Origin of the sequence: Comamonas sp. SY3, assembly GCF_041730275.1 — a bacterium.
GTDB classification, from domain to species: domain Bacteria; phylum Pseudomonadota; class Gammaproteobacteria; order Burkholderiales; family Burkholderiaceae_C; genus Comamonas; species Comamonas sediminis.
Genome location: NZ_JBGTYN010000002.1, coordinates 57285 through 114955, shown reverse-complemented (window position 1 = coordinate 114955; position 57671 = coordinate 57285). Strand labels below are relative to the sequence as shown.

The 57671-nt window shown below is 62.9% G+C and carries 50 protein-coding genes and 1 tRNA gene (2 of these 51 cut by a window edge); 24 read left to right on the top strand and 27 right to left on the bottom strand.

All coding sequences use genetic code 11. The annotated features are described in order from the left end of the window. A protein-coding gene (locus tag ACCQ08_RS03550; protein WP_373449075.1) for a tripartite tricarboxylate transporter substrate binding protein crosses the window boundary here: on the bottom strand, positions 1-651 show its 5' portion. It extends 297 nt beyond the left edge of the window; 651 of the gene's 948 nt are visible here — the first part of the coding sequence; it begins with the start codon at positions 649-651; its stop codon lies beyond the left edge, outside the window. A gap of 266 nt (positions 652-917) precedes the next feature. On the opposite strand from ACCQ08_RS03550, the gene ACCQ08_RS03545 reads away from it, so the two are divergent. Beyond that, on the top strand, positions 918-1559 hold the full coding sequence (locus ACCQ08_RS03545; RefSeq protein ID WP_373448918.1) for a VOC family protein: 642 nt from the start codon (positions 918-920) through the stop codon (positions 1557-1559). A 100-nt stretch (positions 1560-1659) separates the two neighbouring features. Here the strand turns inward: ACCQ08_RS03545 and lpdA are convergent, their stop codons facing one another. Genes lpdA through aceE form a run of 3 tightly spaced genes read right to left on the bottom strand, consistent with a single transcriptional unit; the run spans position 1660 to position 7941 of the window. Then, positions 1660-3519 (bottom strand): dihydrolipoyl dehydrogenase, encoded by a 1860-nt coding sequence (gene lpdA / locus ACCQ08_RS03540; RefSeq protein WP_373448917.1) that lies wholly within the window; start codon positions 3517-3519, stop codon positions 1660-1662. 15 nt (positions 3520-3534) lie between these two features. Further along, positions 3535-5214, bottom strand: coding sequence for a dihydrolipoyllysine-residue acetyltransferase (gene aceF / locus ACCQ08_RS03535; RefSeq protein WP_373448916.1), 1680 nt, complete (start codon positions 5212-5214; stop codon positions 3535-3537). 21 nt (positions 5215-5235) lie between these two features. Next, positions 5236-7941: a pyruvate dehydrogenase (acetyl-transferring), homodimeric type gene (gene aceE, locus ACCQ08_RS03530; protein ID WP_239811973.1), complete on the bottom strand. Its 2706-nt coding sequence runs from the start codon at positions 7939-7941 to the stop codon at positions 5236-5238. Positions 7942-8217: 276 nt separating this feature from the next. On the opposite strand from aceE, the gene ACCQ08_RS03525 reads away from it, so the two are divergent. The 5 genes from ACCQ08_RS03525 (at position 8218) to ACCQ08_RS03505 (ending at position 15381) form a co-directional block, all read left to right on the top strand. Then, on the top strand, positions 8218-10677 hold the full coding sequence (locus ACCQ08_RS03525) for a PAS domain S-box protein (protein ID WP_312458250.1): 2460 nt from the start codon (positions 8218-8220) through the stop codon (positions 10675-10677). A gap of 36 nt (positions 10678-10713) precedes the next feature. Beyond that, positions 10714-11346 carry a response regulator transcription factor gene (locus ACCQ08_RS03520; protein ID WP_133856160.1) on the top strand — a complete coding sequence of 211 codons (633 nt, stop codon included), beginning with the start codon at positions 10714-10716 and terminating at the stop codon, positions 11344-11346. 162 nt (positions 11347-11508) lie between these two features. Then, a complete protein-coding gene (gene folD, locus ACCQ08_RS03515; RefSeq protein WP_239811971.1) occupies positions 11509-12357 on the top strand; it encodes a bifunctional methylenetetrahydrofolate dehydrogenase/methenyltetrahydrofolate cyclohydrolase FolD in 849 nt (282 codons plus the stop codon). 202 nt (positions 12358-12559) lie between these two features. Further along, entirely contained in the window at positions 12560-14617 is a 2058-nt protein-coding gene (locus ACCQ08_RS03510; RefSeq protein WP_373448915.1) for a M3 family metallopeptidase, read from the top strand. A gap of 113 nt (positions 14618-14730) precedes the next feature. Continuing rightward, positions 14731-15381, top strand: a complete 651-nt coding sequence (locus tag ACCQ08_RS03505) for a glutaredoxin domain-containing protein (RefSeq protein WP_373448914.1) — start codon at positions 14731-14733, stop codon at positions 15379-15381. 76 nt (positions 15382-15457) lie between these two features. On the opposite strand, the gene rpiA is transcribed toward ACCQ08_RS03505, so the two are convergent. After that, on the bottom strand, positions 15458-16129 hold the full coding sequence (gene rpiA / locus ACCQ08_RS03500) for a ribose-5-phosphate isomerase RpiA (RefSeq protein ID WP_312409092.1): 672 nt from the start codon (positions 16127-16129) through the stop codon (positions 15458-15460). 54 nt (positions 16130-16183) lie between these two features. Between rpiA and ACCQ08_RS03495 the strand changes: the two genes are divergently transcribed. Continuing rightward, positions 16184-17239, top strand: coding sequence for a quinone-dependent dihydroorotate dehydrogenase (locus tag ACCQ08_RS03495; RefSeq protein WP_373448913.1), 1056 nt, complete (start codon positions 16184-16186; stop codon positions 17237-17239). Between the two features lie 85 nt (positions 17240-17324). Here the strand turns inward: ACCQ08_RS03495 and bioB are convergent, their stop codons facing one another. From bioB to ACCQ08_RS03480, 3 genes are all read right to left on the bottom strand, one after another. Beyond that, the gene (bioB, locus tag ACCQ08_RS03490) at positions 17325-18353 is read right to left on the bottom strand and encodes a biotin synthase BioB (RefSeq protein ID WP_373448912.1); all 1029 of its coding nucleotides are present in this window, start codon (positions 18351-18353) and stop codon (positions 17325-17327) included. 476 nt (positions 18354-18829) lie between these two features. Next, on the bottom strand, positions 18830-19249 hold the full coding sequence (locus ACCQ08_RS03485; RefSeq protein WP_373448911.1) for a glyoxalase superfamily protein: 420 nt from the start codon (positions 19247-19249) through the stop codon (positions 18830-18832). 13 nt (positions 19250-19262) lie between these two features. Next, on the bottom strand, positions 19263-19730 hold the full coding sequence (locus ACCQ08_RS03480) for a VOC family protein (protein ID WP_373448910.1): 468 nt from the start codon (positions 19728-19730) through the stop codon (positions 19263-19265). 381 nt (positions 19731-20111) lie between these two features. Here ACCQ08_RS03480 and ACCQ08_RS03475 point away from each other — a divergent pair, with 381 nt between their 5' ends. Beyond that, positions 20112-22631, top strand: a complete 2520-nt coding sequence (locus ACCQ08_RS03475) for a putative bifunctional diguanylate cyclase/phosphodiesterase (RefSeq protein WP_373448909.1) — start codon at positions 20112-20114, stop codon at positions 22629-22631. A gap of 350 nt (positions 22632-22981) precedes the next feature. After that, positions 22982-24121: a YncE family protein gene (locus tag ACCQ08_RS03470; RefSeq protein ID WP_373448908.1), complete on the top strand. Its 1140-nt coding sequence runs from the start codon at positions 22982-22984 to the stop codon at positions 24119-24121. A 114-nt stretch (positions 24122-24235) separates the two neighbouring features. Here ACCQ08_RS03470 and ACCQ08_RS03465 read toward each other — a convergent pair whose 3' ends face one another. Then, positions 24236-26749, bottom strand: a complete 2514-nt coding sequence (locus ACCQ08_RS03465; protein ID WP_373448907.1) for a YgiQ family radical SAM protein — start codon at positions 26747-26749, stop codon at positions 24236-24238. A 405-nt stretch (positions 26750-27154) separates the two neighbouring features. Beyond that, entirely contained in the window at positions 27155-27337 is a 183-nt protein-coding gene (locus tag ACCQ08_RS03460; protein ID WP_021028080.1) for a hypothetical protein, read from the bottom strand. 217 nt (positions 27338-27554) lie between these two features. Here ACCQ08_RS03460 and ACCQ08_RS03455 point away from each other — a divergent pair, with 217 nt between their 5' ends. The 3 genes from ACCQ08_RS03455 (at position 27555) to ACCQ08_RS03445 (ending at position 29072) form a co-directional block, all read left to right on the top strand. Then, positions 27555-28148 (top strand): YigZ family protein, encoded by a 594-nt coding sequence (locus ACCQ08_RS03455; protein ID WP_239811959.1) that lies wholly within the window; start codon positions 27555-27557, stop codon positions 28146-28148. Between the two features lie 158 nt (positions 28149-28306). Then, positions 28307-28921: a GAF domain-containing protein gene (locus ACCQ08_RS03450; protein ID WP_239811958.1), complete on the top strand. Its 615-nt coding sequence runs from the start codon at positions 28307-28309 to the stop codon at positions 28919-28921. A 77-nt stretch (positions 28922-28998) separates the two neighbouring features. After that, positions 28999-29072: transfer RNA gene (locus tag ACCQ08_RS03445), tRNA-Gly, on the top strand. Positions 29073-29128: 56 nt separating this feature from the next. Here ACCQ08_RS03445 and phbB read toward each other — a convergent pair. From phbB to ACCQ08_RS03430, 3 genes are all read right to left on the bottom strand, one after another. Then, entirely contained in the window at positions 29129-29866 is a 738-nt protein-coding gene (gene phbB / locus ACCQ08_RS03440) for an acetoacetyl-CoA reductase (RefSeq protein ID WP_230777286.1), read from the bottom strand. 363 nt (positions 29867-30229) lie between these two features. Further along, positions 30230-31411: an acetyl-CoA C-acetyltransferase gene (locus ACCQ08_RS03435; protein WP_373448906.1), complete on the bottom strand. Its 1182-nt coding sequence runs from the start codon at positions 31409-31411 to the stop codon at positions 30230-30232. A 133-nt stretch (positions 31412-31544) separates the two neighbouring features. Further along, positions 31545-33311, bottom strand: coding sequence for a PHA/PHB synthase family protein (locus ACCQ08_RS03430; protein ID WP_369459302.1), 1767 nt, complete (start codon positions 33309-33311; stop codon positions 31545-31547). Between the two features lie 111 nt (positions 33312-33422). Between ACCQ08_RS03430 and ACCQ08_RS03425 the strand changes: the two genes are divergently transcribed. Next, complete coding sequence (locus ACCQ08_RS03425) at positions 33423-33656, top strand: hypothetical protein (protein ID WP_312835795.1); 234 nt, start codon at positions 33423-33425, stop codon at positions 33654-33656. Here the strand turns inward: ACCQ08_RS03425 and ACCQ08_RS03420 are convergent. The 7 genes from ACCQ08_RS03420 to maiA all read right to left on the bottom strand — a co-directional run bounded on the left by ACCQ08_RS03420 (position 33653) and on the right by maiA (position 39567). Next, on the bottom strand, positions 33653-35074 hold the full coding sequence (locus ACCQ08_RS03420; protein ID WP_312835794.1) for an MFS transporter: 1422 nt from the start codon (positions 35072-35074) through the stop codon (positions 33653-33655). The two genes, ACCQ08_RS03425 and ACCQ08_RS03420, sit on opposite strands and share 4 nt — an antisense overlap. A 33-nt stretch (positions 35075-35107) precedes the next feature. Beyond that, positions 35108-35611, bottom strand: coding sequence for a GNAT family N-acetyltransferase (locus tag ACCQ08_RS03415; protein WP_369459305.1), 504 nt, complete (start codon positions 35609-35611; stop codon positions 35108-35110). A gap of 82 nt (positions 35612-35693) precedes the next feature. Beyond that, positions 35694-36122 (bottom strand): PaaI family thioesterase, encoded by a 429-nt coding sequence (locus tag ACCQ08_RS03410; protein WP_239811953.1) that lies wholly within the window; start codon positions 36120-36122, stop codon positions 35694-35696. A gap of 112 nt (positions 36123-36234) precedes the next feature. Continuing rightward, positions 36235-37548 (bottom strand): type II toxin-antitoxin system HipA family toxin, encoded by a 1314-nt coding sequence (locus tag ACCQ08_RS03405; protein WP_373448905.1) that lies wholly within the window; start codon positions 37546-37548, stop codon positions 36235-36237. 29 nt (positions 37549-37577) lie between these two features. Further along, a complete protein-coding gene (locus tag ACCQ08_RS03400) occupies positions 37578-37889 on the bottom strand; it encodes a helix-turn-helix transcriptional regulator (RefSeq protein ID WP_312835791.1) in 312 nt (103 codons plus the stop codon). 128 nt (positions 37890-38017) lie between these two features. Continuing rightward, positions 38018-38899 (bottom strand): polyphenol oxidase family protein, encoded by an 882-nt coding sequence (locus ACCQ08_RS03395; protein WP_373448904.1) that lies wholly within the window; start codon positions 38897-38899, stop codon positions 38018-38020. Then, positions 38896-39567, bottom strand: a complete 672-nt coding sequence (gene maiA / locus ACCQ08_RS03390) for a maleylacetoacetate isomerase (RefSeq protein WP_312409077.1) — start codon at positions 39565-39567, stop codon at positions 38896-38898. Before maiA ends, ACCQ08_RS03395 begins: the two co-directional genes overlap by 4 nt. A 191-nt stretch (positions 39568-39758) precedes the next feature. On the opposite strand from maiA, the gene ACCQ08_RS03385 reads away from it, so the two are divergent. The 3 genes from ACCQ08_RS03385 (at position 39759) to ACCQ08_RS03375 (ending at position 41715) form a co-directional block, all read left to right on the top strand. Beyond that, a complete protein-coding gene (locus tag ACCQ08_RS03385; protein ID WP_373448903.1) occupies positions 39759-40457 on the top strand; it encodes a fumarylacetoacetate hydrolase family protein in 699 nt (232 codons plus the stop codon). 86 nt (positions 40458-40543) lie between these two features. Beyond that, positions 40544-41155 (top strand): NUDIX hydrolase, encoded by a 612-nt coding sequence (locus tag ACCQ08_RS03380; protein ID WP_373448902.1) that lies wholly within the window; start codon positions 40544-40546, stop codon positions 41153-41155. Positions 41156-41169: 14 nt separating this feature from the next. Continuing rightward, positions 41170-41715 (top strand): hypothetical protein, encoded by a 546-nt coding sequence (locus ACCQ08_RS03375; protein WP_373448901.1) that lies wholly within the window; start codon positions 41170-41172, stop codon positions 41713-41715. Positions 41716-41824: 109 nt separating this feature from the next. On the opposite strand, the gene ACCQ08_RS03370 is transcribed toward ACCQ08_RS03375, so the two are convergent. The 4 genes from ACCQ08_RS03370 to smc form a co-directional block, all read right to left on the bottom strand. Then, the gene (locus ACCQ08_RS03370; protein ID WP_369459308.1) at positions 41825-42589 is read right to left on the bottom strand and encodes a hypothetical protein; all 765 of its coding nucleotides are present in this window, start codon (positions 42587-42589) and stop codon (positions 41825-41827) included. A 170-nt stretch (positions 42590-42759) separates the two neighbouring features. Further along, complete coding sequence (gene ligA, locus ACCQ08_RS03365; protein ID WP_373448900.1) at positions 42760-44853, bottom strand: NAD-dependent DNA ligase LigA; 2094 nt, start codon at positions 44851-44853, stop codon at positions 42760-42762. 154 nt (positions 44854-45007) lie between these two features. Beyond that, positions 45008-46141: a cell division protein ZipA C-terminal FtsZ-binding domain-containing protein gene (locus tag ACCQ08_RS03360; RefSeq protein WP_239811943.1), complete on the bottom strand. Its 1134-nt coding sequence runs from the start codon at positions 46139-46141 to the stop codon at positions 45008-45010. 22 nt (positions 46142-46163) lie between these two features. Next, positions 46164-49691, bottom strand: a complete 3528-nt coding sequence (smc, locus tag ACCQ08_RS03355) for a chromosome segregation protein SMC (protein WP_373448899.1) — start codon at positions 49689-49691, stop codon at positions 46164-46166. Positions 49692-50032: 341 nt separating this feature from the next. On the opposite strand from smc, the gene ACCQ08_RS03350 reads away from it, so the two are divergent. From ACCQ08_RS03350 to ACCQ08_RS03315, 8 genes are all read left to right on the top strand, one after another. Next, on the top strand, positions 50033-51574 hold the full coding sequence (locus tag ACCQ08_RS03350) for a YdiU family protein (RefSeq protein ID WP_373448898.1): 1542 nt from the start codon (positions 50033-50035) through the stop codon (positions 51572-51574). Next, complete coding sequence (gene msrB / locus ACCQ08_RS03345; RefSeq protein ID WP_373448897.1) at positions 51571-51981, top strand: peptide-methionine (R)-S-oxide reductase MsrB; 411 nt, start codon at positions 51571-51573, stop codon at positions 51979-51981. The genes ACCQ08_RS03350 and msrB overlap by 4 nt, the downstream gene beginning before the upstream one ends. 255 nt (positions 51982-52236) lie before the next feature. Further along, on the top strand, positions 52237-52782 hold the full coding sequence (locus ACCQ08_RS03340; protein WP_239811939.1) for a septation protein A: 546 nt from the start codon (positions 52237-52239) through the stop codon (positions 52780-52782). 85 nt (positions 52783-52867) lie between these two features. Next, complete coding sequence (locus ACCQ08_RS03335; RefSeq protein WP_230777223.1) at positions 52868-53152, top strand: BolA family transcriptional regulator; 285 nt, start codon at positions 52868-52870, stop codon at positions 53150-53152. Between the two features lie 47 nt (positions 53153-53199). Then, a complete protein-coding gene (locus ACCQ08_RS03330) occupies positions 53200-53985 on the top strand; it encodes a peptidylprolyl isomerase (RefSeq protein WP_239811937.1) in 786 nt (261 codons plus the stop codon). A 177-nt stretch (positions 53986-54162) separates the two neighbouring features. Beyond that, positions 54163-54606 (top strand): lactoylglutathione lyase, encoded by a 444-nt coding sequence (gene gloA, locus ACCQ08_RS03325; RefSeq protein WP_373448896.1) that lies wholly within the window; start codon positions 54163-54165, stop codon positions 54604-54606. Positions 54607-54671: 65 nt separating this feature from the next. Then, on the top strand, positions 54672-55109 hold the full coding sequence (locus ACCQ08_RS03320; RefSeq protein ID WP_373448895.1) for a LexA family protein: 438 nt from the start codon (positions 54672-54674) through the stop codon (positions 55107-55109). Between the two features lie 7 nt (positions 55110-55116). After that, positions 55117-56418, top strand: coding sequence for a Y-family DNA polymerase (locus ACCQ08_RS03315; RefSeq protein WP_373448894.1), 1302 nt, complete (start codon positions 55117-55119; stop codon positions 56416-56418). A gap of 64 nt (positions 56419-56482) precedes the next feature. Here the strand turns inward: ACCQ08_RS03315 and ACCQ08_RS03310 are convergent, their stop codons facing one another. The 3 genes in view from ACCQ08_RS03310 to ACCQ08_RS03300 are tightly spaced (at most 46 nt apart) and all read right to left on the bottom strand, a layout consistent with a single transcriptional unit that may run on beyond the window. Then, entirely contained in the window at positions 56483-57301 is an 819-nt protein-coding gene (locus ACCQ08_RS03310; RefSeq protein WP_373448893.1) for a Gp49 family protein, read from the bottom strand. A gap of 46 nt (positions 57302-57347) precedes the next feature. Then, the gene (locus ACCQ08_RS03305; RefSeq protein WP_373448892.1) at positions 57348-57626 is read right to left on the bottom strand and encodes a hypothetical protein; all 279 of its coding nucleotides are present in this window, start codon (positions 57624-57626) and stop codon (positions 57348-57350) included. Positions 57627-57629: 3 nt separating this feature from the next. Then, positions 57630-57671, bottom strand: the 3' portion of a protein-coding gene (locus ACCQ08_RS03300; RefSeq protein ID WP_373448891.1) for a hypothetical protein. The gene runs 444 nt beyond the window's last position; 42 of the gene's 486 nt are visible here — the last part of the coding sequence; the start codon falls outside the window, past its right edge; the stop codon is at positions 57630-57632.

Genomic DNA, 57671 nt, shown 5'->3' with positions numbered 1-57671 from the left:
ACGGGTGGCTGAGGTCACGCCCAGCGGCACCGCCTTGCCCGCCTGGATGTTGGCCAACGCCGCAGTGACCGAATCCACCATCAGCGGCACCTGGTTGCCCAGAAAATCCGCCTGCGCCGGGCCGCTGCCTTTGTAGGGAATATGTTCGATCTGCAGCGCTGCGCGGGCCTTGACCATCTCCGCGCTCAAATGCTGGGTGCCGCCAATGCCGGCGCTCGCATAGCTCAGCTTGCCGGGCTCGGCGCGGGCCTTGCTCACCAAGTCGTTCATGCTTTTGATGCCGCTGGCCGGATTGGCCAGAAAGACCAGCGGCACCTTGGCGATCAAGCTGATGCCAACCAGGTCGGCCCGCGGATCGAAGTTCACCTTTTTGTACAAGGTCTGGTTCACCGCCATCGCGCTGCCCGCCACCAGCAAGGTGTAACCATCGGCGGCGCTGCGCGCAACCTGCTCGGAGCCGATATTGCTGCCCGCGCCGGCTTTGTTCTCCACCACCAACGGTTGGCCGAGCTTTTGGCCCAGCTTGTCGGCCAGCGCACGGGCAAAGATATCGGTGGCCTGGCCGGGTGGGAACGGCACGATCAGCTTGATGGGCTTGTCTGGATAGGCGGCAAGGGCCGGATTGGCCGCAACGGCCAAGCTAGCAGCCATTGCCAATGCGGCAGCAGAAGCGAACGCATGGGGGATCATGGGGTGGGTCTCCTGAAGAGCTGCAGCGGCGTTGGCAGAAAGCGCCGATGCGCTGCGCGAGCTTGTGTAGCCGGGATCTTCGCCCATCCAGTGGCGAATGGGCAGTCTGGGCTGTCTCCAAGACAACTGCTGGTGGTGGGTATCGTTGCTCGCTGGGGCGATCAGTTCTGATCGATGGCGCAGCCAAAAGCTATCATCAGCATTGTCATTTTTTACCACCGCATGCCATGTTTTTTGGAATCAGCTACCTCGTCCTCCCCTGCAGCGATCTGGAAAAAGCCACGCAGCTCTGGCGTGATGTGATCGGCTTCAGGGCCGCGCGCAGCGGCGAGGGCTATGTCGATATCGACACCGGCAGCGCCCTGCTGCGGCTGCTGCAGGTGCCCAAGGTGGAGTCGCAGACAAGCCTGCGCCTGCAGGTGGCCGATGTGCCCCAGGCCTACCAAAGCCTGTTGGCGGCAGGCAGCAGCTCACGCTATGCGCCGATGCGCACCCCTGAGCTCGAAGAGATGGCCTGCGTGAACGATGCCGATGGCCATGCGATCGTGCTGTGGCGCGCGTTGACAGAAGACGAATGGGGTTTTGTGCCCGAGCTGCCCAAGCAAGGCGAATGGGCCGCCGATGCGGAGGAGCTGCTGCAACGCCTGCTCAGCCATGTACCCGCATTCTTCCGCATGTTGGCCCGGCGCAAAACCACGCGCGTCATCGAGCAACTCGCCCAAGAAGCACACAGCCCTGTCACCCGTGAATGGGTCATCAAAGGCTATATCACCGCATCGGCCAAGGTCACACGTTTTCGCTTGATTGAGCCGCTGCGCGCTGAAAGCATCGACCCGGATGACTACCGGGCGGAGTTTGATGACGAATAAGCCCGGGTCCCTGTTGGCACGGCCTTGAACGCCTGACCAAGATGCAAAAAAAGACAGCCCGAAGGCTGTCTTTTGCAGAGTGGCTCAAGACCGGCTGGTCTTACTTGCGCGCAGGCGGCACATCGGTGCAGGTGCCGTGGGCCACTTCTGCGGCCATGCCGATGCTTTCGCCCAAGGTCGGGTGCGGGTGGATGGTCTTGCCGATGTCCACGGTATCTGCACCCATCTCGATGGCCAGCGCGATCTCGCCGATCATGTCGCCGGCGTGCGTGCCGACCATGCCGCCGCCGAGGATCTTGCCGTGGCCATGGGCTTCGGGCGAGTCGTCGAACAGCAGCTTGGTGAAGCCTTCGTCGCGGCCATTGGCAATCGCGCGGCCCGAGGCGGCCCAGGGGAACAGACCCTTCTTGACCTTGATGCCTTGGGCCTTGGCCTGGTCTTCGGTGAGACCCACCCATGCCACTTCGGGATCGGTGTAGGCCACCGATGGGATCACGCGGGCATTGAAAGCGGCAGCAGCCAGTTCCTTGTTGCCTTGCAGCTCGCCGGCGATGACTTCAGCGGCCACATGGGCTTCATGCACGGCCTTGTGTGCCAGCATGGGCTGACCCACGATGTCGCCGATCGCGAAGATGTGGGGCACATTGGTGCGCATCTGGATGTCGACATTGATGAAGCCACGGTCGGTCACGGATACGCCTGCAGCCTCTGCGCCGATCTTCTTGCCATTGGGCGTGCGGCCCACGGCTTGCAGCACCAGGTCATACACCTGGGGTTCGGGCACGGTCACGCCCTCCTTGGCTGGCTCGAACGAGACCTTGATGCCTTCGGGCGTGGCTTCGGCAGCCACGGTCTTGGTGTTGACCATGATGTTGTCAAAGCGCGGCGCGTTCATCTTTTGCCAGACCTTGACCAGATCGCGGTCAGCGCCTTGCATCAGGCCATCCATCATCTCGACCACATCCAGGCGTGCGCCCAGGGTGCTGTAGACGGTGCCCATTTCCAGGCCGATGATGCCGCCGCCCAGGATCAGCATGCGCTTGGGCACCGCCTTCAAGTCCAGTGCGCCGGTGGAATCGACCACGCGTTCGTCCTTGGGCATGAAGGGCAGATGCACCGCCTGCGAGCCCGCAGCAATGATGGCCTTCTTGAACTGCACGACCTTCTTGGCGCCGGTCTTGTCCTGGCCGTCGCCCGAAGTTTCCTGCACTTCGATGTGGTTGGCACTGACGAAATTGCCGTAGCCGCGCACGATCGTGACCTTGCGCATCTTGGCCATCTGGCCCAGACCGCCGGTCAGCTTGCCGATGACCTTCTCTTTATGGGCACGCAGCTGGTCGATATTGACCTCCGGCGCGGCAAACTTGACGCCGGCGACTTCCAGGTGCTTGACCTCGTCCATCACGGCCGCCACATGCAGCAGTGCCTTCGATGGGATGCAACCCACGTTCAGGCAGACGCCGCCCAAGGTCTTGTAGCGCTCGATCAGCACCACTTTGAGACCCAGATCTGCCGCGCGGAATGCCGCAGAGTAGCCGCCAGGGCCGCCGCCGAGCACGACCACGTCGCAGTCTTCATCGACCTGGCCGCTGTAGTTGCTGGCCACCGGTGCGGGCGCTGCAGCTTGCGCTGCGGGAGCGGGCGCCGCTGCTGCAGGAGCCGGTGCGGGCGACGAGGCTGCCGGTGCAGGTGCTGGGGCAGCAGGCGCAGGGGCAGCGCCCTCAGCGGCTTCCAGCGACAGAATCACCGAGCCTTCGGCGACCTTGTCACCGATCTTGATCTTGAGTTCCTTGACGACGCCGGCATGGCTCGACGGGATTTCCATCGAGGCCTTGTCCGATTCGACGGTGATCAGCGATTGGTTCTTGGCGACGGTATCGCCAGGCTTCACCAGCAGCTCGATCACGCCCACTTCAGCGAAATCACCAATGTCGGGGACTTTGATATCTACGATTGCCATAGTGTGCGTCTCCGATTACAGGATGATGCGGCGGTAGTCCGCCAGCACCTGGCCCAGGTAGGCATTGAAGCGTGCGGCCGAGGCGCCGTCGATGACGCGGTGGTCGTACGACAGGCTCAGCGGCAGCATCAGGCGTGGCACAAACTGCTTGCCGTCCCAGACGGGCTTCATCGCCGACTTGGACAGGCCAAGGATCGCCACTTCAGGGGCGTTCACGATAGGCGTGAAGTGCGTGCCGCCAATGCCGCCCAGCGACGAGATGGAGATACAGCCGCCTTGCATGTCGGCCGCGCCCAGCTTGCCGTCGCGCGCCTTCTTGGCCAGCTCGCCCATTTCTGCGCTGATCTGGATGATGCCCTTCTTGTCGGCATCCTTGAGCACCGGCACCACCAGGCCATTGGGCGTATCCGCCGCAAAGCCGATGTTGAAGTACTGCTTGTAGACCAGGGTGTCGCCATCCAGGCTGGTGTTGAACTCAGGGAATTTCTTGAGTGCAGACACCAGCGCCTTGATCACGAAGGCCAGCATGGTGACCTTGACGCCGCTCTTCTCGTTTTCCTTGTTCGTCGAGACGCGGAAGGCTTCGAGCTCGGTGATGTCGGCTTCGTCATTGTTGGTGACGTGCGGGATCATCACCCAGTTGCGGTGCAGGTTGGCGCCCGAGATCTTCTTGATACGCGACAGATCCTTGCGCTCGACCGTGCCGAACTTGCTGAAATCGACCTTGGGCCATGGCAGCAGATCCAGACCTGCGCCAGAGCCACCACCGGCAGGCGCCTTGGCCGCTTGGGCCTTGGTCTGCACGGCACCAGCCATCACCTGCTTGGTGAAGGCCTGCACGTCGTCGGCGGTGATACGGCCCTTGTTGCCCGAGCCCTTGACCTCTTCCAGCGGCACGCCCAGCTCACGCGCAAACTTGCGCACCGATGGCGATGCATAAGGCAAGGCGCCCGATGGCGGTACGGTGGGGTTGTGGGCCGGCACGGCTGCAGCCGGCGCAGCGGCGACAGGTGCTGCTGCAGGAGCAGGTGCGCTGGCGGCTGGGGCAGGCGCAGCAGCAGCGGGGGCTTGCGCAGCCGGTGCGGATGCGGGCGCTGCAGCGGTGCTGCCTTCCAGGATTGCGACCAGATCGCCAACATTGATGGTGTCGCCAATCTTGACCTTGAGTTCCTTCACCACGCCAGCGGCGGGCGATGGAATTTCCATCGAGGCCTTGTCGGATTCGACGGTGAACAGCGACTGCTCTGCGGTGACGGTATCGCCCACCTTGACCAGCAGCTCGATCACGGCCACGTCCTTGAAGTCCCCGATATCGGGGACCTTCACTTCGATCGGGCCCGAGGCCGCAGGCGCAGCAGCAGCCTGGGGTGCAGGCGTCGGTGCAGCTGCAGCAGCGGGTGCCGCAGCAGCCGGTGCTGGCGCCGGTGCTTGCGCAGCGGGTGCCGCAGCCGCTGCATCCGCCGCTTCGAGCTTGACGATGACCGAGCCTTCGGCGACCTTGTCGCCAATCTTGACGATGATTTCCTTGACCACGCCAGCGTGGCTGGACGGGATTTCCATCGAGGCCTTGTCGGACTCGACAGTGATCAGCGACTGGTCCTTGGCGACGGTGTCACCGGGCTTGACGAGCAACTCGATCACGCCCACTTCTGCGAAGTCGCCAATATCGGGGACTTGAATGTCAATTAATGCCATTGTGGTGTCTCCTGGTGCAATTTAGGCGTACAGCGGGTTGATCTTGTCGGCATTGATGCCGTACTTGGCAATCGCATCGGCGACCTTCTGGGCGGGCAGCTTGCCGTCTTCGGCCAGCGCCTTGAGCGCGGCAACCACGATGTAGTGGCGGTCGATCTCGAAGTGCTCGCGCAGCTTGCGGCGGAAGTCCGAGCGGCCAAAGCCGTCCGTGCCCAGCACCTTGTAGGTGCGGCCAGCAGGAATGAAGGGACGAATCTGCTCGGCGTAGGACTTCATGTAATCGGTCGAGGCGATCACCGGGCCGGTGCTGTTGCCCAGCTCGGCGGTCACATACGGCACCTTGGCAGTTTCCAGCGGGTGCAGCAGGTTCCAGCGGTCAGCATCTTGGCCGTCGCGGGTCAGTTCGTTGAACGATGGGCAGCTCCAGACGTCGGCGGTCACGCCCCAGTCGGCAGCCAGCAGCTCTTGCGCAAAGAAGGATTCGCGCAGGATGGTGCCCGAGCCCAGCAGTTGCACGCGCAGGTCCCCTGCGCCACCGGCCTTGCACAGGTACATGCCCTTGAGGATCTTTTCCTCGGTGCCGGGCGTCAGGCCAGGCATGGCATAGTTTTCGTTCAGCAGGGTCAGGTAGTAGAAGACGTTTTCCTGGTTCTGCACCATGCGGCGCAGGCCTTCGTGCATGATCACGGCCACTTCGTGCGAGAAGGTCGGGTCGTAGCTGATGCAATTGGGGATGGTGCCCGCCAGGATGTGGCTGTGACCGTCTTCGTGCTGCAGACCTTCGCCGTTCAACGTGGTACGGCCCGAGGTGCCGCCCAGCAAGAAACCGCGCGCCTGCAGGTCACCCGCTGCCCAGGCCAGATCGCCAATGCGCTGGAATCCGAACATCGAGTAGTAGATATAGAACGGAATCATGATGCGGTTGCTGTGGCTGTAGCTGGTTGCCGCTGCAATCCAGCTGGACATGCCGCCCGCTTCATTGATGCCTTCCTGCAGAATCTGACCCTTGGTGTCTTCCTTGTAGTACATCACCTGGTCTTTGTCGACCGGGGTGTACTGCTGGCCATGCGGGTTGTAGATACCGATCTGGCGGAACAGGCCTTCCATACCGAAGGTACGGGCCTCGTCGACCAGGATGGGCACGACGCGGGGGCCGATTTCCTTGTCGCGCAGCAGCTGGGTGAGGAAGCGCACATAGGCTTGCGTGGTCGAGATCTCACGGCCTTCGGGCGTGGCTTCGAGCACGGCCTTGAAGGTCTCCAGCGGAGGCACGGTGAACTGCTCGTCGGCCTTTTCGCGGCGTTTGGGCAGGTAGCCGCCCAAGGCCTTGCGGCGCTCGTGCAGGTACTTCATTTCCGGGGTGTCGTCCGCTGGCTTGTAGAAAGGCAGGTCGGCGATCTGGCTGTCCGGGATCGGGATGTTGAAACGGTCGCGGAAGGCCTTGATGTCCTCATCGGCCAGTTTCTTGGTCTGGTGAACGTTGTTCTTGCCCTCACCGACCTTGCCCATGCCAAAGCCCTTGACGGTCTTGACCAGCAACACGGTCGGCTGACCTTGGTGGTTTTGTGCGGCGTGGAAAGCAGCGTAGACCTTTTGCGAATCGTGGCCACCACGCTGCAGGTTCCAGATCTCGTCGTCGCTCATGTGCTCGACCATCTTCAGGGTGCGTGGATCGCGGCCGAAGAAGTTCTTGCGCACATAGGCACCATCGTTGGCCTTGAAAGCCTGGTAGTCGCCGTCGTTGCACTCCATCATGATCTTGCGCAGTGCGCCGTCATGGTCCTTGGCCAGCAACGCATCCCAGCCCTTGCCCCAGATCAGCTTGATCACGTTCCAGCCGGAGCCACGGAACTCGCCTTCGAGCTCCTGGATGATCTTGCCGTTGCCGCGCACCGGGCCGTCCAGGCGCTGCAGGTTGCAGTTGATCACGAAGATCAGGTTGTCGAGGTTTTCACGCGCGGCCAGGCCAATCGCGCCCAGGGATTCGACTTCGTCCATTTCACCGTCGCCGCAGAACACCCAGACCTTGCGGTTTTCAGTGTTGGCAATGCCGCGGGCGTGCAGGTACTTCAGGAAGCGTGCCTGGTAGATCGCCATGATGGGGCCCAGGCCCATCGAGACGGTGGGGAACTGCCAGAAATCGGGCATCAGCTTGGGGTGGGGGTAGCTCGACAGACCCTTGCCGTCCACTTCCTGGCGGAAGTTGAGCAGTTGCTCTTCGCTGATACGGCCTTCCAGGTAGGCGCGGGCATAGATGCCGGGCGATACGTGGCCTTGGATGTAGAGGCAGTCACCGCCGTGGTTGTCGCTCTCGGCGTGCCAGAAATGGTTGAAGCCAGCACCAAACATGCTGGCCAGCGACGCGAAGGAGCCGATGTGGCCGCCCAGGTCGCCGCCTTCTGGCGGGTGAATGCGGTTGGCCTTGACCACCATGGCCATGGCGTTCCAGCGCATGTAGGCGCGCAGGCGCTGTTCGATCTCGAGGTTGCCGGGGCTGCGGGCTTCCTGCTCGGTCTCGATGGTGTTGACGTAGCCGGTCTTGGCGGAGAAAGGCAGATCGACGCTGTTCTGGCGCGCGTGCTCGAGCAGTTGCTCGATCAGCGAGTGCGCGTACTCGGCGCCTTCACGGTCGATCACAGCGGACAGCGCGTCCATCCATTCTCGGGTTTCTTGGCCGTCTGTGCGGGTGGGGCCGTTGACGGCTTTTTGTTCGGATGGTTCGGACATGCTGGCGTCTCCTTCAAGTGATCTGCTATGAATGACTGTGCCAGAGTTTCTCACATTTTTTGAAGATTTCAAATAGCGGTCTTCATTTTCATATTATGGAAAATTGCTGCAAACGCACAATCCACGGGCGCTACAGGACGATGCTTCGCGGACAAAACAGGAGATTTGCCCAGCATCAGGGCACGGCTGCACCGCCCTCGTCTACACTCATCGACCATGAATTCGACCGAGCGCCCCGCCACCCCGCCCCCGAACAGCCGACCCCGTTTGGTGCAGATGTGGCAAACCTGGTGGCGCGGATTGTCACCTTCGAGACAAGACCGCTATGCGGCCATTGCTCCATTGGTGGCGGTGGTGATGTTCTTCATCGCGATCGTCGCGGCCTTTTGGTACCTGCGCAGTGAGGAGCTGGAACGCGAACGCGAGGCCATGCGCCGGGATGTGGAATATGCCCAGCAGCGCATTCGGCTGCGTCTGTCGGAGCGCCAGGAGCAGCTGATGCGCCTGGCCCGCGACGTGGGCAACCAGGACGTGGACAAGAACGGCTTCAATGACCGTGCCGATACGCTCATCAGCCAGTATGCAGAGCTGCAAGCACTGACCTGGATCGATACCGCGCGTCAGGTGCGGGCCACCCAGTTCGGCCCCAGCGTGGCGGCCGAGAACCTGCTCACCCTTGATGAGGTGATCCAGAAAAAGGAATTGCTGGAGCTGTTCGAGATGGCGCGCGACCTGCAGCAGCCCGTGTTCTCGCAGCCGCTGGCAACCAGCGAGACGGCACCGATGCTGCTGCTGGAGGTGCCCATCAGTCAGAAAGGCCGCTTTGGCGGCGTGCTGCTGGCCGAGTTCTCGATTGACAATCTGCTGCGTTACGGCACGCCCACCGAGATCCTCGCGCGCTATGCGGTAACGCTGCAGGATGGCAAGGGCACCACGCTGGCCGGCACGCCGCTGGCGCCGCGTGTGGCTGCGCAGCGGCTGCTGCCCTGGCGCACGGGGCCCAACGAATTCGACATGCCAGTCGCGCCGGTGGGCAACAGCCTCAAGTTGCGTGCGCAGGCCTACCACACCTCACTGGGGTTGGTCAGCAACGGGCTGTTCTGGCTTGTCTGTGTGCTGAGCTTCATGACAGCCTGGCTGCTGGTGGCCACCTGGCGCCATACGCGCAAGCGCATCCGCGCGCAGGAGGCGCTGCAGGGAGAAACCAATTTCCGCCGTGCAATGGAGAACAGCGTGCTCACAGGCATGCGTGCGCTCGATCTGCAAGGCCGCATCTCCTACGTGAATGCCGCCTTCTGCCAGATGACCGGCTGGAGCGAAGAAGAGCTGGTGGGCAAGCTGCCCCCCTACCCTTATTGGCCCGAAGGCGACCAAAGCACCTACCACGACATGCTGATCGACGAGATGAGCGGCAAGGTGTTTCCCGGTGGCTTCCAGATGCGGGTCAAGCGCAAGAATGGCACGATGTTCGAGGCACGGCTTTATGTCTCGCCGCTCATCGATGGCCATGGCCGTCAGACCGGCTGGATGACCTCGATGACCGACATCACCGAGCCCAACCGCATCCGAGAGCAGCTCTCCGCCTCCTACGAGCGCTTTACCATCGTGCTCGAAGCACTGGATGCCTCGGTGTCGGTGGCACCGCTGGGCAGTGCCGAGCTGCTGTTTGCCAACAAGCTCTACCGGCAGTGGTTCGGCTCGCAAACGGTGGGCCATTTGCAGCTGGTCGCCCAGGCGGGCGTGCTGCCCAGCAGCAGCAATGCCAGCACCAGCATGGACGATGAAGACGGTCTGATGGGCCTGCCCAGTGACCAGATCACCACCGCCGTCAGCGGCAACGCCGAGATCTACATCGCTGAACTGGGCAAATGGCTGGAGGTGCGCTCGCGCTACCTCAACTGGGTGGACGGACGGCTCGCGCAAATGGTGATTGCGACCGATATCACACCCCGCCGCCATGCCGAAGAGCAAGCCGCGCGCCAGGCCGAAAAAGCCGCCACCGTAAGCCGCCTGGTGACCATGGGCGAGATGGCCTCGAGCGTCGCGCATGAGCTCAACCAGCCGCTGTCAGCGATCAGCAACTACTGCTCGGGCATGATCACCCGCGTCAAGAACGGCAGCCTCAGCGAAGAGGCTTTGCTGGGCGCGCTGGAAAAGACAGCCCACCAGGCGCAGCGCGCCGGCCAGGTGATCCACCGCATCCGCTCGTTTGTCAAACGCAGCGAGCCCAACCGGGCGCTGGCCGATGTCAGCGACATCGTCAGCGAAGCGGTCGAGCTGGGCTCGATCGAGCTCAAACGGCACAATGTGCGGCTTTCGCACCACGTTGCCGCACGGTTGCCCAAAGTGAAGGTGGACAGCATCCTGATCGAGCAGGTGCTCATCAACCTGATGAAGAACGGCGCCGAATCCATCGCCAACGCCGAGCGCCCGGCCCACCAGCGGATGGTCGAGCTGCGCGTTGTGCCTCGCAAGATCGACGCCACGGATGTGATAGAGTTTTCCGTTCAAGATACGGGGCGCGGCCTGTCACCTGAAGCACTGGAGCGCCTGTTCCAGGCCTTCTTCTCCACCAAGAGCGAAGGCATGGGAATCGGCCTCAATCTCTGCCGCAGCATTGTCGAATCTCACCATGGCCGGATGCAGGCAGAGAACCTCTACAATGGCTCGGAGGTGACGGGTTGTAATTTCAGCTTCTGGATTCCGGTGGCCACGCCGGCGGAGTCCGCTGAATAGCCAGCGCTATACCAATACTGATAGAAGGAATTGTGCATGAGCTTGATCCCCAAAAAGGGCACGGTCTACGTAGTCGATGACGATGAAGCGGTTCGCGACTCGCTTCAATGGTTGCTGGAGGGCAAGGATTACCGTGTGCGCTGCTTTGATTCAGCCGAATCCTTTTTGGCACGCTACGACGCCCGCGAAGTGGCATGCCTGATCGTCGATATCCGCATGGGCGGCATGAGCGGCCTGGAACTGCAGGATCGTCTGATCGAAAACAAGTCGCCCCTGCCCATCGTCTTCATCACCGGCCATGGCGATGTGCCCATGGCGGTCGATACGATGAAAAAGGGTGCGATGGATTTCATCCAGAAGCCTTTTGACGAAGCCCAGTTGGACACCTTGGTCGAGCGCATGCTCGACCAGGCACGCGATGCCTTCGCGGGCCACCAGCAAGCTGCCAGCCGCGATGCGCTGCTGGCCAAGCTCACCGGACGCGAATCGCAAGTGCTCGAACGCATTGTCGCCGGCCGCCTCAACAAACAGATCGCAGACGACCTGGGCATCAGCATCAAGACCGTGGAGGCGCACCGCGCCAACATCATGGAAAAGCTGGGCGCCAATACCGTCGCTGATCTGCTCAAGATTGCCCTGGGCTCGAATGCAGCGGCCAAGGCAACGTGATAAATTAGCGGTCTTAGCGCCCTAAGGACGACGTTCCAACAACGCTGCTCAAAGCGCAATGCGCCGGTACCGGTTTCGGTACGGCGCATTTTTCAATTCCGCGCGCCATGCTGGGGGCTCGCCCGGCTTCTGGACCACGCGCAACCCTTTTTGGATGACCACATGACTGCTCAATTGATCGATGGCAAGGCCCTTTCCCAGCAACTGCGTGCCGATGTCAAGACGCGCGCCGACCAGCTCAAGGCCCGGGGCATCGTGCCGGGGCTGGCCGTCATCCTGGTGGGTGACAACCAGGCCAGCCAGGTGTACGTGCGCAACAAGGTCAAGTCCTGCGAAGAGTGCGGCTTCCACTCGGTGCTGGAGAAGTACGACGCCAACATGACCGAAGCCGAGTTGCTGGCCCGGGTCGAAGCGCTCAACAACGATCCGAGCATCCACGGCATCCTGGTGCAGCTGCCGCTGCCCAAGCACATCGATGACCACAAGGTCATCGAAGCCATCTCACCCAAGAAGGATGTGGACGGCTTCCATGTGGCCAGCGCCGGCGCGCTGATGGTGGGTGAAGTGGGCTTCAAGGCCTGCACGCCTTATGGCTGCATGAAGATGCTCGAATCGATCGGCATGAAGGACCTGCGCGGCAAGCATGCCGTGGTCATCGGCCGCTCCAACATCGTCGGCAAGCCCATGGCCATGATGCTGCTGGCCGCCAATGCCACCGTCACCATCACCCACAGCGGCACGGCCGATCTGGCCGCGATGACCCGCCAGGCCGACATCATCGTGGCTGCCGTGGGCAAGCTCAATGTGCTGACTGCCGACATGGTCAAGCCCGGCGCCGTGGTGATCGATGTGGGCATGAACCGCAATGCCGAAGGCAAGCTCTGCGGCGATGTGGATTTTGACGGCGTCAAGGAAGTGGCAGGCTACATCACCCCCGTGCCCGGCGGTGTCGGCCCGATGACGATCACGATGCTGATGGTCAATACGCTGGAGTCGGCCGAGCGCGCCTGATCTCCACAAAATCACCTCGATTCCGCGCCGATTTATCGCGCCGGTAAAACTATGAAAACGATAGCTGTTGGCATCCGCCTTGCCGGTGCCAGCGGCTTTTTTTTGTGCTTAAATGACAGGCAAGACCCAAGTGCCATCATGCCTTGCAAGCCTGTGCCAACATGGCATTGATTGCGGCGCGCGAGGCCCCATATACAGCACCATGACCAATCCATTGCTCGACTTCAGCGGCCTGCCCCGCTTTGACCAGGTCCAACCTGAACACATTGCCCCCGCCATCGACCAGCTTCTGGCCGACAGTGAAGCGGCCCTCAAGACAGTAACGGCGCCAGAGTTCCCGGCGCAATGGAACGAGATTGCCAAAGTGCTCGATGTCAGCACCGAAAAGCTGGGCCGCGCCTGGGGCATGGTCGGTCACCTCAATTCTGTTGCAGACACTCCCGAGCTGCGCGCTGCCTACAACGCCGAGATGCCCAAGGTCACGGCGTTTTGGACCCAGCTGGGTGCGGACGAAGCGCTGTATGCCAAGTACAAGGCCATCGACCCGGCAAGCTTGAACAGCGAGCAGAAGCAGGCCTGGGACAACGCAATGCGCAACTTTGTGCTCGGTGGTGCCGAGCTGCAAGGCCCGGCCCGCGAGACCTATGCCCAACTGCAAGAGAAAAGCGCCATCGCCTGCCAGAAGTACAGCGAAAACGCGATGGATGCGACCGACCAGTTTGCCTACTATGCCGAATTGGACGAGCTGGCCGGCGTGCCGCAAGATGTCATCCAAGCCGCCCGCGCCGCGGCCGAGGCCGAAGGCAAGCCGGGCTACAAGCTGACCTTGAAGATCCCCAGCTACCTGCCGGTGATGCAGTTTGCCAAGAGCAGCGCGTTGCGCGAAAAGCTCTACCGCGCCTACACCACGCGGGCCAGTGAGTTTGGCGATGCCAAGCTCGACAATACGCCGCTGATGGTCGAGATCCTGAAAATGCGCGAGCAGGAAGCACATCTGCTGGGCTACCCCAGCTTTGGCGAACTCTCGGTAGCGCCCAAGATGGCCCAGTCGTCAGTGCAGGTGATGGAGTTTTTGCAGGAGCTGGCCAGCAAGGCCAAGCCTTATGGCCAAAAGGATGTGCAAGACCTGCGCGACTATGCCCGCACCGAACTGGGCCTGGACAACCCCCAGGCCTGGGACTGGAGCTACATCGGCGAACACCTGAAAGAGGCACGCTACGCTTTCAGCGAGCAGGAACTCAAGCAGTACTTCCCGGCGCCCAAGGTGCTGGCCGGTCTGTTCCGCATTGTCGAGACCTTGTTCGGCGTGCAGATCAAGGGGGACCTGGCGCCTGTCTGGAACCAGGACGTGGCCTTCTACCGCATCGAGCGCGATGGCGAGCTGGTCGGCCAGTTCTACCTCGATCCGCCTGCCCGCAATGGCAAGCGTGGCGGCGCCTGGATGGACGATGTGCGCACCCGCTGGCTGCGCCCGGACAATGGCGAGCTGCAGACCCCCATTGCACACCTGGTCTGCAATTTCGCAGCCGGCGTGGACGGCAAGCCGCCGCTGCTGACCCATGACGACGTGATCACCCTCTTCCACGAAACCGGCCACGGCCTGCACCACATGCTCACGCAGGTCAATGAGCGCGATGTCTCCGGCATCGGTGGTGTGGAATGGGATGCCGTTGAGCTGCCCAGCCAGTTCATGGAGAACTTCTGCTGGGAGTGGGAAGTGCTGCGCCATATGACGGCCCATGTCGACACCGGCGAGCCGCTGCCGCGCGCACTCTACGACAAGATGATTGCCGCCAAGAACTTCCAGTCCGGCATGCAGATCCTGCGGCAGATCGAGTTCTCGTTGTTCGACATGCGCATCCACACCGAGCTGTCAGGCGATGGCATCAACGCAGAGGCGATCTACCGCGTGATGCGCGACGTCCGCAGCCAGGTGGCTGTGCTCGATCAACCGGAGTTCAACCGCATGCCCAACACCTTCACCCATATTTTTGCGGGTGGCTATGCAGCGGGCTACTACAGCTACAAGTGGGCCGAGGTGCTGTCGGCCGACGCCTTTGCCAGCTTTGAAGAAGCAGCGCAAAAGCGCGGCAGCAGTGATGTAGTGGACCGCGAGGTGGGCCAGCGCTACCTGCATGCCATCCTGGAAGCCGGTGGCAGCCGTCCGGCGATGGAGTCGTTCAAGGCCTTCCGTGGCCGAGAGCCCCAGTTGGACGCGCTGCTGCGCCACCAGGGCATGGCGGAACCCCTGACCGCATGAGCCTTCCGGCTTGCAGCGCCGCCCCCTGGGGCCCTGCAAGCCGCTGATGGCGCTGGCGTTGCGAAGGCATAATGGAGCCACAACAGCTATAGAGAGGGAAACGCATGAGGACAATGGCTTTGGGCAGCATCCTGGTGGGCACCGCACTGGCCTGTGCCACTGGCTGGGCCAGCGCGCAAACGGTGTACCGGATCGTGGGACCCGACGGCAGGGTGACCTTTTCAGACCGTGCGCCGACATCCGATACGCCGAGCCAGTCGGTCTCGACCGGTGCCGTCACCGAGCCGACCGGTACCCGGCTCAGTGACTTGCCGCTCGAGGTCAAGCAAGCGGCAACCAAGTACCCCCTGACCTTCTACACCAGCAAGGACTGCGGCGCCTGTGACACGGCCCGCCGCTATCTGCTGACGCGGGGTGTGCCTTTCACGGAGAAGACAGTCACCTCCAACGAAGAAATCCAGGCGCTGCGCAAGCTCAACCCCGATGGCACGATCCCCTTTGCCACGTTGGGTGCGCAACACCTGAGTGGCTTCAACGAAAACGACTGGAGCGCCTATCTGGATGCCGCCGGCTACCCTGCCCAGTCCAAGCTGCCGTCCAGCTACCGCCCCGCCCCGGCCCAGCCGCTGATCCCCAAGGTCATTGCACCTGCTGCGCCCGCTGCCGCGCAGCCTGCAGCGCCAGGTGGCTCACCGGCCTCGGGCAACCAGAATGTCGAACCGGAACGTGTCACGCCCAGCAATCCGACCGGGATTGTTTTCTAAGCCTGCGCACTGAACAACAATGGCCCGACCAGGCGTTGCCTGCGTCGGGCCATTTTGTCAGGTTTGACTGGTTGATTTAGAACTCGAGCGTCTCTACGCCTTGCTCGGTCCCCAGCAGGCAAACTGCCGCCTTCTGGTGCGCAAACACGCCAACCGTCACCACGCCGGGCCACTGGTTCACTTCCGATTCAAAAGCGGCAGGATCGGCAATCGCCAGACCGGTGACATCGAGGATGTGCTGGCCGTTGTCGGTGACCAGGGGCTGGCCGTCCTTGAGGCGCAACCTGGCTTGGCCACCCTTGGCTGCGAAGCGGCGGGCAATCTGGGTGGCAGCCATGGGAATGACTTCGACCGGCAGCGGAAACGCACCCAAGGTTTGTACCTGCTTGGACGCATCAGCGATGCAGATGAAGCGGTCGGCCAGCGCAGCGACGATCTTCTCGCGCGTCAACGCAGCGCCGCCGCCCTTGACCATGAACCCCTGGTGGTCGATCTCATCGGCGCCATCGATATAGACTGCGAGGCGCTCGACCTCGTTGGCGTCCAACACCTTGATGCCCAGCGCCTGCAGGCGCTCGGTGCTGGCCACCGAGCTGGAAACGGCGCCAGGAATCTGGTCCTTGATGGAGGCCAGCGCATCGATGAACTTGTTCACGGTGGAGCCGGTGCCCACGCCTACGATTTCTCCGGCAACCACATACTGCAGGGCTGCGCGGCCAACCTCGGCCTTTAATTCGTCTTGTGTCATGGTAGTGCGATCAGATCAGCGAAAATACAGATAACGCCTTGATTATCCCATCCCATGTCCCTGATCCCCTATTCCCTCTCCCGCGCCGTTCTGTTCGGCATGCAGCCCGAAGCGGCCCACGACTTCACGATGGACATGCTGGCCAAGGGCCAGAACACGCCACTGGCCTGCGCCTGGCGCCAAAGCCGGGTCAATGACCCCATTAGCTTGGCGGGTCTGCAGTTTCCCAACCGGGTGGGCATGGCGGCCGGTTTGGACAAGAATGCGCGCGCCATCGACGGCCTGGGTGCCATGGGTTTTGGCTTTGTCGAGGTGGGCACGGTCACGCCGCTGGCGCAGCCGGGCAACCCCAAGCCCCGCATGTTCCGGATTCCGGAGCGCGATGCGCTGATCAACCGCCTGGGCTTCAACAACGAAGGCCTGGCAGCCTTTGTCGCCAATGTGAAAAAGGCGCAGTTCCGCAAGCAGGCATCGCCGCTGCTGCTGGGCCTGAACATTGGCAAGAATGCGGCCACCCCGATTGAGAGCGCCACCAGCGACTACCTGGCTTGCCTCGATGGCGTCTACCCTCATGCCGACTACATCACGGTCAACATCAGCTCGCCCAATACCAAGAACCTGCGCGCCTTGCAAAGCGATGAGGCGCTGGATGCACTGCTGAGCGCGCTGGTGCAACGCCGCGAGCAGCTGGCGCGCGAGCATGGCCAGCACAAGCCCGTGTTCTTGAAGATCGCTCCCGATCTGACCGAAGAACAGATCAGCGTGATTGCCAACAGCCTCAAGACCCATGGCATGGATGGCGTGATCGCCACCAACACCACCATCAGCCGCGATGCGGTGCAAGGCCTGCAGCATGCGGAAGAAACCGGTGGCCTCTCCGGCCGCCCTGTGTTCGAGGCCAGCAATGCCGTGGTTCGCCAGCTGCGTGCAGCCCTGGGCCCCCAGTTCCCGATCATTGGCGTGGGCGGCATCCTGAGCGGCGCCGATGCGGTCGAGAAAATCAAGGCCGGCGCCGATGTGGTGCAGATCTACACGGGCCTGATCTACCGCGGCCCCGGGCTGGTCACCGAGATTGCCCAGGCGCTGAAAGCGCAAGGCGGTCGCCGCTGATTCAGCCACCGGAACCAGCACAAGGCCAGCATGCGCTGGCCTTTTTTGTGCCCGCCTGCTTCGCTGGTGCGTCCAGGCGCGTCGTTCAGGCCGCAGTTTTCAAGCTCGCAAGTCCCAGCTTGGCCAGCAGCTTTGCGTCGCAGTCGGCCTCCGGGTTGCCGGTCACCAGCAACTTGTCACCATAGAAGATGGAATTGGCGCCGGCCATGAAGCACAGCGTCTGCACCGCCTCGCCCAGCTGCTGGCGGCCGGCAGACAGGCGTATGCGGGCCTTGGGCATGACGATGCGGGCGACTGCGATCACGCGCACAAAGTCCAGTGGGTCCACCGGTTCACTGTCGGCCAGCGGCGTGCCAGGCACGCGCACCAGGCTGTTGATGGGCACCGACTCCGGATAGGGCTGCATGTTGGCCAGTTGGGCCAGCAAGGCTGCGCGGTCGACCGGCGTCTCACCCATGCCGACGATACCGCCACAGCAGACCCGGATACCTGCGGCCCGGACATGGGCCAGCGTATCGAGCCGCTCCTGGTACTGGCGCGTGCTGACGACATCGCGGTAATAAGCGGGGCCGGTATCCAGGTTGTGGTTGTAGAAGTCAAGACCTGCATCGCTCAGCGCCTGCGCCTGGTGGGGCGCCAACATGCCCAGGGTCGCGCAGCTTTCCAGGCCCAGGGCCTTGACGGCCGCAATCATCTCGCTGACCTGCGCGATATCGCGGTCCTTGGGTGAACGCCAGGCTGCCCCCATGCAAAAGCGGCTGGCCCCTGCATCCTTGGCGGCTTGGGCAGCGCGGATCACCTCTGCAACATCCATCAGCTTGTCGGCCTTGACTCCGGTGTCGTGGGCCGCCGACTGCGGGCAATAACCGCAGTTCTCCGGGCACCCGCCCGTCTTGACGGAAAGCAAGGTTGCCAGCTCGATATCACCCGCTGGCCAGTGCGCATGGTGCACCGTCTGCGCGTGGAACATCAAGGCCATAAAAGGCATATCGAACAGGGCTTGCACCTGGGCTACCGGCCAGGGCTCTGCGGCCGACGTCCGATCGGTCACTGCTACTTTGGGATGCCAATGCAGCGCCGATGTGCTCGCATCGTGGCTATGTGGGATGGACATGAAGCTCTCCTCAATCGCTACCCGGTGCGGAATGCCTGGGTATGGCACTTATTGTGTCCAATACCGAAGACTGGCCAGCCCGTGCAGAGCGGCCTCTGAAAGCGCCGTTTGGCAGCTTTGCAGCGCCGTTAATTTAGAGCGCTGTTGCAGGCAGATTGCAGGCAAGAAGAAGAGGCATTGTTACAACTTCGTGCATTGCATCGTCAACGACCGTCTTTGGGAGCGCTTTAGATCGCCAAACAACACGCGCCAGGCATGCAATTAACGGCAAATAAGTGGTTGGAGAGGTATGTAGCCCCGCAGCAAGGCCGATACCGTGCGTTTGCAGACCATCCAGCCCAATACCACTGGCACTATTTGGGAGTTTATTGACGCCGGCGCCCCAGATTTGCCCCTGCAGCGCTGGGGGTCTTTGCGGATGCCGGACGTAAAAAAGCCGCAACGGCGTGCGGCTGTGGTGGAGGTTGGCATGGCGCTCAACCGCCAGCGCTCCCCGGCGCATCCGGCAGTTCTTCAAAAAACACCAGATGGTTGCCAAAGGGATCGGCAATGCGCATCTCCAGCATGCCCCAGGGCATGCGCTCCAGCCCGGGCTTGGCATAGCGGTAGTTCTTGGCCAGCAGACTTTGCTGGAAAGCCTCCAGTTGCGGCCAGGCAATGCGCACCGTACTGCCGGGGCAGGCGTCGCCATGGTGCTCGCTCACATGCAGCACACAGGCCAGGCCCGCAGCGCTGCGCAGGCTGAGCTGTTGGTAGAGCGGAAAGTCATCACCAAAGCGGTGTGTCCAGTCCTGAACAAAACCCAGAAACCCTTGGTAGAACTCTGCAGCCCGTTGCGCGTCGAAGCTGCGCAACACCGGGATCACACAAGGCTGAAAAGTCGTGGCATCGGCCATCGCTGCGATCCCTTCAACCCAACGCGGCAATCACATCGGCCGGCGCTTGCACCAGCTCGATCAGCACGCCTTCGCCCGCAATGGGGAACTCGCCATTGCTCTTGGGATGCAGAAAACAGATGTCATGGCCTGCAGCACCTGGGCGAATGCCGCCCGGCGCAAAACGCACGCCCTGGGCCGTCAGCCATTCCACCGCCTTGGGCAGGTCGTCTATCCACAAACCAATGTGGTTGAGCGGCGTGGCATGCACGGCAGGCTTTTTGTCGATATCCAGCGGCTGCATGATATCCACCTCGACGGCGAAGGCGCCCTTGCCCATCGCCAGGATGTCTTCATCGACGTTCTCCTGCTCGCTGCGGAAGCTGCCCGTTTGTGACAGTCCGAGCATGTCCACCCACAGTGTTTTCATGCGCTCTTTGTCAGTGCCTCCTATGGCCACTTGCTGAATTCCCAAAACTTTGAACGGACGCTGTACCGGCATGCTGAGTGGCTCCTTATAGGTGGTGTGAGGCTTGCGTAGACGCCATTGTGCCAAGGCCGGGCGCTGCTGGCGGTAGAGTGCGCGACCCGAAGCGCCGTCTACCGCCATCATCGGCAGGCATGAACGGTGGGGCACCAATTACACATTGCTTCTAAATCAGTGACCGCAAAGCGTACAGTGTTTACCCTAAATAACTACAATTAAAAGGACTCATTCATCGAATAGCGTATTACTATATTTGGATAGCTTGAGGCACTCACCTGCGACGCTGCCCGGCCTTGTTCCCACCATGTTATTTGCTGACCTTCCCCGCTCCCCCCTTCAACCGCCTGCCCTGTACGCAGCCGGGCTGGCCAGCACTCGCCGCGAACCGGGGGGACCATGCCCCGTCTAAGTCCTCCTGCCCCGGGTATCGATTCGGTAGGAACGCCGCCTGCGGCGCGCTTTAGCGGGCCCTTACGCAAACGCAGCCTGCTGCTGAGCATCTGGCCGTTTGTGGCGCTGGCCATCGTGCAAACCGTGCTGGCGATTTCCAGCCTGCATATTCTGGGAGCCATGCGGGCCTTCAGCTCCGGGGAAAGCCAGTGGAGCAAAGGCCAGAAGGACGCCACCTATGCACTGGCGCGCTATGCGGTCAGCGGCGACGCTGCCGCGTATGAGCAGTTCCACCAGGGGCTGCATATACCGATGAGCGATATGCAGGCGCGCCTGATGCTGGAGGACCGCGGCTACGCTGCCAGACCCCAGGCATCGCTGCTGCTGCTGCAAGGCCACAATGAGCCCGAGGAGATCAATGCCCTGATCTGGCTGACGGTGTATTTCAAACACACCGAGTCCATCGGCCAGCTGCTCGCCCGCTGGCGGGACAGCGACGAGCCGCTGCAGGAATTGCAGAACCTGGCGGGGGATATCTATGCCTGCCTGCAGCTGGCACCGCCCACACCGGCGCAAAAGCAAAGCTGGCTGGCCCAGATCAACTCGCTGCAGATTCAGCTGTCCGAGGCCGAGCGGGCCTTCAACAAGGTCCTGGGCGATACATCGCGTGCGCTCAATGCATGGCTGTGGTCGATCAATATCGGCATCGCGGTGGCGATGCTGAGCTTGCTGATGGGGCACACCTGGCGCTTGCAGCGCAAGACCGCCCGCGCTGAAGACGCGCTGGATCTGGTCAGCGAGCGCGCATCGACGACGTTGGCAGCCATTGGTGAGGCGGTCATCACCACCGACGCGGCAGGCCATGTCATGTACATGAACCGGGCAGCAGAAGAGCTGCTGGGCCTGTCACTGGAGCGACTGGTCACCTGTGAACTGGTGCAGCACATGCATGCACCACCGCTGGTCACCGACAGGGACAAACCCGGTGTCGCCCCGCTGGTGCAGACCGCGATATCGGAGACCTTGCGGGGCCATGAGTACCCACGGGATACGATTTTCCGCCTCTACGACGCGCAGTTCCACCTGCGCGAAGTCAGGCTGGCATTCACGCCGATCGGTGACCATACCGGCACCACCGAGGCGGTATGGGTGCTGCACGATGTCAGCCAGGAACAAAGCTACATCCGCGAACTGGCCTGGCAGGCGACCCACGACCAGTTGACCGGCCTGATCAACCGCTACGAATTCGAGCGCCTGCTCGGTGTGCTGCTCGCCAGGAACCAGCAGTCCGACCTGCCCTCCGCAGGCAACGCGATCATGTACCTGGATCTGGACCAGTTCAAGGTCATCAACGACACCGCAGGCCACATTGCCGGCGATGCGATGCTGCGCGCGATCAGCGCGATGCTGCAGCGCTGCCTGCGCACTGGCGATGTGCTGGCGCGCGTGGGCGGCGATGAATTTGCCATTCTGCTGACGGAGTGTGCATTCGGCGAAGCACAGCGGATTGCCGAACAGATCCGGGATGCCGCGCAGAACGTGCGCATACAGTGGGGTGAGCGCAGCCTGAGCGCCGGCATCAGCATCGGCCTGGTCAAGCTGGCTGCGCCGCTGGCCACCGTTGAAGAAGTGCTGCGGGTGGCAGACATGGCCAGCTATGGCGCCAAGCAGCGTGGCCGCAATACCGTCTATGCCTACGACCCTGGCGTCGATCAGGAGATTGCCCGCTATGTGGGCGAGATGGAATGGGTCGAACGGATCAAGGCCGCTTTGGAACGCGGGCATTTCTGCCTGTATGCCCAGACGATCGGTGCGTTGAACACCACGGCCGACGACATCGCAGGCGGCGGCCTGCATATCGAGGTGCAGATACGGATGCGCTTGCCCGATGGCAATATCATCAGCCCTGTGTTGTTCATCCCTGCGGCAGAGCGCTACGGGCTGATGCCGATGGTGGACCGCTGGGTGGTCAAGCAATCGCTGCGCACGCTGGCCCACTTGCAAAAATCCGGCCAGGTGCCTGCCATCTCCTGCTGTGCGATCAATCTGTCGGGCACCTCCCTGGGTGATGAGCGGCTGCTGGGCTTCTTGCAGGAGCAGATCGCGCTGCATGCGGTCGACCCGGGAACGCTTTGCTTCGAGATCACCGAGACCGCTGCCATCACGCACCTGCCCAATGCCATCCGCCTGGTCAAGGCGCTCAAAGCGCTGGGCTGCCGCTTTTCGATGGATGATTTTGGTGCCGGCGTGTCCTCGTTCAGCTCTCTGAAGAATCTCCCGGTGGATTTTCTGAAGATCGACGGCGCCATTGTGGCCGATATGCTCAACGAGCCAGCGCACCGCGCGATGGTGGACGCCATCAACCACCTCGGCCACGCACTGGGAATGCGGACCATTGCAGAATTTGCCTCCACGCCCGAGATTGTCGAGACGCTGCGCAGCATGAGTATCGACTATGCGCAAGGCTATGCGGTGGGCCGGCCTCAGCCGTTTTCCCACCCGGCTGCTGAAGCATTCCCGGTCTGACCCCGGCCTGGCACCCGGCCTGTCTCATGGCCTAGCCGGCAAAGGCTCGCGTTCTGCGTGGCCACCATTGCCACTCCAGCGGGACGCTGCCCTTTCCGCTGGATAGGTATTGGCCATGTTTCAAGCAGTCACGGACGCAGCATTCTGCATCCCACCATGCAACGAATGATCAATCTTTTATACCAATCGTTCTGAGTTGATGCCATTCTTGGCAAACAACCCATCGATTGCCAACAATCCTTAGCCTGGGAGCCAATGCTGACACATCTACCATTTTGTAATGTACATTAATATAATTAATCAATTACATAATTTTAATCGTGTCAGTCAATGTGAAAGGATGGTTGTCAGTGGCCGTGCGCAACTGCAGCGCGCTGTTGCTATGCAGCGCTGCCGTATGGGCCCAGGCAGCAGCACCTCTGGCCTATGTCGTCAACCGTGACGACAGCCTGGTGTCGGTGGTCGATGTCGCGCGCCAACGCACGATCCGGACGCTGCCTGCAGGCATGGCCATGCCACAGGAAATCGCCATCAGCCCGGATGGATGCCTCGCCTACCTGTCCAGCGTCTGGTCCGCCACCATTGCCGTGCTGGACCTGGGCAAACAGCAGCTGCTGGCCGGCATTCCGTTGAACAGCGTCGGCAACGCCGTGGTATTCAGCCCTTCCGGCGCCCTCGCCTATGTAGACACCCCGACTTCCAGCGGCGGCGCCATTGCCGTCATTGACACTGCCAACCACCAGATCATGCGAACCTTTGTCGTCAGCCCCCAGAACACGCGTGGCATGGCCATTCACCCCGATGGTTCACGTCTTTACGCACTTGAACAGCACCGCCCCCCGGATGCCGGAAAGGTTGCGGTAGTCGATCCTGTCAGCGGCACCGTTCTGGAACGCATCAGCGTGGGCATGGATGCGACCGACATCAAGGTGCACCCTGCGGGCGCTTATGCCTATGTCGTGAATGGAGAGTCTCGCCAGGCCCAGGGCAGCGTCACCGTGATCAATACGCGCACCCACACCGTTATTGCGACCATCAAGGTCGGCAAGCACCCCAGCCGCGTCGCCTTTCACCCCGCTGGCACACCCGCCTATGTCACCAACAGTGGCGATGGCACAGTATCCGTCATCGACACGGCCCGCCATGCGGTGGCCAGGTCCATTCCTGTCGAGCAGGCGCCCCAGCATTTGGTCTTCCATCCCGATGGCAAGCATGCCTATGTCAGCCATCCGCAATCCGACACACTGTCCGTCATCGATACCATGACCCAGCAGCCGCGGGGCAGCGTGACGGTCGGCAGCGCACCCTGGGGTGTGGCCTTTGCCAGCGACGCGCGTCTTGCAACGGCCAAAGCCGACGGCAGCGGCCTGGAGGCGGGCAGCGTCGTGGCCGCCAAACCCATTCCGATCAGTGGCGTCTGGGCGGGCCTGCTGCTGGTGGTTGCGGGCATCACGGCGCTTCACCGCCATGGCCAGAAATTCACCGGTTGACCGTGCCGGTCGGCGGGTGGCGGGCCGTCTTGGCGCCTGCACAAAAAACCAAGGCGCCAAACCTGTGCTTGGCGCCTTGTTGGCGTAATCAGCGCTGGAAGGCGCAGAGCCGACTCAGCGGCCGCTTTTGCGCGCGGACCCGGGTTTCCTGGCTTGGCCAGGCCTGCCCGCAGCAGCGCGCACGCCCGCACGGGGTGGCAAGCCGCTGTGCTGGGTCAGCAGCTGACCGGGCTTGGGCTGCGCAGTGCGGAAACGCACATCACCCTTGGGCTCTTGCTGCTCTTGCAGGCGGCGCGGCGCCACTGCGACAGCCTTGCCCTCCTTGTTGGTGGTGTAGCCCAGGCCGGTGCCACTCTTGGAAGCGGTACTGTTCTTCTTGCGCGCACTCTGGTAGCTGCCGTCGACCAGCGGCTGGAAGGTCGGGATCAGGTGCTGCTTGCCGTTGCCGATCAGGTCCGAGCGGCCCATGGTCTTGAGCGCTTCGCGCAGCAGCGGCCAGTTATTGGGATCGTGGTAGCGCAGGAAAGCCTTGTGCAGCCGGCGGCGCTTTTCGCCCCGCACGATGTCCACGCGCTCCTCGGCCTCGTCCCGCATCTGGCGGCGCACCTTGGTGAGCGTATTGCGGCCGCTGTGGTACATCGCGGTGGCGGTGGCCATCGGGCTGGGGTAGAAGGTCTGCACCTGGTCGGCGCGGAAGCCATTCTTCTTCAGCCAGATCGCCAGGTTCATCATGTCTTCATCACTGGTGCCCGGGTGGGCGGCAATGAAGTAGGGAATCAGAAACTGCTTCTTGCCCGCCTCTTCGCTGAACTTTTCGAACAGCTGCTTGAAGCGGTCATAGCTGCCAATACCCGGCTTCATCATCTTATTGAGCGGGCCGGCCTCGGTATGCTCAGGTGCGATCTTCAGGTAGCCGCCCACATGGTGCTGCACCAGCTCCTTGATGTATTCGGGCGACTTGACGGCCAGGTCGTAGCGCAGACCCGAGCCGATCAGAATCTTCTTGATGCCGGGCAGCTTGCGCGCGCGGCGGTAGATCTTGATCAGCGGACCGTGGTCGGTGTGCAGGTTCGGGCAGATGCCGGGGAACACGCAGCTGGGCTTGCGGCAGGCCGCCTCGATCTGCGGGCTCTTGCAGCCCAAGCGGTACATGTTGGCCGTGGGCCCACCCAGGTCGGAGATGGTGCCGGTGAAGCCCTTGACCTTGTCGCGGATCTCTTCGAGTTCCTGGATGATGGAGTCTTCCGAACGGCTCTGGATAATGCGGCCTTCATGCTCCGTGATCGAGCAGAAGGTGCAGCCGCCAAAGCAGCCGCGCATGATGTTGACCGAGGTGCGGATCATCTCCCACGCAGGGATCTTGGTCGCCCCATCGTGGCTGCCGGTCTCGTCGGCATAGGCAGGGTGCGGGCTGCGTGCATAGGGCAGGCCAAACACCCAGTCCATTTCGGCGGTGGTCAGCGGGATGGGCGGCGGGTTCATCCACACATCGCGGGCCGTGGTGCCTTCCCCATGGGCCTGCACCAGTGCCCGGGCGTTGCCAGGGTTGGTTTCCAGGTGCAGCACACGGTTGGCGTGGGCGTAGAGAATCGGGTCGCTCTTGACCTCTTCAAAGCTGGGCAGGCGCAGCACGGTACGGTCGCGCGCCGGCATTTTGGATTTGTGACGCAGCGACAGGTTGGGCACAAACTGCAGCGGCTGCACATTCGACAGCGTTGGCGCGCCTGGGCTGGCAGCGCCTGCAGCGGTGCCGCAAGCGGTTGCGGCAGGCGCTGCATCAGCACCCTGCTTTTCCGCATCTTCCTTCGCGCAGCTCTGGCCTTGGGCCTCCGCCTGCTCGCTGGTGGTCATGTACGGGTTGATGTGGGGCTCGACCTCACCGGGCTCGTCGACGGTGGTGGAATCCACCTCAAACCAGCCCTCTTCCGACGCGCGGCGGAAAAACGAAGTACCGCGCACATCGGTGATGTTCTCCACCGGCTCCCGCGCAGCGATGCGGTGGGCCACTTCGACCAGCGCACGTTCGGCATTGCCATAGAGCAGGATGTCGCACTTGCTGTCCACCACGATGGAGCGGCGCACCTTGTCGCTCCAGTAGTCGTAGTGGGCAATGCGCCGCAGCGAGCCTTCGATACCGCCCAGAACAATGGGCACATCCTTGTAGGCTTCACGGCAGCGCTGGCTGTAGACGATGGCCGCGCGGTCGGGGCGCTTGCCACCCACGTCGCCAGGGGTGTAGGCGTCGTCGGAGCGGATCTTACGGTCAGCCGTATAACGGTTGATCATCGAGTCCATGTTGCCCGCCGTCACGCCCCAGAACAGATTGGGCTTGCCCAGGGCCTTGAAGGCATCGGCACTGTGCCAATCGGGCTGTGCAATGATGCCGACACGAAAGCCCTGGGCTTCCAGCACACGACCGATGACGGCCATGCCAAAGCTCGGGTGGTCCACATACGCGTCGCCGGTGACCAGGATGATGTCGCAGCTGTCCCAGCCCAACTGGTCCATCTCGGCACGGCTCATCGGCAGAAATGGCGCCGGGCCAAAGCGCTTGGCCCAGTACGGCTTGTAGCTGGTCAACGGCTTGGCAGCACGTTCAAAAAAAGAGACATCAATCGGGGCAGACATGGGCAACAACAGTCGTGGAGTAATGCACGCGGGGCTCGGTGCCAGCGGTGGCAGGGTCCGATATTCTAAAAAAATAGCCCGTAGCGCGCATTTGTACGGGTATTGATGCTATGTATTTGGAAGCATCTACGGCGCAAAGCCCTAGCTCGGACCAGGGCGGTCAAGGGATTGCAGCGCAGCTCCGGGCCGGGGCCATCGCCGGCCCCTGGCTGGCGGGGCCATGGCCTCAATGGCCGGAGCTGCAAAAACCGCATTTTTTTGCGCTGCATCAAATAGCCCGCCATTGTCGCATGGCTAGGCATTGCACCGCAAACAAAAAAGGCAGCCCAAGCTGCCTATCGCGTTGATGCGATGCGAGTTTCGTCAGTCAACCGGTACCGGAATCTGGCGCTCTTGTTCAGCGCCTTACCACTCGCCGCCTTCGCGAACGCGTTGGGCCAGGTCCACGTAGCTGCCATCGTCGTTGGCACTGGGGGTAGTGGGCAGTGCTGCCAGCACCTCCGTCACATAGGCGGGCGTCTCCAAACCTGCACGTCCGAACCCATGGTTGTTCAAGGAATCCAAATTGGTTTGCAGTTGGTGTTGCATGATCGCTCCCGGGTAATGTGTCAGTCGGTGGTATGAAATGGTTCTTGGAAAAATCGGGGTAGACTTCGCGCCTGGCTGCGCCTGAGGTCTCCACTGCGGTCAGCCACTCCATCACTGGAGCGCTCCCGCCATTGAAACAATGATATGTGTCTAACGCATGACATCTAGGCGACGTTGACGCATCACAGTGTAAGCAAACGTCTTCTCCACGCAACGCATGCCCTACACCCTGGCCCAGGCCGTTCATAGCGAACTGGTCATCAAGAAAAGCCGCTTCATCGGCTGCGTCCAACCGGTGCAGGACCGCGCACAGGCGCTGGTCATCGTTCAAGGTCTGCGCGAGCAGCACCCCGGTGCCAACCATGTCTGCTGGGCGCTGATGGCGGGCGGGCAGTCTGCCGCCGTTGATGATGGCGAGCCCAGCGGCACCGCCGGCCGGCCCATGCTGGATGTTTTGCGCCACCAGCAGATCGAAGGCGCTCTGGCCACCGTGGTGCGCTATTTTGGCGGCGTCAAGCTGGGCGCTGGCGGCCTCGTCCGCGCCTACACCGATGCCATTGCCCAGGCCATGTTGAAGGCCGAAAAAATCGAGCGCCAGGCCATGACCCGTTTGCAATGCCGATTGCCCTATGCGCTTGAAGGCGGTCTGCGGCGCGAGGTCAGCAGCGCCCATGCGCAGTTGCTCCACGTGAGCCATGGTGACGATGTGCTGGCAGAGATTGAGCTGGTCGCGTCGCAGGTGCCCGATTTTGTAGCCCGGATGAATGAACTCGGCCAGGGCCGCCTGGTCTGGATCGACGAGCCGGCCTGAATCCCGGCTGTTGACGTGCGTGCGGCATGGTCCCTCGCTTCGATGTAAAAGAATAATTCATTCCCGCCGCCAGACAGGCCAGCACTTTTCAGTGCCGTTATCATCAAATGCGACCGGGATGCGCTAGCGGGTAGCGCATGGAAATAGTGAGAGTAACTATGGCGATTCATTTATGGGATTACGCACCTGACGCGCTGGAGGTATCGATGAGTGAGCTGCTGGTGGCCACGGCCGAAGGCGCCGATGACCTGATCGACCAGAACGTGAAAGAGGTGCTGCACGGGCTGCGCGAGCATCTGAAGATGGATGTGATCTTTGTCTCCGAGATCCGCAACGGCCAGCGCACTTTCAAGCATGTGGACCACAGCGCCGACAAGGCCTTGATCGAGACCGGTGGTGGCTCCTCACTGGAGCAATCGTTCTGCCAATGCGTGCTGGATGGCCGCCTGCCGCCGCTGGTTCACGATGCCGCACAATACACAGAGTCCGCGAAACTCCCAGCCACGCCCTTCCGCGTCGGCGCCCATTTGAGTACCCCCATCATCCTTGCCGATGGCCAGATCTACGGCACGCTGTGCTGCTTCAGCACCGAGCCCGATCCTTCGCTGCGCGATACCGATCTGCAAAAGCTGGCTGTCGTGGCCAAGCACACCGCCAAGCGCATCGATGTGCGCCGCGAAACGGAGCGTGAGGCGGAACTGGAAAAATGGAAGCTGCAGCCGTTGGAGGAGAAAAAGCAAGGCTGGCAGTTCCCAGACAAGAAGGGAAACTAGGCGGCACACCTGGCTGTAGCCTATGCAGCAGTGCGCAGGTGGGCGCAGCTGCTTATCACGCTACAATGCATCGATTCGCGGGTGTCGTTCAGTGGTAGGACTCTTGCTTCCCAAGCAAATAATGTGGGTTCGATTCCCATCACCCGCTCCAGACAAAACAAAACGCGCCTTGTGAGGCGCGTTTTTCATGGGCAGCTGCTGCGGCGATCAGTGGGTATGCAAACCACCGTTGACCGAGAACTCCGCACCGGTCGCATAACCGCCATCCTCCGATGCCAGCCAGGCAATAATCGCAGCGATCTCGGTCGGTTCGCCCAGGCGCTTCATCGGAATGGTGCCGACGATCTTTTCCAGCACATCGGGGCGGATCGCCTTGACCATGTCGGTACCGATATAGCCGGGGCTCACCGTATTGACGGTGACACCCTTGCCAGCGAGCTCCTGGGCCAAAGCCATCGAGAAACCATGCATGCCTGCCTTGGCGGCAGAGTAATTGGTCTGGCCCGCCTGGCCCTTGGCGCCGTTGACGGAGCTGATGTTGACGATGCGGCCCCAGCCCTTTTCCACCATGTCGGCGACGACCTGCTTGGTCACGTTGAACATGGAGTTCAGGTTGGTTTCGATCACCGCTTGCCAGTCCTCTGGCGTCATCTTGATGAACATGCGGTCCCGGGTGATGCCGGCATTGTTCACCAGCACATCGATGCTGCCATGTTCAGCCTTGGTCTTGCTGAAGGCTTCCACCGTAGACTCCCAGTTGCCGACATTGCCAACAGAAGCGTGGAACTCATAGCCCAGCGCCTTTTGCTCGCCGAGCCATTTCTGGAAATCGCGCGTGGGCCCGCAGCCCGCAATGACCTTGAATCCATCCTTGTGCAAGCGCTGGCAAATGGCCGTCCCAATGCCTCCCATACCGCCGGTTACGTAGGCCACTTTTTGACTCATTCACATCTCCTTGGTTCTGCTTGACATGCTTGTGCACTACCACTGTAACCAAGAAACCGAGCACCGAAACGCTCGTTTACGCCAAGCGAACAAATTCTTGCAGTACCTATAAATTTCGGTGATTTCCAAAGAGCATTGCAACAGAAACGCGCCAGTTCCGTGCGCGGTTTTGCGCGTTTGCGCGCTCCATCATCGGAAACCCTATCACGAGGCACACCACCATAGTCAGGTATTCCGGCGTTGTCCGGCTCGGTTCCCGACGCTCAGCGTGATCGTTGGGCCACGCGGATCGCCATCGCCTTTGCTGGAGCAAAGAAAAACCGCCTCGAGAGGCGGTTGGTCATGACGCGCAGGGGCGAAAGGTCAGGCGCGTTCGACTGCCAGTGCCACGCCCATGCCGCCACCAATACACAAGCCAGCGATGCCGCGCTTGGAGCCACGTCGCTTCATCTCATGGAGCAAAGTCACCAAGATGCGCGCACCGGATGCACCGATGGGGTGGCCGATGGCAATCGCGCCCCCGTTGACGTTGACCTTGCTGGTGTCCAGACCCAACTCCTGGTTGACTGCACAGGCCTGGGCTGCGAAAGCTTCATTGAGCTCGAACAGGTCGACCTCTTCGGCCTTCCAGCCGGTCTTGGCCAGCACCTTGCGCACCGCATGCATGGGGCCCATGCCCATGATCTTGGGGTCCAGGCCGACGGTGGCAAAGCCGGCGATGCGGGCCAGCGGCTCGGCACCCAGTTCCTGGGCCCTTTTGGCGCTGGCAATCACCAGGGCGGCGGCGCCATCGTTGAGGCCGGACGCATTACCGGCAGTGACCGAGCCGGCCTTGTCAAAAGCAGGCTTCAAACTGGCCAAGGCCTCGCCATTGGTCTTGCGGTTGATGTATTCATCGGCCTTGAAGGCCACCGGGTCACCCTTGCGCTGCGGAATTTGCACGGTGACGATTTCTTCATCGAACTTGCCAGCGTCCTGCGCGGCGGCGGCCTTTTGCTGGCTGGCCAGTGCAAAGGCGTCCTGCTTGTCGCGGTCGATATGGAATTCCTTGGCCACGTTCTCTGCAGTGATGCCCATGTGGTACTGGTTGTACACGTCCCAGAGGCCGTCAACGATCATCGTGTCGGTCATCTTCCAGTCGCCCATGCGCTGGCCGTCACGCGAACCGTTGAGCACGTGGGGCGAGAGGCTCATGTTTTCCTGGCCACCGGCCACGACGATCTCGGCATCCCCCTGGCCGATGGCCTGGGCCGCCAGCATCACCGACTTCAGCCCGGAGCCGCAGACCGCGTTGATGGTCAGCGCCGGGGTCTTTTTGTCCACACCGGCCTTGATCATCGCCTGGCGCGCAGGGTTCTGGCCCACGCCGGCGGCCAGGACCTGGCCCATGATGACTTCATCGACCTGGTCCGCTGCCACGTTGGCGCGTGCCAGCGCTTCCTGGATGACGGTGGCACCCAGGTCCGTCGCCGGCACCTTGGCCAGCGAGCCACCAAACTTACCCACTGCCGTGCGGACGGCGGAAATGATGACGATGTCTTCCATGATTCTTCCTTTTCAAAATGGCACGGATGCCGTTGTCTCTCACGGCCCCTGCGGTGCTAATTATTGCACTGCAGCATTTGAATGACCACCCCGCAATGGCAATCGGGTGGTGAGGGCCCTGTGCGTTGGATGCTCAGGCTTTGGCTTGCACATAGCTTCCGGGCGCAGGCTCCAGTTCGCGGTACTCGGTGCGCGCGCGGCCATAGCTTTTGGGTGCAGCCACTTTCTTGCCGCCGTGCTGGGCCAGCCACTGGCTCCAGTCCGTCCACCAGCTGCCGGGCAGTTCGTCAGCACCATCGATCCAGGCGTCGATATCGGCAGGCAACTGGCCATCGTCGCGCAGCCAGTGGCTGCGCTTGTTCTTGGCCGGCGGGTTGATGACACCGGCGATATGGCCCGACGCGCCCATGACAAAGCGCTTGTCGCCCCCGAGCACCTGGGTGGATGCGTAGGCCGCGCCAATCGGCACGATGTGGTCCTCACGCGAGCCGTAGATGTAGATCGGCATATCGATCTTGCCGACATCGAGCTTTTCGCCGCAGACGCTGAGCGCACCGGGCTGCACCAGTTTGTTTTCCAGGTAGAAATTGCGCAGGTACCAGGCGTAGTAAGGCCCTGGCAGGTTGGTGCAATCGCTGTTCCAGTACAGCAGATCGAAAGGCGGCGGCGTCTCACCCTTGAGGTAGTTGCCCACCACATAGTTCCACACCAGGTCCACCGGGCGCAGAAAGCTGAAAGTCGACGCCAGCTCCTGGCCGGGCATCAGGCCATTCTGGCCCATGGTCAGCTCGCGGAACCTGACGAAGTTCTCATCGATGAACACGTCGAGAATGCCGGTGTCGTTGAAATCCACCAACGTGGTGAGCAAGGTGGCACTGGCCACCGAGTCATCGCCGCGCGCAGCCAGCACCGCCAGTGCGTTGACGAGCATGGTGCCGCCCACGCAAAAGCCCAGAGTGTTGATCTGCGGCTTGCCGGAGATGGCCTTGACCACCTCGATCGCTTCCAGCACGGCGCTGCCGATGTAGTCGTCCCAGCCCTTGCCGCCCAGGCTGGCATCCGGGTTGCGCCAACTGACCACAAAGGTACGGTGGCCCTGGGCCACGCTGTAACGGATCAGCGAATTGTCGGGCTGCAGATCGAGGATGTAGTACTTGTTGATGCAGGGCGGCACAAATAGCATTGGCCGCTCATAGACCTGGGTGGTCAGCGGCTTGTATTCGATGAGCTGGAACAGCTCGTTCTGAAAGACCACGGCCCCTTCGCTGGTGGCCACATTGCGCCCCACTTCAAACAGCGACTCGTCGGTCATCGAGACATGGCCCTGGCGCATATCGGCCAGCATGTTCTGCAGGCCCTGGGCAATGCTCTGGCCCTGGGTGTCCAACGCCTTTTTCTGCGCTTCGGCATTGAAAGCCAGAAAGTTGCTGGGCGCCGTGGCCGCCAGCCACTGCTCCACCCCAAAGCGGACCCGGGCCCGGGTTTTCTCATCGCCTTGCACGGCATCGACCATATCCATCATGGTTTTGGCATGCAGCGCATAGCTGGCGGCGGTGAAGCTGGAGACCGGATTTTGCTGCCAGGCCTCGCCGGCAAAGCGCCGGTCCTTGGGCAGGGCCACCTCACCCTTGGCGCCTTCGGTCCACAGCGCCAACGCAGCTTGGGCGTATTGCGCCTGGATGGCCTGGAGCTTTTCCATGTCAAAGCTGACCGGTGGCGTGCCGCCCGGCAGGGCCCCCAGCCCCGGCAGCCCGGCACTGAGGCCCTTGGGTGCGCCGACGGCATTGAAGGGAGATGCCATGGTCTGCAAGGACTGCATGCGCTCCATCCATTGCTGGGTCATCTGGCTGAGTTGCTGGAGCTGGTCACTGCCCAGTCCCCAATACGGTTGCTGCGTCATCGTCGTCTCCCTGAACAGGCGCCACGCTGCGCGTAGGCGTCTGTGCATCTTAGGCGCAAAAAATGGCAGCCGTGTGCTGGAGGGGGGGCAAGTTCGGGTAAATTCCAGGGCATGTACCTGATAGCGATAGCCTGGCTTTATGTGGTGGTGCTGATGGCTGTGGTTGAAGCGGCCAGCCCGCATGGCAGCCTGCTGGGCGCCATTTTCACGTTGCTGCTGTATGGCGCACTGCCGCTGGGCTTGCTGCTGTTCATTGCCGGCACGCCCGCGCGGCGCCGCATGCGCCACCGCGCGGAAGCCGAGGCGCAACAGGCCCCTCCTCCACCGCCGCCCAGCGCGCCTTAGTGGGCGGAATGCCGCAGCCGCAGACTGCTGAACACCCCCGACATGGCGGCAAAGCCTGCCGCCAGGTACAGCGCCACCGTCGTGCCATGGCCGCTGGCCACCGGCCACAAGGTAAAGATGATGGCCACCAGCACAGCGCCCAGCGATTGCCCGGTCAGCCGTGCGGTGCCCAGCATGCCGCTGGCAGCGCCGGCACGGGCCAGCGGAGCCGAGGTCACAATAGTGTGGTTGTTGGGCGACTGGAACAGCCCAAAGCCCAGGCCGCACAAGGCCATGCGCCAACCGATGTTCAGATCGCTCGGGTCCACCGGCAGCAGCGCCAGGCTCAGCAGGCCCAGCGCCAAAATCGCCATGCCGATGCCGCCCAGCAGACCGTCTTGCACCCGGCCAATCAGCCGGCCAGCCAACGGTGCCACCACCACGATGGCGACCGACCAGGCCGTCATCAGCATGCCCGCCGCAAAATGGCTGCGCTGCAGCGCATCCAGCAGCAAGAAAGGCAGTGCGATAAAGGACAGCATCTGCGCGGCAAATGCGCCAATCGATGCGCCCATCGACAGCGCAAAAACAGGAATGCGCAGCAAGTCCAGCGGCAGCAGAGGCAGGCTCAGCTTGCGCTGGCGCAGCACATACCAAGCGCCCAGCAGCAAGCCCAAGCCCAGCATGAGCCAGCCCGATGCGGCAGAACCACCCGACTGCACGTCATGGCGTGCGCCGATGCGCTCGGCGCCCAGGAACACCAGCGAGAACATCGCAAAATTCAGCACCACATCAATCGGCGTCAGCTTGGCATGAGGCGCATCCAGCAACTGCTGCGGGTTGCGGGGCAAGGCCTTGCGGCCCAGCCACAAGGTCAGAATGCCCAGCGGCACATTGATGGCAAACAGCCAGGGCCAGCTGGCCACCGACAGAATCAGCGCCGCAACGCCGGGGCCGGCCACCGATGAAATCGCGACGACCAGCGAGTTGAGCGCCATGCCCTTGCCCAGCTTGGCAGCTGGGTAGGTCAAGCGCACCAGTGCGGCGTTGACGGCCATCACCCCGGCCGCGCCCATGCCTTGCAAGCCACGCGCCGCAATCAGCAGCCACAGCGATTGGGCCAGCATGGCCACGGCCGATGCCAGGGTAAAACAGACAAGGCCCACCAGGTAGACCTTGCGGTAGCCAATGCGCTCGCCCAGCGCAGCCAAGGGCAGCAGCAGGCCCAGGGTACCCAGCTGGTAGGCATTGATGATCCAGATCGCCTCGGCGGGCGATGCCTGCAACTCCTTGGCGACCGTGGGCAGCGCCAGGTTCATGATGCTGCCATCGAGGACGGCCACAATCAGGCCCAGCACGATGACCAGCATTGCCAGACGGCGCTCCGGCATCGGCAGGCCCTGGTTCAGCGAGGCCGGTTGCATGCCGGCCTCAGCCATGGCGAATCATCCCCATTTTGGGCTGCCTGCTTGTCATAAAGCGGCGCTTTCCACGGCCTGGCTCTTGCCCGGGTAGAGCATGGTCAGGTGGGCAATGCCATCTTCCAGATAGGGCTCGGAGACAACCTCGAATCCGCAGCCTTCGTAGAACTTTTGCAAATAGGCCTGCGCGCCAATACGGATGGCCGAACCGGGCCAGAGACGGTCCGTCTCCGCCATCGCGTGGCGCATCAGCTCCCAGCCAGCGCCGGTGCCGCGCATGGCCTGCATGACGGCTACGCGGCCAATCGAAGGCTCTGCATAGGCCAGGCCCGGGGGCAGCACCCGGACATAGGCTTGCAGCACGCCTTGCGCATCACGCCCCAGCAGGTGCCAGGCGTCCTGGTCCTTGTAGTCCAGGTCCTGGAAGGCGACCTGCTCGGCAATAAAGACCTGGCAGCGCACATGCAGCAGGTCATACAGCTGCTGCAGAGTGAGGGCCGAAAAGGGCTGGAAGGACCAGCTCAGCTGGTCTACCGTCGAAGAAGGCTTTGGCATGTTCTGTCCATCTATCAAAGGCCTGGCGACAGTGGCCACAGGCCCAGCTGCGCTACAGCGCAGCATTGCGCGAGCGCGAGAATCAATCCGTCTTGATCTGCTTTTTGGCCGCCTGCAAGGACTGCACGACCTCCGGCATCACATATTTGAAGGTACCCGTGGCGTGGCTGCACAACGCGCCCTGCTCGTCATACAGCCAGGCCTCACAAAAGGCCATGCGGCTGCTGCGCGAGAGCAGCTTGCCCTTGGCCACCAACGCGCCTTTGGCCGGTGCCATGAAGCTGGTCTTCATCTCGATCGTGACTGCGCCGCTGCCAGGGATGGCACTGCGCGCCGCATGGGCCATCGTCACATCGAGCAAGGTCATCGAGGCCCCGCCATGCGTCACCTCATAGCTGTTGAGGTGTTCGGGCCGGGCCTGGTAATGCAGTTCCGCCTCGCCGTTCTCCCAGCGGTGCAAGCTAAAGCCCAGGTGATTGACAAAGGGGATTTCGACTTCAAAGGGCAGCACAGCACAGGCTCCAGCAACAGGCAAGCGTGGAGCATACCGCTTTTGCGCGCCATCCTGGGGCAAACCCTGACATACAAGCGACAGCCCGTCGGGCAATACGCCCGCTGCCGCATTAGAGCGCGGCGATAGCGACCCCGCCGCGCAACCGCTGCTGCACCACGCCGGCCATGCCTGCCGGTGCCTGGGCCAGCAACGCGGGCCAGCTGCTCTGCGCCTGCTGCACCACCTCCTTGAGCAGGCTGATATGGCGCGGCACCCGCAGAAGACCGGCGGTCTTCAGCAGTGCCGCCACATCGTCCCAGCGCAGCGCCCGCATGCTGCTGTCAATGGCCTTGTTGACGGCGTACTGCTGCGGCGCCGAGCCCTCAAAGAAGGCGGCGACGCAGACACAGTCGTAGACCGGCGCCAGGCGCGGCCGCCGCCCATCGGGGTACACGAGCGCCCAGTTCTTCAGGTGGGCGTCGGTGTTGCCCATCAGGATGGCCGCCACGGTACGGGCCAGGAACTCGCGCGTGTCGGCCACCGGCTGGGGGCTGAGGCGATCGAGAACGCGCAGCATCGTCGGCCAGTCCTGCTGCAGGCCCTTGCCATACTTGTGGCGTGGTGCATAGCCCAGGGCCTGGTTGAACTCCTCCATGTGCACACGGGAGCCGTCGGGCAGGTGGTCAAAGCGCTGCACGGCCAAGATCTCGTCAAACGGCAGGTGTTCGGGCAGATCGGCCTGGGCGCGGCTGATGATCTGCGCGTCAGCCGTCGTCAGCCCCACGGCCTGGCACAGCTGGTAGCAGCTGTACTCGTTGGCAACCAGATCGGGATGCTGGGTGCTGGGGAGCTTCAGGATCACACTGCCGGCCGCGCCCCGGCGGCGCACCGTGTAGCGCCGGCCGTCTTGCACCGCGCTGAACTTGGTGACGATGCCCGGCAGCGATGCGGCATCGGCCACCGGAAACTCGACAAAACCGGGTTCGAGCACATCCAGGCCTTGCGAGGTATGCCAGTGGCGCACGACGTCCGGGATGGCTTCGTCGCGCGGCACCGGCTCCACTTCCAGCGCGCCCATCAGGTCGTGGCCGGCAGCGGCCAGCAGTTCAAACTCATCATCGGGCGAGCAGCCCCGCTCAGCGGCCAGGCGCTGGCGGTTATGGCCCTCGGGCAACAGGTTCTGAAAGTAGACCGGCCAGCGCCCATCGGTACGCACGAGCCGGGCGTCACGCGCGGCACGCAGGATGCGCTGGGTATCGGCTTCGCTGGCACCCTGGTAGCTGAGCGACAACAGGGGCCGCTGGGGGTCGGCGATATAGCTGTCCTCGAACGAGACCCGCAAGATGTCGCCGTACTGGGACAGATAACCAATCGCCCGCCGCCCGCCGCCCATGCTGGCAGGCAGATGCATGTACAGACGCAGGTAGCGGATGGAAGTGCTCATTGCGTGCCCCGCTTGCGCTCAGACAGGCGTCAGGGATGGCGGCCCGCCAGGCTGTCCACCACCGAAGGAGGCGCTTCCGCACCGGTGGGCTGCCCTAAAAACTTGCCGCCCGACTGGATAAAGGCCTGCAGCGCGGGCAGCAGATCCGCCGGCACGGCCACCAGCTGCATGCCCAGCACCCGGGCCATCTCGGCCACCGTCGAGTAGCGCGGGTCCACATCACCCGTTTCGGTGCGCTGCACCGCCATGCGCGACAGCCCCGCCTGCTCGGCCAGTTGGGCCTGGGTCAGTTGCTGGGCTTTACGGGCTGCCACCAAGGTGGCCATCAAAGGGGTAGTCATGCTGCATATTCTACTCTTTATTAAATAAATGAGTAGATTAGACTGCATACCAGGCACATTGAAGATGCGAGAAGCACCCATTGTTAAAACCGGGTACTTTAAAAATCAACCGCCTCAGATGCCCGCACCTAGGCCACCCAAATGCAAGCGGCAAAACGGCCGGTGCCTCCGGTCGGCGATCCATCGCGGCGGTGCGAGAAAAAGCGCTCTGGGTTGGCGACGGTGCACCAGTCCTGGCTGCCGTCGTTGCCAAACAGCTCGGCCAGCCCCATGCGCTGCAGCCGGTGGCGCGCCAGACCGCTCAGGTTTGCAAAAAACTTGCCCGGTTTGCCGGGGGCAAACAGCGGCCCGCAATCCGGATCCGCATCCACAAAGGCGGCCCGCACCTCGGCCCCCACCTCAAAGGCTGGCTGGCTGATGCAAGGACCCAGCCAGGCGATGGTCTGCGCGGCAATCTGCGCATCGCTCAGGCCCGCCTGGCCCGCTTGCAGCCGCACGCGATCAGCGTATGCCGCAAAACAGTTCTCCAGCACCCCCAGGCCGCCCTGCCCCAGCAAACCGCGCCAACCAGCATGGGCGGCGCCCACCACCGGCAGCTGCTGGTGGCAGAACAACACGGGCAGGCAATCGGCCGCCATCACGGTGCAACCCAGACCCGGCACATCGCTGACACTGGCATCGGCCGGCTGTTCATTCCCGCCGCCCTCGCCCAGCACCTGCACATGGGTGCCGTGCACCTGGCGCACAAACACCGGCTGGCGAGGGGGCGCGTTGTCTGCACCGCGGCCTGCCTGCATCTCCAGTGCCTGCATGGCCTCGGCCAGCAATTGCCTGTTGTTCTGCACATGGGCGGGCACATCGCCCACATTGAAGCTCAGGTTGGTGGTGCCGAACAGGCCTTCACTGGTACCGCCCTGGCGGGTCGTACACAGCGCAAACACGCCGGGTGGCGTGGGCCACTGGGGCAGCAGCCAGTCTGCCGGAAAACGGGAACGGTCAACGGCGCTCATGGCTGGGCATCCGGGCATACGCCGGGCTGGGCTTGTTGCACCGCATCGGTCGCGAAGGCAGTGTCATAGGCCGCCATGGTCAGCGGCAGACCATCGAGGCTGACCTTGAAGCGCTGCGCATTGAAGATCTGTGGGACCAGCGCGCAGTCGGCCATGGTCAGGCTGTCGCCCCAGCAAAAACGCGATGGCGCCAGGCCCTGCGCCTGGCGCTCGGCCGCCAGCAGCACCAGTTGGCGCTCAAAGGCCTCCAGCCCGGTGCGGCACCAGTGCTGGTACCACTGGGCTTTTTCCGCATCGCTGTGGCCCAGCTCGCCCGTCAGGTAGGCCAGCACCCGCAGGTTGTTGATCGGATGGATCTCGCAGGCCACCTGCAGCGCCAGAGCGCGGATGCGGGCACGCGCCAGCGCATCGCCTGGCAGCATCGAGGGGGTCTGCGGGTAAGTTTCGTCCAGCCACTCGATCACCGCCAGCGACTGGTTCAACCACAGTCCATCATCGGTCTCGAGCGCCGGCACCAGCGCATCGCCAACATGGCTGGCAAAGGCGGGCTCGCGGTGCTCAGCCTTGACCAGGTGCACCGGCAGGTAGTCATAGGCCAGGCCCTTGGCCTGCATCGCAATGCGCACCCGGTAGGAGGCAGAGGAGCGGAAATAATTGTGCAGCTTCATGGCGACCGAGCATAACGCAGGGCGCTGCGGCCGCGAATGAGCCAGTCGCCGGCATGACAGCTGTCGCTGTCTGGCATGCCAAGACCAGCAACAGCCCGTGCGGAGAGCCTGCAAAGCAAGGTGTTTTGCCGCATAATTTTTGGCACCGCTTCAACCGGGCGGTATTTCTCCGCCTCCAACCAAAGTCCAGCATGAGCCAATACGTCATTCCCCCAGCCGCGCCAACGAGCGTGCCTGTCCAAGGCAGCGACCAGCTGTTCCCCGTGCGCCGCGTCTACTGCGTGGGCCGCAACTATGAAGATCATGCCAAGGAAATGGGCTTTACCGGCCGTGAGGCGCCCTTCTTCTTCATGAAGCCCGCCGATGCGGTGGTGCCTGTCGCCACCGGCAGCACCGGCCAGATCGCCTACCCAAAGCTCACCAGCAACCTGCACCACGAGATCGAGCTGGTGGTGGCCATCGGCAAGGGCGGCAAGAACATTGCTGCAGCCGATGCGGCTGCGCATATCTGGGGCTATGGCGTCGGACTGGACATGACCCGCCGCGACCTGCAAAACGACATGAAAAAGCAGGGCCGCCCCTGGGAGATCGGCAAGGCCTTTGAAGGCAGCGCGCCGATTGCAGCGCTGGTGCCCGCCGCCCAGGCCGGCGATATCAACAACGCCGACATCTGGCTGAAGGTCAATGGTGTGGAGCGCCAGCACAGCAATGTGCAAAAGCTGATCTGGAACATTGCCGAGACCATCGAAGTGATCTCGCAAGCCTGGGAGCTGCAAGCCGGCGACCTGATCTTCACCGGCACGCCTGAAGGCGTGGCCGCCGTGGTCAAGGGCGATGTGCTGGAGGGCGGCGTGACCGGCCTGCCCGCGTTGAAAATCGAGCTGGTGTAATACCAGGACAACGCGCCACCCACTGCGGTGGCGCTTTTTTTCGCCCGTTGCCGCGAGCAACGCGGGCTTGACGCACAATAGACCGCATGACCTCTCGCGCCCCCGTTGATTATTGCCGCCGCTGCGGCACCAAGGTTGAGCACCGCCTGCCCGATGACGGCGATACCAAGATCCGCGCGATCTGCCCGGCCTGCCATACCGTCCATTACGAAAATCCGCTGAACGTGGTGGGTACCATTCCATACATGGATGACAAGGTGCTGCTGTGTCTGCGCAATATTGAACCGCGCAAAGGCTACTGGACCTTGCCAGCCGGCTTTATGGAGCTGGACGAAACCACCGGCCAGGGCGCCGAGCGCGAGACCGAGGAAGAAGCTGGCGCCGACATCACGATGGGCCCGCTGTTCTCGCTGGTCAACGTGCCGCATGTCGGGCAAGTGCATCTGTTCTATCTGGCACAGCTCCAAAGCACCACATTCAACCCCGGCTGGGAAACCATGGAGGCCCGTCTTTTCAGCGAAACCGACATTCCCTGGGACGATATTGCCTTTCGCACCGTCAAGGTCACCCTGCAGCGCTATTTCGAAGACCGCAGGCGCGGTGCATTCGGCATCCATGTGATCGATCTGGAAACGCCGCCCGGCCCCTTGGTACCGCCCCAGCCGGCCGAAGCCTCCGCTGTCCCGACCGTTTCCTGACTCAAGTGCCTCCCATGACCTCTTACTTTGCCCGCACCTCCTCGGCCCGACGCCGCCTGCTTGGCGGCCTGCTCCTGCCCGCCGTGGCGGCCGGCAGCGCCTGGCTGCCCAGTCTCGCGCACGCCGCCAAACTGCAAGACCTGGCACTGGCGCTGGTCGAGAAATACAAGCTAGGCCACAGCCTGCCCCAAGTGGGCTTGCAGATTGCTGCCAAGTCGCCCGAATACCAGGCCTTGATCGACAAGATGGGCCAGCAGCAGGCCGGCCAGGCCATGATTGCTGCCACGCGCTCGGTCGCGGCGGACTACCAAAAGCGCTGGGACACGCAGCTGGCTACCGCCTATGCGCAGAATTTCAACGAAGCGCAGCTGCAATCGCTGCTGGACCAGGGACCCCAGTCGCCCCACGCCCAGCTGATGCAAAACAAGCAAGCCGACATCAACCGCATGATGCAGCAATCGAGTTCGGCCATGCTGCGCGAGATGATGGCTAAAGCGTATGCCAAAGCACAGCAACCTGCAGCCGCCCCCAGTGCGCCTGCCAAAAAACAGAAACCCTGACGCTGACGAGCGCAGGGCCCGCCGGGCCCATGCCCCCCCGTCGGAACCCCCTAAAAAGGCCGTACCCCCTGCGCAGGAGGTACGGCCTTTTCATCGCTCGTGTGTGCGGTCAGCGGCTGTCGCGCTTGGCCTGCGCCGCCTGGGTGCGGGACTGGCCACTGGCCTGGATCTTCTTGTTGACCGGCTTGGCTTTGATGGGGTTGCCCCGGCTGGCCGCTGCTGGTTGTGTCGTGGGCACGGCCCCTTGTGCTGCAGCCGTTGCGTTGCCGGCCACTTTCGGAGTGTTCGCTGCGGTCTTTGACGCTTTGGCTGGAGCCGCAGACGACGAGGCGGTTTTCTTCACAGCGGCCTTGGAGGCAGCCTTGCGAGCGCCGCTGGCTTTCTTCACTGCAGCGGCTTTGACCGCCTCGGCAGGGGATGCCTTGGTGGCGGACTTGGCCGCTTTCTTGCGGGGAGCAGCTGCTGCGGTTGTCTTGGCCGCAGCAGCGGGCTTTTTGGCAGCGCTCTTTGCGGGCGCGGGCTTGCTAGTTTTCACAGCGGCGGTCTTGGCAGCCGCTTTCGTGGCATCGGCCTGTACCTTGGCGAGGCGCTCTTCGAAACGGCCCAGCACCTCCTGCATGACATCGGCCTTCACTTCGGTGCGGTTGTTGTCATTGCCCGCGGGCCGACGCGCAGCCGCTGGCCCTTTCTGGGTTTTCACCGTCTGGCGCTGGTAGAGATCGCGGTACTTGGCGCGCAAGGTACGGGTGCGGGTGATTTTGCTGCTGAGCTGACGCTCGGTCAGCTCCTTGATCGCATTGGCACGGCTGGCTTGGAACAGCTCCAGCTCCGGCTTGGTCAGCAAGGTCTGAACTTGTCTCAGGGTATAGCTCACGGCATCTCCTCTGCATAAAAAAAGCAGGGCCGCCGGATGGCAGCCACTGGCGTTTTTCATCGTATTGACATCTGGCAGGCGCCGATGTCGGAGAATGTCCCTATCCCTGCTCCGTGTGGCGCGAGATAGCAAGCCAGTGCAGCGCCATCGCGCTCCAACCTTCCGGCAACTCAAGGCGCTCCATTTTGCAAAAGCCGCAGCATCGCAGCCTCGTCCAGCACGGTCACTCCCAGCTCCTGCGCCTTGCTCAGTTTGCTGCCGGCATCGGCGCCGGCCACCAGGTAATGGGTCTTCTTGCTGACCGAGCCAGAGACCTTGGCGCCTGCAGCTTCCAGCAGGTCCTTGGCCTCATCACGGCCCATGGTGGGCAGCGTGCCGGTCAGCACCACCGTCATGCCGGCCAGGATCTGCGCGGGCTTTTCGGCAGGCACCGCTTCGTCCCAGTGCACGCCCGCAGCGCGCAGCTGCTCAACCACTTCGCGGTTGTGTGGCTGCGCAAAAAAGGTGTGCAGGCTGTTGGCCACCACCGGCCCCACGTCATTCACCTGCAGCAGCTCTTCGACCGACGCATCCATGATCGCGTCCAGCATGCCAAAGTGCTTGGCCATGTCCTTGGCGGTGGATTCGCCCACATGGCGGATGCCCAGGCCAAACACAAAGCGCGCCAGTGTGGTTTTCTTCGACGACTCCAGCGCGGCCAGCACATTCTGTGCGGACTTCTCTGCCATGCGCTCCAGGCCTGACAAAGTCGCAATACCCAGTTTGTAGAGGTCGGGCAGGCTGCGGATCACACCGCTGTCCACCAGCTGATCGACCAGCTTGTCGCCCAGGCCTTCGATATCCATCGCGCGGCGGTGCGCGTAGTGCAGGATCGCCTCCTTGCGCTGCGCCACGCAGAACAGGCCACCGGTGCATCGGTGGTTGGCCTCGCCTTTCTCGCGCACCACGTCGCTGCCGCAGACCGGGCATTGGCTGGGCATCGAGAAATTGGGCACATACTGCGGGCGCACGCCAGGCACCCGTCCGGCGACCTCCGGAATCACATCCCCGGCGCGGCGCACGATGACGTCGTCACCAACGCGCACCCCTTTCTTGCGGATGTCGAACACATTGGACAAGGTGGCATTGGTGACGGTGACGCCACCGACAAACACGGGCGCCAACCGGGCCACTGGCGTGAGCTTACCGGTGCGGCCCACCTGGACCTCAATGCCCTCCAGACGCGTGACCATCTCCTGGGCCGGGTACTTATGGGCCACGGCCCAGCGCGGCTCGCGGCTGACAAAGCCCAGCTCCAGCTGCAGCGCGCGGCTGTTGACCTTGTAGACCACACCGTCGATCTCGTAGCCCAGGTTGGCACGCTCGGCGCCCATGCGCTGGTGAAACGCAACCAGCTCGTCGGCGCCCTTGGCCACACAGACCTGGGGCGCGACCGGAAAGCCCCAGGCGCGCAGCTGCATCAGCATCGCGTAGTGGCTGTCCCACTGCATGCCGCCTTGGGCCACCGGCGTGACCTCGCCCAGGCCATAGGCAAAGAAGGACAGCGGGCGCTGGGCGGTGATGTTCGAATCGAGTTGGCGCACTGCGCCGGCTGCCGCATTGCGCGGGTTGACAAAGGTCTTGCCCCCAGCGGCCTCCTGCTTGCGGTTGAGGGCATCAAAATCATCGCGGCGCATATACACCTCGCCGCGCACTTCCAGCACCGGCGGCACCGCGGCATCGGCGCGCAGCTGCAGCGGTATCTGGCGGATGGTGCGGATATTGTGGGTGACGTCCTCGCCCACTTCACCATCGCCGCGCGTGGTGGCCTGCACCAGGCGCCCCGCCTCGTAGCGCAGGTTCATCGCCAGGCCATCAAATTTGGGCTCGGCCACATACTCGACCGGCGGGTCACCGGGGTCCAGGCCCAGCTCCTTGCGGATGCGCGCATCGAAGGCTTGCGCGCCGCTGGCTTCATTGTCGGTTTCGGTGCGGATGCTCAGCATCGGCACCGCATGGCGAACCGGGGTCAGCCCCTCGAGAATGGCGCCGATCACACGCTGCGTGGGCGAGTCCGGACTGTGCAACTCGGGGTGGGCCTTTTCCAGCGCTTCGAGCCGCTGGTAGACCCGGTCATACTCGCCATCGGGCACCGTGGGCGCGTCTTGCACATAGTATTCATGCGCCCACTGCACCAGTTGCGCGCGCAAGGCCTGCACCTCGGCAGCAGCATCCTGCGGGGTACCGCTGGCGGGCGAGGCAAAAAGATCAATATTCTCAGCCATGTGGCTTGACTCCGAAAATCTGGCAAAGCGCGGGGCCCTGCCTGGTCTGATGCCTGCGACTATACGGCCAAAGCCGCATCGCCATCGCGTAAACAGCAGCAGCCAGAATGCAAAAAGGCTGCACCGGCAGCCTTTGCGAAAAAAGGTACGCGGCTTAGCTGAAAAGGCGCCGTGCGGCCAGCGAGCCGGCGGCCAGATCGCGCAGTTCGAGCTGGTCGTAAAGGTTCTCCAGATCCTGCGCGATCGGGTCGACCACCATGATCGGCAGCGGCGTGCCATTCTGGTCGCAGATGACGCCGTCCATCTCTGCGCAAAGCGCTTCGGCGGCGGCGCGCATCTTGTCGAAAGGCTTTTCGCTGCGGGCCACATGCGGTACATCCAGGCTCAGCAGCACATCGCGCAAGGCGCTGGCCTCCGGGTCGTCGGCCAGTGCCGCCTGCGCGTCGTAGGTCAGCGCCAGGATCGCGGGCATCTGCTCGATGCCCGAGGGCATCACCATGCGGCCAGGGCCTGCCGGCACAAAGCCATGCTTGGCCGCCACCTGGGCCACATAGCCGGGACTCCAGGAGGCGCGCTTGGCGCGCAGCATGAAGGCCAGCTGCGCATCATGCTCGCTCGCAAAGGCGTCGAGCTCGCGGGCGCGGGCCACTTCCTGCAGCATGTCGGGCGTGTCGTACGCCGCACCGATACTGTCGGCAAACTGCTGGACCTTGGTGACGAATTCGGAAAACTCGATCTCGTTCATCGGGCCATGGCGGTTGGCCAGCTGCACGCCGGCCTGAAAACCGGTGTAGCGGGCACCGGCGCGCGGCAGCTCCCAGGTCTGGCTGGTTTCATTCAGGCCCTCGATGTTGAAGGCCTTGTTGCCTGCGCGAAAGCTGCTGGGCATCGCCGCAATCGCGGCATTGCCCGAGACAATGCCGTCCGTATGAATGGTGGCAATCGCATCAGTGAGGGGATCGAGAATCTGCTGGCGGTCGCCCAGAAAGGTGCCAGGGTTGCCGCTGCGCGCCACCGCGCCTGCACCAAAGGCATCGGCGCTGTGACCGCTCAGGCGGGGGCCCTGGCCGCCCAGTTGGGCGTCGAGGACCGGGTCACCGGTGGCTGCCGATGCGGCACGGCCATCAAAGCCGGGTTCGTAGCGCAGCTCGGAGTCGCCGCTCTGGCCGGGCTCCTCGGGCCGGGGTTTCTTGGGCTCGTTGCGGCGCGCCGACCAGGTGTTGTAGGCGATGTACAAAACCAGAATGACCCCAAAGGTGATCACCAACGCCAGTTGAAAATTACTCATACGTTTTCGTTCTAAAAATCTATCACGCCGAATCCGCCATCGACAACGCAGACTCCATATCCACAGCCACAATGCGCGAGACGCCCTGCTCCTGCATTGTCACACCAATCAGTTGCTGCGCGATCTCCATCGCGATCTTGTTGTGGCTGATGAAGAGGAACTGCGTGCCCCGGCTCATCGAGGCGACCAGCTTGGCGTAGCGCTCGGTGTTGGCATCGTCCAGCGGCGCGTCCACCTCATCGAGCAGACAGAAGGGCGCCGGGTTGAGCTGGAAGATCGCGAACACCAGCGCAATCGCGGTCAGCGCTTTCTCGCCGCCAGAGAGCAGGTGGATGGTCTGGTTCTTCTTGCCGGGCGGCTGCGCCATCACCTGCACACCCGAGTCCAGAATCTCGTCGCCGGTGATGATCAGCTTGGCCTGCCCGCCACCAAACAGCTCCGGGAACATGCGGCCGAAGTGGCTGTTGACGGTGTCGAAGGTGCCGGAGAGCAGTTGCCGGGTTTCGGCATCGATCTTCTTGATGGCGTCTTCCAGGGTCGTCATGGCCTGGGTCAGGTCTTCCATCTGCGAGTCGAGGAAGGTCTTGCGCTCGCGGGCATGGTTCAACTCATCCAGGGCAGCCAGGTTGACGGCACCCAGCGCTTCGATCTCGCGGTGCAGGCGGTCGATGTCGCCCTGCAGACCGGTCAGGCGCACCTGCCCATCCTTGACCGACGCGGCGATGACCTGCAGATCCGCCTGGGCCTCCTGCAGCAAAGTCGTGTACTGCTCCAGGCCCAGTTGCGCGGCCTGCTCCTTGAGCTTGAACTCGGTGATGCGGTCGCGCAGCGGCTGCAGCTCGCGCTCAAACTGCTGGCGGCGCTCATCGCTGCTGCGCAGCCGGGCCGTCAGGTCATCGTATTCGCTGCGGCGTGCGGCCAGGTCCTTTTCGCGCTCCATCTTGAGGTTCAGCGCATCCTGCAGACCCCCCTGCGCTGCCGCGTCATTGAGGCGTTTTTGCTCTTCCTGCGCGCGCAGCTGTTCGTCTCCGAGCGCCTTGGCCTGCTGCATCGCCGTTTCCATCGTTCGGTGGAGCTCGGCGCGGCGCGCTTCCATGCTGCGCTGACCAAACACCGCTTCCTGCGACTGGCGCTCGAGCGCGCGCAGCTGCTCGCGGGCGCTGGCCAGCTTGCGCTCGGACTCGTAGACGGTTTCATCGAGCTGGGCATGGCGCTCCTGGCTGTCGGCCAGCTGCATGTCCAGCTCTTCAAAGCGGGCCTCGGCCGCAATCCGGCGCTCCTGGATCTCTTCGAGCTGCTGCACCACTTCGCCCAGGTCGGTATCGATCTGGGCCGCGCGGGCCCGGGCCTGCTCGGCCAACTGGGTCAGGCGCAAGGTCTCCACCTGCAGCTCATGGGCACGGTTGCGGGTCTGGGCAGCCTCCGCACGCACCGCCACCAGGCGCTGAGAGGCATCGGCATAGGCGCTCTCGGCACGCACCAGCGCGTTGCGCGCCTCTTCGCCGATCAGCGATTGGGCGCGCAGCTCCTTTTCCAGATGCTCGATTTCCTGGGCCCGTGCCAGCATGCCGGACTGCTCGGAGTCCTGCGCATAAAAGCTCACGCTGTGCAGGCTGACGGAGTGGCCGGTCGGCACAAAAATGGTTTCGCCGGCCTGCAGACGGCTGCGCTGGGCCAGCGCCTCGTCCAGGCTCGGGCAGGTGTAGCAGCCGCAGAGCCAGTCGACCAGCACGGCACGCAGGCCGGCATCATGCACACGCAGCAGGTCGGACAGCTGCGCCAGTTTGCCCGCAGGGGCAGCGGCTGGTGCTTGCGGCACGCTGTAAAAGGCCAGGCGCGCCGGCGGTGCATCCTGGGCACCGGCGCCCAAGAATCCGCGCACCATATCCAAGCGGCTGACTTCCAATGCCGCCAGCCGCTCGCGCAGTGCAGCTTCCAGTGCGTTTTCCCAGCCCGGCTCCACCTGGATGCGGCTCCACAGGCCTTGCAGGCCATCGAGCCCATGCTTGGCCAGCCAGGGCTGCAGCTTGCCGTCGGTCTTGACCTTTTCCTGCAGCGCCTTGAGGGCATCGAGCCGCGCCGACAGATCGGCCTGCTTGGCGCCTTCCTGGTTCACCTGCTGCTGCTTGCTGCGCCGCGCTTCGTCGAGCTGGGGCACACTGTCCTGCAGCTCCAGCAGCCGCCCTTCGGCGATCTCGGCGGCCTCGGCGGCTTCCTCGTTTTGCTGCTGCAGGTTGGCCAGGCGGGTCTCGTCGGGCGCGGCCATCGCATTGCGGTCGCTGCGCAGGCGCTCGCTGCGTACCTCCAGGCCACGGCTTTGTTCGTTCAGGCTGCGCTGCTCGGCGGCCAGCACCTGGATCTGCTGCTGCACCTGGGTGACGGAGCTGCGCTGCTCATTGGCGCGCTGCTGGGCCAGGCGCAGCGCTTCCTCCATATCGGGCAGTTGCAGGTTTTGCTCTTCAAGCTGCGCCGCCAGCATCTCGGCGCGCTCTTCCGCATCCATACCCTGACCAGCCAGGTTTTCCAGCTCGGCCTCGGACTCGTCCTTGCGTATCGTCCACTGCGCAATCTGCTCGGCCAGTTGCACCAGGCGGTTCTCCACCCTCTGGCGGCCTTCGACGACATAGCGGATTTCGGCCTCCAACCGGCCTACTTCAGCGGTGGCTTCGTACAGCTTGCCCTGCGCCTGGTTGACCGTGTCGCCGGCGGCATAGTGCGATTGGCGGATGGTTTCCAGGTCCGCCTCGACATGGCGCAGGTCGGCCAGGCGCGACTCCAGGTCATTGACGGCCTTGAGGCCCTCGATGCGCACCTTCTCCTGCTCTTGCTCGGCATCGCTGCGCTTGAGGAACCACAGCTGGTGCTGCTTCAGGGTGGCGCTGGCATTGAGCGCGTTGTATTTGGCGGCTACCTCGGCCTGCTTTTCCAGCTTGTCGAGGTTGGCATTGAGCTCACGCAGAATGTCTTCGACCCGGGTCAGGTTTTCGCGCGTGTCGTTGAGGCGGTTTTCGGTCTCGCGGCGGCGCTCCTTGTACTTGGAGACGCCGGCTGCTTCTTCCAGGAACAGGCGCAGCTCCTCGGGGCGCGACTCGATGATGCGGCTGATGGTGCCCTGGCCGATGATCGCGTAGGCACGCGGGCCCAGGCCGGTGCCCAGGAACACATCCTGCACATCGCGCCGGCGCACCGGCATGTTGTTGATGAAATAGCTGCTGCTGCCGTCGCGCGTGAGCACCCGCTTGACGGCGATTTCGGTGTACTGGCTCCACTGGCCGCCGGCGCGGTGGTCGCTGTTGTCAAACACCAGCTCCACACTGGAGCGGCTGGCCGGCTTGCGGTGCGTCGTGCCATTGAAGATCACATCCTGCATCGACTCGCCGCGCAATTCACTGGCCTTGGACTCGCCCAGCACCCAGCGCACCGCATCCATGATGTTGGACTTGCCGCAGCCATTGGGGCCGACCACGCCCACCAGTTGCCCTGGCAGCATGAAATTGGTGGGCTCCGCAAACGATTTGAAGCCAGCAAGCTTGATGGAATTGAGGCGCACAGTGCTCGTTTTCTCTTGGATGGGCGGCAATCACCTGCGATGCGCTGTCGCACACCGGCCGGCCCGCGCAAAACAGGGCTGGCCAGGCATGCCGGGCAAGTGCCGGATGGCCCAGGGATCTTTTCTGATGAACCAAGCGGTAGAACTCAGGCCGACATAATACCGTGCCCTCCCGGCCCACCAGAGACAAAAGCGCAGCGTGCGGCGGTTTTGCGCCCGGGGCAGGGTCAAATAATGTTGCGCCGCCGCACTGGATCGGCCCAAGAAGCCAGACTTGGTATATAGACACAGCGCCACCCGGGGAAAGCCGCAAGGCAGACAATGGCTGCATGGATTCAAGCATGTCTTCCCGCCCGGCTGCCGCCGCAGGCCCCGCATCCACGCCTGCAGCAGCCGATTCTGCATTGCAGCCCGGTGCCCAATGGCACAACGGCTTTGCCGGTCTGCCCCCGGTCTTCTATACGCGTCTGCAGCCCACACCGATGCCGGCGCTGGCGATGCACGCCCGCAATGACGCGCTCGCCCAGCAGATGGGCCTGCGCCCCGAATGGCTGAGGGGCAGCGAAGCCACCGAGGTGCTGGGCGGCAATGCGTTGCTGCCGGGCATGGATGCGCTGGCCAGCGTCTACAGCGGCCACCAGTTTGGCCACTGGGCCGGGCAGCTGGGTGATGGCCGGGCCATACTGCTGGGTGAGATCCGCTCCCCGGCGGCCCCGCAGGGGCTGGAGCTGCAACTCAAAGGCGCAGGCAAGACGCCCTATTCCCGCATGGGAGACGGGCGCGCGGTGCTGCGCTCGTCGATCCGCGAGTACCTGTGCAGCGAAGCGATGCATGGCCTGGGCGTGCCGACCACGCGAGCGCTGTCGCTGGTGACCTCGCCGCAGCCGATTTACCGCGAGACCGTGGAAACCGCTGCCGTCGTCGCCCGCGTAGCACCCAGTTTTGTGCGCTTTGGCCATTTTGAGCATTTTGCGGCCCGCGATGACCAGGACAGCCTGCGCAAGCTGGCGGACTATGTGGTGGAGCGCTACATGCCGGATGTTGCCCAACACGCCAGCGGCAGCGCCGAGCGCTATGCCGCGTTTTTGGCTGAGGTGGCCGAGCGCACCGCACGCATGATTGCGCTGTGGCAGGCCCATGGCTTTTGCCATGGCGTGATGAACACCGACAACATGAGCATCCTGGGCCTGACGATCGACTACGGCCCCTTCCAGTTTCTGGACCACTACGACGCCAACCACATCTGCAACCACAGCGATACCGGCGGCCGCTATGCCTTTGCCCGCCAGCCGCAGGTGGCGTACTGGAACCTGTTCTGCCTGGGCCAGGCGCTGCTGCCGTTGATCGGCGACGAAGCCACCACCCTGGCCGCGTTGGAGCGCTACAAAACCGCGCTGGAGCCTGCGATGCAGCGCGCGCTGGGCGCCAAGCTGGGCCTTGACCCTGCCCACAGCACGGCGCCCGAAGCCGTGGCCGGCGTGGTCAACCCCTTGCTGGCGCTGATGCAGCAGCACCGCACCGACTACAGCCTGTTCTGGCGCGCGCTGTCGCAAGCGGTGGCCGATGACAGCCTGCCGGCGCTGGCCCATTGGTTCGATGGCGATGCCGCGTTTGAGACCTGGCGTGAGCAGTACCAGGCGCTGCTGCAGCCCGGCGATGCGGCGGCCACCGCCGCACGCATGTTTGCCGCCAATCCCCGCTATGTGCTGCGCAACCACCTGGGCCAGCAAGCCATTACCGCCGCCCAGCAGGGCGACTGGGCACCGTTTGCCCGCTTGCAAACCGTGCTGGCGACACCATATGCGGAGCATCCGGGCTGCGAAGACATGGCCGCCCTCCCGCCCGACTGGGCGCAACATATCGAAATCAGCTGTTCATCATGAGCTTTCCTGTCCAAAAATCGGATGCCCAATGGCAGGCCGAACTCGCATCCAAACACGCCGAACCAGTGGCCTACCAGGTCACCCGGCATGCCGCTACCGAACGCCCGTTTACCGGCAAGTACGAGGCCCACTGGGCTGATGGCAGCTACCACTGCATCTGTTGCGGTGCCAAGCTGTTTGACAGCGGCACCAAGTTTGATGCTGGCTGTGGCTGGCCCAGCTTCTCCGAAGCCATTCCCGGCGCAATCCAGGAAAACGTGGACCGCAGCCATGGCATGGTGCGGGTCGAGACGGTCTGCGCCCAGTGCGGTGCCCATCTGGGCCACGTGTTCCCGGACGGCCCCCAGCCTACCGGCCTGCGCTACTGCATGAACTCGGCCGCGCTGGACTTTGAAAAGCAGGAATGACCCCAGGGCGCAGCAGGCGCCTGTGGCTTGCGCTTGCGCGGTGTGGAACTTTGGCAGCAGCACGCGCTCTGACAGCGCTGCAAAGCGTGGCGGGGGCTTCAGTCCAGCTTAAGCTGGCGGCAAAACCGCTCGCGTATCATTGGCGGCTTGCCCGCAGACGCGCTACTCAACAAAACACAAGCACCAAAGCCCTGCCTTCTTGTCCGCATCGTGCTCCGCTTTCAGCTACGCCGTGCACAGCCCGCATCGCCTGATATGAAATTTTTGATTGATTTTTTCCCCATCCTGCTGTTTTTCGCAGCGTTCAAGGTCTGGGGGGTGTTCGTGGCCACCGGGGTGGCCATTGCTGCGACCATTGCGCAAATTGCCTACCTGCATTTCAAGGTCGGCAAGGTGGAGCCGATGCAGTGGATCAGCCTGGGCGTGATCGTGGTGTTTGGCGGTGCCACGCTGCTCTTTCACGACGAAGCCTTCATCAAGTGGAAGCCCACCGTCTTGTACTGGGTGATGGCAGCCGTTTTGCTGGGCGGCCAGTGGTTCTTCAACCGCAACCTGATGCAAAAGCTGATGTCCTCGCAGGTGCAACTGCCCCAGCCTGTCTGGAACACGGTCAACTACAGCTGGGCCATTTTTTTCACCGTCATGGGCATCATCAACATCTGGGTGGCCTACCAGTTTGACCTGGACACCTGGGTCACCTTCAAGATGTTCGGTGGTCTGGGCCTGATGCTGGTCTTCGTGCTCGGCCAGGCCATGTACCTGAGCCGCCACATCCAGCACAACCCGGAAGACCAGCCCTGACAACCGCGGGCGCTGGCCGGCAGCGCATCGCGCTGAACGCTATGGCTGCCGCTGACACACCCGCGCCCATCTTTGCCTTTCCTCTATGCAAGCCCAGGACATTACCGCCACCGCCATTGAAGCGGTGCTGCGCGACAAACTCTCACCCACCCAGTTGGAGGTGATCGATGAAAGCGGTCTGCACGCCGGCCATGCCGGTGCCAATGGCAGCGGTTTTGGCACCCATTTTCGGTTGCGCATCGCTTCACCCTTATTTACTGGCACATCACGCATTGCCCAGCACCGGCTTGTGTATGATGCGCTCCAAGCATTCATTGACGCGGGTTTACATGCCCTTGCCATTGAAGTCCTGAATACACCAAAACAATGAAATCACTGGTGTATATTTCCTTCACAGATAAACAATTTGGATTTCGCATGAAAAAACAGCTCTTGTCCGGTCTGGTTGCAGCTGCCCTGCTTGGTTCAGCCGCGCTGCCCGCAGTGGCCCAGAACATTGGCGTTGTCAATGGCAAGCCCGTGCCTTCGTCTCTGCTGAAGACCTTCAAGGAACAAATGGAACGCAGCGGCCGCCCTGTGAGTGCCGAGCAAGAAGGCCAGATCAAGGAAGCCATCATCGAGCGCGAAATCTATGCCCAGGCTGCCAAGGCCCAAGGCCTGGATGCGACCGAGTCCTTCAAGGGCCAGGTCGAGCTGGCTCGCCAAGGCATCCTGACCCAGGAGTTGTTCGCCGCTTACGAAAAGGCGCACCCCATTTCTGACGCTGCCGCCAAGGCCGAGTACGACAAGTTTGTCGCCACCAACCAAGGCAAGGAATACCATGCCTTCCACATCCTGGTGGACAGCGAAGACAAGGCCAAGGCGCTGATCGCCCAAATCAAGAAGGGTGCCAAGTTCGAAGACCTGGCCAAGAAGGAATCCAAGGATCCTGGATCGGGCCAGCGCGGTGGCGATCTGGACTGGGGCAATGCAGCCAACTACGTGCCTGAGTTCTCCGAGGCCATGACCAAGCTGAAGAAGGGCCAGATGACGGACACCCCCGTCAAGACCCAGTTCGGCTACCACATCATCCGCGTGGACGATGTGCGTGAAGCACAGCTGCCCAAGTTCGAGGAAGTCAAACCCCAGATCGAGCAGCAACTGCGCCAGCAACAAATCCAGAAGTACCAGCAAGAGCTGCGGGAAAAGGCGAAGGTCGAGTAATTCTCGCCGCCTCGCTTCTGCTTCCAACCCCTGCCCCGTGCAGGGGTTGTGCTTTGTGGGCTGCGGCTCGGCTGGTTGCAGCGCTACACTCAGATGGTTCCGGACAGACCGACAAGGTCGGCCCTCTTCCCTGCGGCGGCCAAGCGCTGCCGCTGCCTTTACAAGAAAGAAAACCCCATGCGTCTTTTGCACACCATGCTGCGCGTTGGCAATCTCCAGCGCTCCATCGATTTCTACACCCAGGTGCTGGGCATGCGCCTGCTGCGCACCTCAGAAAACCCCGAATACAAGTATTCGCTGGCCTTTGTCGGCTATGACGGCGGCAACCCCGGCCAGGCCGAGATCGAGCTGACCTACAACTGGGGCACCGAGAGCTATGACCTGGGCACGGCCTATGGCCATATCGCGCTGGGCGTGCCTGATGCTTACGCCGCTTGCGAAAAGATCAAGGCCAATGGCGGCAATGTCACCCGCGAAGCCGGCCCTGTGAAAGGCGGCACCACGGTGATCGCTTTTGTGACCGATCCTGATGGCTACAAGATCGAATTGATCCAAGAAAATTCAAGGGCTTACAATACCGACCGCCAGTCAGACGCCACTGCTGACCCGCTGCGCTCCTAACCCCCCTAAAACGCCCGCCCTGCGGGCGTTTCACTTTCTGCGGCGGCATCGCATATACTGTATGTATGCACAGTATTTTGCACCCCAACACACCCATCCTGGTGTCTGCTGCCCCGCTATCCATTCTGCGGGCCGAAGGGTCTGTGCGCGCTGGCTTCCCGTCGCCTGCTGAAGACTTCGCGGTCACCCGGTTGGACATTGGCGCGCTGCTCGTCAAGCACCCGCAGGCCACCTACCTGCTGCGGGTGGCCGGACCGTCCATGCGCGAGTTCGGCATCGATGATGGCGACCTGGTCGCGGTCGACCGGGCGCTCCAGGCCCGCCACGGGTGCATCGTGGTGGCCGTGATCGAGGGGGAGTTCACGGTCAAGAAGCTGTTCAAGGCCGCCGGCATGGTCAAGCTGAAGGCCGGCAACCCCACCTATCCAGACATCACACCCAAGGAAGGCCAGAGCCTGGAGATCTGGGGCGTGGTCACCAGCTGCATCAAGATCTTCGCGTGAGGCAGCCATGTATGCACTCATCGACGGCAACAACTTCTATGTGAGTTGTGAGCGGGTATTCCGGCCGAGCTTGCAGGGCCTGCCAGTGGTGGTCCTGAGCAACAACGACGGATGCGCCATCGCCCGATCGGATGAGGCCAAAGCCTTGGGTGTCAAGATGGGCCAGCCCTTCTTCCAGCTGCAGCACCTGGTCGAGCTCAAGGGGTTGGTTTGCCTGTCGGCCAACTTCGAGCTGTACGGCGACATGAGCGACCGCATGATGACGCTGGCCGCCGGCCTGGGGCCCCGGCAGGAGATCTATTCCATCGACGAATCATTCATCGGCGACCTGGCCGGTGTGCGCGACCTGACCCGCCGGGCTTGGTCAGTGCGTGCTCGCATCCTGCAATGGGTTGGCATACCCTGCTGCGTCGGCCTGGCCCCTACCAAGACCCTGGCCAAGCTGTGCAACCATGTGGCCAAAGATTCAGAGCGCAAGCCCGGCAGCTACCCGGCTGAGCTGGCCCGCGTATGCAACTGGCAGGAGATGACGCCCGCCATGCGTGAGGATGTGCTCCGCCGGACCATGGCCGGCGATGTCTGGGGTATCGGCCGGCGGATCGCTGTACAGCTGGCAGAGCGCGGCATAGTCACCGCGCTTGATGTCTCCCGCATGCCGGGGCCCATGGTGCGCAGCAACTGGGGTGTCGTGCTCGAGCGCACCGTCCGCGAGCTGCAGGGCATCAGCTGCATACCGATGGAGCTGGCACCGCCGCCCAAGAAGCAGATTGCGTGCACGCGCAGCTTTGGCCATGGCATCAATGAGCTCGAGCCCCTGCTCGAAGCCGTCAGCGAGTTCGCCACGCGCGCGGCCGAGAAGCTGCGCAAGCAGGATCTGCGCGCCGGCGCCCTGCACGTCTTCGCCCATACCTCACCCTTCCGGCCGGGGCCCAGGTTCTACGGGCAGACCACCACCCAACTCGTTCCCCCCACCTCCGACACAAAAGCACTGGTGCGCGCCGCGCTGGGCGGCATGCGCTCTATCTACCAGCCTGGATTCCGCCTGGCCAAGGCCGGCGTGATGCTGATGGACCTTGCCGAAAGCCGCCATGAGCAGCACGACCTGCTCGCCGCCGCAGACGTTGGCCGGGATCAAAGCCGCCTCATGGAGGCCATGGATCGGGTGAACGGCCGCTTCGGCAAAGGCACGGTGCACGTTGCCAGCACGGGCCTTGCCTCGCAGGATGAAGCCGGATGGCGCATGCGTCAGGAGCGGCGCACGCCCCGCTACACCACCAACATCGACGAAATTCCCATTGCGAGGTGCTGAACCAGCGCCTGGTTTAGGTACGAAAAAGCCCGCCGTAGCGGGCTTTGCTGCTGGCGCTGGGCGATCAACTGGCGGCCAGCTTGTCGGCCAAGCGGAAGCCCAGCAGAAGCCACATTTTCTCGACGGCGTTGGCGCGGGCGATGTCGCGGCCGATCTGGGCATCAAAGTTCTCGGCGCTCACGCACGCAGACTCGCCCGTGACGGTGAAGCCGTTTTTCAGCTTGAGCACGCAGAAGGTCAGGCGGCCCAGGCTGGCAGTCACGTCGCCATGGTCACGCGGGTTGTGCGCATCAGGGTGATTCGCGCCCTGCGCTGCAGTGAAATAGTGCTCGTGGGTAATCTCAGCCTCGATGTCTTCCTTGGTCACGCGCGGCGCGGTCAAGCCCTTGGCTTGAATCTCGCGCTCCTGCGCATCGGCGCCAGCATCGACCACCGGCAGCTTGATGGTGTCCACATCCTTGCAGCCGGAGCTGCTCAAGATGCCATCGGCTAACGCTGCAGTTGATGGAGCCTCCAGGGCATCCAGCATCGTCTTGACGTGATTGCCCGCCATGGCTGGATCACAAAGCGGCAGATCCCCCATGCGCCCGACCAGAGCCAGCTCAAGTTCTTGCCGGTGCGTTCGCGGGCTCGGCCACGACACCGAAGCGACCCCCTTGGTCGTCTCGTTCGTCACGGTCGTGGCCTGCTCCTTGAGCTTGCGCAGAATCTCGTCGCCCATGCCGGCGATGGGGACCAGCAGCAGCCCCACACCCAGCACCACAAAGGCGCCCAGATCGATGGCTTTGGCAGCCGCGCCGAACAGGCGCCAGCCAAAGAAGAACATGAAGGCGATCAGCGCCAAGGCGGCAGCGATCTGCCAATGCTTTTTCAGAAAGGTCATCGTCTCTCCTAACAATCCGGCAGCCGGCCGGCGCGGGCCAGATGGCTTAAACAGGTGAGTGGCCGCTTTCAAAAGCGCCAGCGGGTGAGAAAGATTGGTGGCCGTCTGGGTGAACCACGAAATAGCCGCCCGGCTGGGGGCGGTTCTTCATGGCCCAGGGCTCATTGACCCAGAAGGGCGCATAGCGCCCATCGGCCGGCGTGATGAAGGCTTCGCCGCGCGGCACGCCCTCCAGGGGCTCGCGGCTGTAGGTGACGGCTTTGATCTTGAGCGCCCGCACTGTGCTGCGGGACTGGTAGAGGGGCATTGGGCGTTGTGCGGCCATGCCCTATTCCTTCACTGGGGTGAAGTTGGGCCAGGCGTCGTGGGC

Coding starts and splice junctions, on each gene's coding strand:
- ACCQ08_RS03545 (WP_373448918.1), top strand. CDS start 918: ATGTTTTTTGGAATCAGCTACCTCGTCCTCCCCTGCAGCGATCTGGAA.
- lpdA (WP_373448917.1), bottom strand. CDS start 3,519: ATGGCAATCGTAGATATCAAAGTCCCCGACATTGGTGATTTCGCTGAA.
- aceF (WP_373448916.1), bottom strand. CDS start 5,214: ATGGCATTAATTGACATTCAAGTCCCCGATATTGGCGACTTCGCAGAA.
- aceE (WP_239811973.1), bottom strand. CDS start 7,941: ATGTCCGAACCATCCGAACAAAAAGCCGTCAACGGCCCCACCCGCACA.
- ACCQ08_RS03525 (WP_312458250.1), top strand. CDS start 8,218: ATGTGGCAAACCTGGTGGCGCGGATTGTCACCTTCGAGACAAGACCGC.
- ACCQ08_RS03520 (WP_133856160.1), top strand. CDS start 10,714: ATGAGCTTGATCCCCAAAAAGGGCACGGTCTACGTAGTCGATGACGAT.
- folD (WP_239811971.1), top strand. CDS start 11,509: ATGACTGCTCAATTGATCGATGGCAAGGCCCTTTCCCAGCAACTGCGT.
- ACCQ08_RS03510 (WP_373448915.1), top strand. CDS start 12,560: ATGACCAATCCATTGCTCGACTTCAGCGGCCTGCCCCGCTTTGACCAG.
- ACCQ08_RS03505 (WP_373448914.1), top strand. CDS start 14,731: ATGGCTTTGGGCAGCATCCTGGTGGGCACCGCACTGGCCTGTGCCACT.
- rpiA (WP_312409092.1), bottom strand. CDS start 16,129: ATGACACAAGACGAATTAAAGGCCGAGGTTGGCCGCGCAGCCCTGCAG.
- ACCQ08_RS03495 (WP_373448913.1), top strand. CDS start 16,184: ATGTCCCTGATCCCCTATTCCCTCTCCCGCGCCGTTCTGTTCGGCATG.
- bioB (WP_373448912.1), bottom strand. CDS start 18,353: ATGTCCATCCCACATAGCCACGATGCGAGCACATCGGCGCTGCATTGG.
- ACCQ08_RS03485 (WP_373448911.1), bottom strand. CDS start 19,249: ATGGCCGATGCCACGACTTTTCAGCCTTGTGTGATCCCGGTGTTGCGC.
- ACCQ08_RS03480 (WP_373448910.1), bottom strand. CDS start 19,730: ATGCCGGTACAGCGTCCGTTCAAAGTTTTGGGAATTCAGCAAGTGGCC.
- ACCQ08_RS03475 (WP_373448909.1), top strand. CDS start 20,112: ATGCCCCGTCTAAGTCCTCCTGCCCCGGGTATCGATTCGGTAGGAACG.
- ACCQ08_RS03465 (WP_373448907.1), bottom strand. CDS start 26,749: ATGTCTGCCCCGATTGATGTCTCTTTTTTTGAACGTGCTGCCAAGCCG.
- ACCQ08_RS03460 (WP_021028080.1), bottom strand. CDS start 27,337: ATGCAACACCAACTGCAAACCAATTTGGATTCCTTGAACAACCATGGG.
- ACCQ08_RS03455 (WP_239811959.1), top strand. CDS start 27,555: ATGCCCTACACCCTGGCCCAGGCCGTTCATAGCGAACTGGTCATCAAG.
- ACCQ08_RS03450 (WP_239811958.1), top strand. CDS start 28,307: ATGGCGATTCATTTATGGGATTACGCACCTGACGCGCTGGAGGTATCG.
- phbB (WP_230777286.1), bottom strand. CDS start 29,866: ATGAGTCAAAAAGTGGCCTACGTAACCGGCGGTATGGGAGGCATTGGG.
- ACCQ08_RS03435 (WP_373448906.1), bottom strand. CDS start 31,411: ATGGAAGACATCGTCATCATTTCCGCCGTCCGCACGGCAGTGGGTAAG.
- ACCQ08_RS03430 (WP_369459302.1), bottom strand. CDS start 33,311: ATGACGCAGCAACCGTATTGGGGACTGGGCAGTGACCAGCTCCAGCAA.
- ACCQ08_RS03425 (WP_312835795.1), top strand. CDS start 33,423: ATGTACCTGATAGCGATAGCCTGGCTTTATGTGGTGGTGCTGATGGCT.
- ACCQ08_RS03420 (WP_312835794.1), bottom strand. CDS start 35,074: ATGGCTGAGGCCGGCATGCAACCGGCCTCGCTGAACCAGGGCCTGCCG.
- ACCQ08_RS03415 (WP_369459305.1), bottom strand. CDS start 35,611: ATGCCAAAGCCTTCTTCGACGGTAGACCAGCTGAGCTGGTCCTTCCAG.
- ACCQ08_RS03405 (WP_373448905.1), bottom strand. CDS start 37,548: ATGAGCACTTCCATCCGCTACCTGCGTCTGTACATGCATCTGCCTGCC.
- ACCQ08_RS03400 (WP_312835791.1), bottom strand. CDS start 37,889: ATGACTACCCCTTTGATGGCCACCTTGGTGGCAGCCCGTAAAGCCCAG.
- ACCQ08_RS03395 (WP_373448904.1), bottom strand. CDS start 38,899: ATGAGCGCCGTTGACCGTTCCCGTTTTCCGGCAGACTGGCTGCTGCCC.
- maiA (WP_312409077.1), bottom strand. CDS start 39,567: ATGAAGCTGCACAATTATTTCCGCTCCTCTGCCTCCTACCGGGTGCGC.
- ACCQ08_RS03385 (WP_373448903.1), top strand. CDS start 39,759: ATGAGCCAATACGTCATTCCCCCAGCCGCGCCAACGAGCGTGCCTGTC.
- ACCQ08_RS03380 (WP_373448902.1), top strand. CDS start 40,544: ATGACCTCTCGCGCCCCCGTTGATTATTGCCGCCGCTGCGGCACCAAG.
- ACCQ08_RS03375 (WP_373448901.1), top strand. CDS start 41,170: ATGACCTCTTACTTTGCCCGCACCTCCTCGGCCCGACGCCGCCTGCTT.
- ligA (WP_373448900.1), bottom strand. CDS start 44,853: ATGGCTGAGAATATTGATCTTTTTGCCTCGCCCGCCAGCGGTACCCCG.
- ACCQ08_RS03360 (WP_239811943.1), bottom strand. CDS start 46,141: ATGAGTAATTTTCAACTGGCGTTGGTGATCACCTTTGGGGTCATTCTG.
- ACCQ08_RS03350 (WP_373448898.1), top strand. CDS start 50,033: ATGTCTTCCCGCCCGGCTGCCGCCGCAGGCCCCGCATCCACGCCTGCA.
- msrB (WP_373448897.1), top strand. CDS start 51,571: ATGAGCTTTCCTGTCCAAAAATCGGATGCCCAATGGCAGGCCGAACTC.
- ACCQ08_RS03340 (WP_239811939.1), top strand. CDS start 52,237: ATGAAATTTTTGATTGATTTTTTCCCCATCCTGCTGTTTTTCGCAGCG.
- ACCQ08_RS03335 (WP_230777223.1), top strand. CDS start 52,868: ATGCAAGCCCAGGACATTACCGCCACCGCCATTGAAGCGGTGCTGCGC.
- ACCQ08_RS03330 (WP_239811937.1), top strand. CDS start 53,200: ATGAAAAAACAGCTCTTGTCCGGTCTGGTTGCAGCTGCCCTGCTTGGT.
- gloA (WP_373448896.1), top strand. CDS start 54,163: ATGCGTCTTTTGCACACCATGCTGCGCGTTGGCAATCTCCAGCGCTCC.
- ACCQ08_RS03320 (WP_373448895.1), top strand. CDS start 54,672: ATGCACAGTATTTTGCACCCCAACACACCCATCCTGGTGTCTGCTGCC.
- ACCQ08_RS03315 (WP_373448894.1), top strand. CDS start 55,117: ATGTATGCACTCATCGACGGCAACAACTTCTATGTGAGTTGTGAGCGG.
- ACCQ08_RS03310 (WP_373448893.1), bottom strand. CDS start 57,301: ATGACCTTTCTGAAAAAGCATTGGCAGATCGCTGCCGCCTTGGCGCTG.
- ACCQ08_RS03305 (WP_373448892.1), bottom strand. CDS start 57,626: ATGGCCGCACAACGCCCAATGCCCCTCTACCAGTCCCGCAGCACAGTG.